Origin of the sequence: Nocardioides sp. Soil796 (genome assembly GCF_001429525.1) — a bacterium.
In the GTDB taxonomy this organism is placed as follows: Bacteria; Actinomycetota; Actinomycetes; order Propionibacteriales; family Nocardioidaceae; genus Nocardioides.
Genome location: NZ_LMSQ01000019.1, coordinates 4,388 through 60,299 on the forward strand (window position 1 = coordinate 4,388; position 55,912 = coordinate 60,299).

57 protein-coding genes and 1 pseudogene (1 of these 58 only partly in view) are annotated in these 55,912 nt (G+C 70.1%); 34 read left to right on the top strand and 24 right to left on the bottom strand.

Features of this window, described 5'->3' with window-relative positions:
• Positions 1–47: 47 nt before the first annotated feature.
• Positions 48–281, top strand: a complete 234-nt coding sequence (locus ASH02_RS17325) for a hypothetical protein (RefSeq protein ID WP_056678559.1) — start codon at positions 48–50, stop codon at positions 279–281.
• Positions 282–285: 4 nt separating this feature from the next.
• Positions 286–531, top strand: coding sequence for a hypothetical protein (locus tag ASH02_RS17330; RefSeq protein ID WP_156393526.1), 246 nt, complete (start codon positions 286–288; stop codon positions 529–531).
• Positions 532–542: 11 nt separating this feature from the next.
• On the opposite strand, the gene ASH02_RS17335 is transcribed toward ASH02_RS17330, so the two are convergent.
• Together ASH02_RS17335 and ASH02_RS17340 are read right to left on the bottom strand one after the other, a co-directional pair.
• Positions 543–1,031 carry a hypothetical protein gene (locus ASH02_RS17335; protein ID WP_056678565.1) on the bottom strand — a complete coding sequence of 163 codons (489 nt, stop codon included), beginning with the start codon at positions 1,029–1,031 and terminating at the stop codon, positions 543–545.
• Positions 1,032–1,047: 16 nt separating this feature from the next.
• Complete coding sequence (locus ASH02_RS17340) at positions 1,048–1,443, bottom strand: hypothetical protein (RefSeq protein ID WP_056678568.1); 396 nt, start codon at positions 1,441–1,443, stop codon at positions 1,048–1,050.
• A gap of 304 nt (positions 1,444–1,747) precedes the next feature.
• On the opposite strand from ASH02_RS17340, the gene mobF reads away from it, so the two are divergent.
• From mobF to ASH02_RS17360, 6 genes are all read left to right on the top strand, one after another.
• Entirely contained in the window at positions 1,748–7,603 is a 5,856-nt protein-coding gene (gene mobF, locus ASH02_RS17345; RefSeq protein WP_056679446.1) for a MobF family relaxase, read from the top strand.
• A 213-nt stretch (positions 7,604–7,816) separates the two neighbouring features.
• On the top strand, positions 7,817–8,029 hold the full coding sequence (locus tag ASH02_RS17350; protein ID WP_056678569.1) for a hypothetical protein: 213 nt from the start codon (positions 7,817–7,819) through the stop codon (positions 8,027–8,029).
• A 103-nt stretch (positions 8,030–8,132) separates the two neighbouring features.
• Complete coding sequence (locus tag ASH02_RS26165) at positions 8,133–8,285, top strand: hypothetical protein (RefSeq protein ID WP_156393527.1); 153 nt, start codon at positions 8,133–8,135, stop codon at positions 8,283–8,285.
• A gap of 49 nt (positions 8,286–8,334) precedes the next feature.
• Positions 8,335–8,457 (top strand): hypothetical protein, encoded by a 123-nt coding sequence (locus tag ASH02_RS27315; RefSeq protein ID WP_268788281.1) that lies wholly within the window; start codon positions 8,335–8,337, stop codon positions 8,455–8,457.
• Positions 8,458–8,708: 251 nt separating this feature from the next.
• Positions 8,709–9,353, top strand: a complete 645-nt coding sequence (locus ASH02_RS17355; RefSeq protein ID WP_056678571.1) for a hypothetical protein — start codon at positions 8,709–8,711, stop codon at positions 9,351–9,353.
• Positions 9,350–9,781 (top strand): hypothetical protein, encoded by a 432-nt coding sequence (locus ASH02_RS17360; protein ID WP_056678574.1) that lies wholly within the window; start codon positions 9,350–9,352, stop codon positions 9,779–9,781. The genes ASH02_RS17355 and ASH02_RS17360 overlap by 4 nt, the downstream gene beginning before the upstream one ends.
• A 355-nt stretch (positions 9,782–10,136) precedes the next feature.
• On the opposite strand, the pseudogene ASH02_RS17365 reads toward ASH02_RS17360, so the two are convergent.
• A pseudogene (locus ASH02_RS17365) lies at positions 10,137–11,539 on the bottom strand (IS1380 family transposase).
• A gap of 149 nt (positions 11,540–11,688) precedes the next feature.
• Here ASH02_RS17365 and ASH02_RS17370 point away from each other — a divergent pair.
• The 8 genes from ASH02_RS17370 to ASH02_RS26175 all read left to right on the top strand — a co-directional run bounded on the left by ASH02_RS17370 (position 11,689) and on the right by ASH02_RS26175 (position 16,413).
• Positions 11,689–12,033: a hypothetical protein gene (locus tag ASH02_RS17370; protein WP_056678577.1), complete on the top strand. Its 345-nt coding sequence runs from the start codon at positions 11,689–11,691 to the stop codon at positions 12,031–12,033.
• Between the two features lie 68 nt (positions 12,034–12,101).
• Complete coding sequence (locus ASH02_RS17375) at positions 12,102–13,391, top strand: ATP-binding protein (protein WP_056678579.1); 1,290 nt, start codon at positions 12,102–12,104, stop codon at positions 13,389–13,391.
• Positions 13,392–13,798: 407 nt separating this feature from the next.
• On the top strand, positions 13,799–14,206 hold the full coding sequence (locus ASH02_RS17380) for a hypothetical protein (RefSeq protein WP_056678582.1): 408 nt from the start codon (positions 13,799–13,801) through the stop codon (positions 14,204–14,206).
• Positions 14,207–14,330: 124 nt separating this feature from the next.
• Complete coding sequence (locus ASH02_RS26170) at positions 14,331–14,486, top strand: hypothetical protein (RefSeq protein ID WP_156393528.1); 156 nt, start codon at positions 14,331–14,333, stop codon at positions 14,484–14,486.
• Positions 14,483–15,199, top strand: coding sequence for a hypothetical protein (locus ASH02_RS17385; RefSeq protein ID WP_056678585.1), 717 nt, complete (start codon positions 14,483–14,485; stop codon positions 15,197–15,199). Before ASH02_RS26170 ends, ASH02_RS17385 begins: the two co-directional genes overlap by 4 nt.
• A gap of 179 nt (positions 15,200–15,378) precedes the next feature.
• Entirely contained in the window at positions 15,379–15,903 is a 525-nt protein-coding gene (locus ASH02_RS17390) for a thermonuclease family protein (RefSeq protein ID WP_056678587.1), read from the top strand.
• A gap of 94 nt (positions 15,904–15,997) precedes the next feature.
• The gene (locus ASH02_RS17395; RefSeq protein WP_056678591.1) at positions 15,998–16,231 is read left to right on the top strand and encodes a hypothetical protein; all 234 of its coding nucleotides are present in this window, start codon (positions 15,998–16,000) and stop codon (positions 16,229–16,231) included.
• Positions 16,232–16,248: 17 nt separating this feature from the next.
• On the top strand, positions 16,249–16,413 hold the full coding sequence (locus tag ASH02_RS26175) for a hypothetical protein (protein ID WP_156393529.1): 165 nt from the start codon (positions 16,249–16,251) through the stop codon (positions 16,411–16,413).
• Here the strand turns inward: ASH02_RS26175 and ASH02_RS17400 are convergent.
• Positions 16,410–17,321, bottom strand: coding sequence for a hypothetical protein (locus tag ASH02_RS17400; protein WP_056678594.1), 912 nt, complete (start codon positions 17,319–17,321; stop codon positions 16,410–16,412). The two genes, ASH02_RS26175 and ASH02_RS17400, sit on opposite strands and share 4 nt — an antisense overlap.
• Before the next feature lie 213 nt (positions 17,322–17,534).
• Between ASH02_RS17400 and ASH02_RS17405 the strand changes: the two genes are divergently transcribed.
• The 3 genes from ASH02_RS17405 (at position 17,535) to ASH02_RS26180 (ending at position 19,774) form a co-directional block, all read left to right on the top strand.
• On the top strand, positions 17,535–17,888 hold the full coding sequence (locus ASH02_RS17405; RefSeq protein ID WP_056678597.1) for a hypothetical protein: 354 nt from the start codon (positions 17,535–17,537) through the stop codon (positions 17,886–17,888).
• Entirely contained in the window at positions 17,878–19,074 is a 1,197-nt protein-coding gene (locus ASH02_RS17410; RefSeq protein WP_056678598.1) for a hypothetical protein, read from the top strand. Before ASH02_RS17405 ends, ASH02_RS17410 begins: the two co-directional genes overlap by 11 nt.
• A 478-nt stretch (positions 19,075–19,552) precedes the next feature.
• Positions 19,553–19,774: a hypothetical protein gene (locus ASH02_RS26180; RefSeq protein WP_156393530.1), complete on the top strand. Its 222-nt coding sequence runs from the start codon at positions 19,553–19,555 to the stop codon at positions 19,772–19,774.
• Here the strand turns inward: ASH02_RS26180 and ASH02_RS17415 are convergent.
• The 5 genes from ASH02_RS17415 to ASH02_RS17435 all read right to left on the bottom strand — a co-directional run bounded on the left by ASH02_RS17415 (position 19,771) and on the right by ASH02_RS17435 (position 24,556).
• Positions 19,771–21,492, bottom strand: coding sequence for a recombinase family protein (locus tag ASH02_RS17415; protein ID WP_162250922.1), 1,722 nt, complete (start codon positions 21,490–21,492; stop codon positions 19,771–19,773). The two genes, ASH02_RS26180 and ASH02_RS17415, sit on opposite strands and share 4 nt — an antisense overlap.
• Positions 21,440–22,033: a hypothetical protein gene (locus ASH02_RS17420; protein ID WP_235539074.1), complete on the bottom strand. Its 594-nt coding sequence runs from the start codon at positions 22,031–22,033 to the stop codon at positions 21,440–21,442. The genes ASH02_RS17415 and ASH02_RS17420 overlap by 53 nt, the downstream gene beginning before the upstream one ends.
• 139 nt (positions 22,034–22,172) lie before the next feature.
• A complete protein-coding gene (locus ASH02_RS17425; protein WP_057295179.1) occupies positions 22,173–23,402 on the bottom strand; it encodes an RNA polymerase sigma factor in 1,230 nt (409 codons plus the stop codon).
• Entirely contained in the window at positions 23,399–23,767 is a 369-nt protein-coding gene (locus tag ASH02_RS17430; RefSeq protein ID WP_056678606.1) for a YciI family protein, read from the bottom strand. The genes ASH02_RS17425 and ASH02_RS17430 overlap by 4 nt, the downstream gene beginning before the upstream one ends.
• A 126-nt stretch (positions 23,768–23,893) precedes the next feature.
• Entirely contained in the window at positions 23,894–24,556 is a 663-nt protein-coding gene (locus ASH02_RS17435) for a hypothetical protein (RefSeq protein ID WP_056678609.1), read from the bottom strand.
• A gap of 64 nt (positions 24,557–24,620) precedes the next feature.
• On the opposite strand from ASH02_RS17435, the gene ASH02_RS17440 reads away from it, so the two are divergent.
• The gene (locus tag ASH02_RS17440; protein ID WP_235532522.1) at positions 24,621–26,192 is read left to right on the top strand and encodes an acyl-CoA synthetase; all 1,572 of its coding nucleotides are present in this window, start codon (positions 24,621–24,623) and stop codon (positions 26,190–26,192) included.
• 3 nt (positions 26,193–26,195) lie between these two features.
• Here ASH02_RS17440 and ASH02_RS17445 read toward each other — a convergent pair whose 3' ends face one another.
• Positions 26,196–26,834: an SDR family oxidoreductase gene (locus tag ASH02_RS17445; RefSeq protein WP_056678616.1), complete on the bottom strand. Its 639-nt coding sequence runs from the start codon at positions 26,832–26,834 to the stop codon at positions 26,196–26,198.
• 75 nt (positions 26,835–26,909) lie between these two features.
• Here ASH02_RS17445 and ASH02_RS17450 point away from each other — a divergent pair, with 75 nt between their 5' ends.
• Positions 26,910–28,088, top strand: a complete 1,179-nt coding sequence (locus ASH02_RS17450; protein WP_056678618.1) for a GNAT family N-acetyltransferase — start codon at positions 26,910–26,912, stop codon at positions 28,086–28,088.
• Positions 28,088–30,025, top strand: a complete 1,938-nt coding sequence (locus ASH02_RS17455) for a YhgE/Pip domain-containing protein (protein WP_056678621.1) — start codon at positions 28,088–28,090, stop codon at positions 30,023–30,025. The genes ASH02_RS17450 and ASH02_RS17455 overlap by 1 nt, the downstream gene beginning before the upstream one ends.
• Before the next feature lie 10 nt (positions 30,026–30,035).
• Here ASH02_RS17455 and ASH02_RS17460 read toward each other — a convergent pair whose 3' ends face one another.
• Entirely contained in the window at positions 30,036–30,602 is a 567-nt protein-coding gene (locus ASH02_RS17460) for a MarR family winged helix-turn-helix transcriptional regulator (RefSeq protein ID WP_056678623.1), read from the bottom strand.
• Positions 30,603–30,784: 182 nt separating this feature from the next.
• On the opposite strand from ASH02_RS17460, the gene ASH02_RS17465 reads away from it, so the two are divergent.
• Together ASH02_RS17465 and ASH02_RS17470 are read left to right on the top strand one after the other, a co-directional pair.
• Entirely contained in the window at positions 30,785–31,942 is a 1,158-nt protein-coding gene (locus ASH02_RS17465; protein ID WP_056678626.1) for an MBL fold metallo-hydrolase, read from the top strand.
• Between the two features lie 62 nt (positions 31,943–32,004).
• A complete protein-coding gene (locus ASH02_RS17470; protein WP_082563598.1) occupies positions 32,005–32,613 on the top strand; it encodes a class I SAM-dependent methyltransferase in 609 nt (202 codons plus the stop codon).
• A gap of 4 nt (positions 32,614–32,617) precedes the next feature.
• Here the strand turns inward: ASH02_RS17470 and ASH02_RS17475 are convergent, their stop codons facing one another.
• Both ASH02_RS17475 and mca read right to left on the bottom strand, forming a co-directional pair.
• Positions 32,618–32,863: a hypothetical protein gene (locus ASH02_RS17475; RefSeq protein WP_156393532.1), complete on the bottom strand. Its 246-nt coding sequence runs from the start codon at positions 32,861–32,863 to the stop codon at positions 32,618–32,620.
• A complete protein-coding gene (gene mca, locus ASH02_RS17480; protein ID WP_056678633.1) occupies positions 32,860–33,759 on the bottom strand; it encodes a mycothiol conjugate amidase Mca in 900 nt (299 codons plus the stop codon). Before mca ends, ASH02_RS17475 begins: the two co-directional genes overlap by 4 nt.
• 123 nt (positions 33,760–33,882) lie before the next feature.
• Between mca and ASH02_RS17485 the strand changes: the two genes are divergently transcribed.
• A complete protein-coding gene (locus ASH02_RS17485) occupies positions 33,883–34,272 on the top strand; it encodes a DUF4307 domain-containing protein (protein WP_056678636.1) in 390 nt (129 codons plus the stop codon).
• Between the two features lie 202 nt (positions 34,273–34,474).
• Entirely contained in the window at positions 34,475–34,969 is a 495-nt protein-coding gene (gene greA / locus ASH02_RS17490) for a transcription elongation factor GreA (protein WP_056678638.1), read from the top strand.
• 124 nt (positions 34,970–35,093) lie between these two features.
• On the opposite strand, the gene ilvA is transcribed toward greA, so the two are convergent.
• The 3 genes from ilvA to ASH02_RS17505 form a co-directional block, all read right to left on the bottom strand.
• Positions 35,094–36,320: a threonine ammonia-lyase gene (gene ilvA, locus ASH02_RS17495; RefSeq protein WP_057295180.1), complete on the bottom strand. Its 1,227-nt coding sequence runs from the start codon at positions 36,318–36,320 to the stop codon at positions 35,094–35,096.
• On the bottom strand, positions 36,301–37,704 hold the full coding sequence (locus ASH02_RS17500; protein ID WP_082563667.1) for an AI-2E family transporter: 1,404 nt from the start codon (positions 37,702–37,704) through the stop codon (positions 36,301–36,303). The genes ilvA and ASH02_RS17500 overlap by 20 nt, the downstream gene beginning before the upstream one ends.
• A 66-nt stretch (positions 37,705–37,770) precedes the next feature.
• Entirely contained in the window at positions 37,771–38,934 is a 1,164-nt protein-coding gene (locus tag ASH02_RS17505; protein WP_082563601.1) for a cystathionine gamma-synthase, read from the bottom strand.
• 101 nt (positions 38,935–39,035) lie between these two features.
• Between ASH02_RS17505 and ASH02_RS17510 the strand changes: the two genes are divergently transcribed.
• The 4 genes from ASH02_RS17510 (at position 39,036) to ASH02_RS17525 (ending at position 41,520) form a co-directional block, all read left to right on the top strand.
• Positions 39,036–39,467: a hypothetical protein gene (locus ASH02_RS17510; RefSeq protein WP_056678643.1), complete on the top strand. Its 432-nt coding sequence runs from the start codon at positions 39,036–39,038 to the stop codon at positions 39,465–39,467.
• A gap of 77 nt (positions 39,468–39,544) precedes the next feature.
• Positions 39,545–40,189 (top strand): peptide-methionine (S)-S-oxide reductase MsrA, encoded by a 645-nt coding sequence (msrA, locus tag ASH02_RS17515; protein ID WP_056678646.1) that lies wholly within the window; start codon positions 39,545–39,547, stop codon positions 40,187–40,189.
• A gap of 202 nt (positions 40,190–40,391) precedes the next feature.
• A complete protein-coding gene (locus tag ASH02_RS17520; protein WP_156388835.1) occupies positions 40,392–41,021 on the top strand; it encodes a hypothetical protein in 630 nt (209 codons plus the stop codon).
• 85 nt (positions 41,022–41,106) lie between these two features.
• On the top strand, positions 41,107–41,520 hold the full coding sequence (locus ASH02_RS17525) for a nuclear transport factor 2 family protein (protein ID WP_056678653.1): 414 nt from the start codon (positions 41,107–41,109) through the stop codon (positions 41,518–41,520).
• On the opposite strand, the gene ASH02_RS17530 is transcribed toward ASH02_RS17525, so the two are convergent.
• The 4 genes from ASH02_RS17530 to ASH02_RS17545 all read right to left on the bottom strand — a co-directional run bounded on the left by ASH02_RS17530 (position 41,521) and on the right by ASH02_RS17545 (position 46,095).
• Positions 41,521–41,805 carry a DUF1905 domain-containing protein gene (locus tag ASH02_RS17530; protein WP_056678655.1) on the bottom strand — a complete coding sequence of 95 codons (285 nt, stop codon included), beginning with the start codon at positions 41,803–41,805 and terminating at the stop codon, positions 41,521–41,523. It lies immediately after the preceding gene.
• 29 nt (positions 41,806–41,834) lie between these two features.
• Complete coding sequence (locus tag ASH02_RS17535) at positions 41,835–42,584, bottom strand: ZIP family metal transporter (protein ID WP_056678658.1); 750 nt, start codon at positions 42,582–42,584, stop codon at positions 41,835–41,837.
• 74 nt (positions 42,585–42,658) lie between these two features.
• The gene (locus tag ASH02_RS17540; RefSeq protein WP_057295181.1) at positions 42,659–44,698 is read right to left on the bottom strand and encodes a vWA domain-containing protein; all 2,040 of its coding nucleotides are present in this window, start codon (positions 44,696–44,698) and stop codon (positions 42,659–42,661) included.
• The gene (locus ASH02_RS17545) at positions 44,695–46,095 is read right to left on the bottom strand and encodes a sigma 54-interacting transcriptional regulator (protein WP_056678665.1); all 1,401 of its coding nucleotides are present in this window, start codon (positions 46,093–46,095) and stop codon (positions 44,695–44,697) included. Before ASH02_RS17545 ends, ASH02_RS17540 begins: the two co-directional genes overlap by 4 nt.
• A gap of 83 nt (positions 46,096–46,178) precedes the next feature.
• Between ASH02_RS17545 and ASH02_RS17550 the strand changes: the two genes are divergently transcribed.
• Complete coding sequence (locus ASH02_RS17550; RefSeq protein ID WP_057295182.1) at positions 46,179–46,691, top strand: GNAT family N-acetyltransferase; 513 nt, start codon at positions 46,179–46,181, stop codon at positions 46,689–46,691.
• Positions 46,692–46,728: 37 nt separating this feature from the next.
• Here ASH02_RS17550 and ASH02_RS17555 read toward each other — a convergent pair whose 3' ends face one another.
• The 4 genes from ASH02_RS17555 to ASH02_RS17570 all read right to left on the bottom strand — a co-directional run bounded on the left by ASH02_RS17555 (position 46,729) and on the right by ASH02_RS17570 (position 51,571).
• A complete protein-coding gene (locus ASH02_RS17555; RefSeq protein WP_235532524.1) occupies positions 46,729–47,979 on the bottom strand; it encodes an MFS transporter in 1,251 nt (416 codons plus the stop codon).
• Between the two features lies 1 nt (position 47,980).
• Positions 47,981–49,585 carry a bifunctional phosphoribosylaminoimidazolecarboxamide formyltransferase/IMP cyclohydrolase gene (gene purH / locus ASH02_RS17560; protein WP_057295183.1) on the bottom strand — a complete coding sequence of 535 codons (1,605 nt, stop codon included), beginning with the start codon at positions 49,583–49,585 and terminating at the stop codon, positions 47,981–47,983.
• Positions 49,582–50,205: a phosphoribosylglycinamide formyltransferase gene (gene purN / locus ASH02_RS17565; protein WP_082620931.1), complete on the bottom strand. Its 624-nt coding sequence runs from the start codon at positions 50,203–50,205 to the stop codon at positions 49,582–49,584. Before purN ends, purH begins: the two co-directional genes overlap by 4 nt.
• A gap of 118 nt (positions 50,206–50,323) precedes the next feature.
• Entirely contained in the window at positions 50,324–51,571 is a 1,248-nt protein-coding gene (locus tag ASH02_RS17570; RefSeq protein ID WP_057295399.1) for a cell division protein PerM, read from the bottom strand.
• Positions 51,572–51,684: 113 nt separating this feature from the next.
• Between ASH02_RS17570 and ASH02_RS17575 the strand changes: the two genes are divergently transcribed.
• From ASH02_RS17575 to ASH02_RS17585, 3 genes are all read left to right on the top strand, one after another.
• The gene (locus ASH02_RS17575) at positions 51,685–53,505 is read left to right on the top strand and encodes a hypothetical protein (protein ID WP_056678679.1); all 1,821 of its coding nucleotides are present in this window, start codon (positions 51,685–51,687) and stop codon (positions 53,503–53,505) included.
• A gap of 158 nt (positions 53,506–53,663) precedes the next feature.
• The gene (locus tag ASH02_RS17580) at positions 53,664–54,182 is read left to right on the top strand and encodes a SigE family RNA polymerase sigma factor (protein WP_057295185.1); all 519 of its coding nucleotides are present in this window, start codon (positions 53,664–53,666) and stop codon (positions 54,180–54,182) included.
• On the top strand, positions 54,175–55,912 hold the 5' portion of the coding sequence (locus tag ASH02_RS17585) for a hypothetical protein (RefSeq protein WP_057295186.1). Its footprint extends 119 nt past the window's final position; the window shows 1,738 of its 1,857 coding nt (coding positions 1–1,738); the start codon lies at positions 54,175–54,177; its stop codon lies off the right edge, out of view. The genes ASH02_RS17580 and ASH02_RS17585 overlap by 8 nt, the downstream gene beginning before the upstream one ends.

Consider the following 55,912-nt stretch of genomic DNA (forward strand, 5'->3'; position numbering starts at 1 on the left):
AAGCAGACGCCGAACACCGCCACGACCTTCCCCGTCGAGGTGATCCGATGAGCGCACACATCGAGTGGCTGGCCGCCGCTGAGACCAGCGTCCAGGTCCTCACCCCGGGCGAAGACTGGGTGGGTGCTGGGGAGCACCGCCGCCCGGTCCTGACTCTCGCCCAGGACGACGTGATCGCGATTGAGGGCACGCCCGCCGAGTTGCGTGCGCTCGCCGCGCAGATCACCGCCGTTGCCACCGCCGCGTCTGCACGGCTCGACCTCGCCGCTGAGGCCGGGTGATCCCTTGGCCACCATCCGGCAGGCGCGCCGCCCGCAGTGCTGTGTCCGTTGCGGGCGTCCCTTGCGCCGGATCAACTTCCTCTCCGGCTTCGTCGGCCCCGACTGCCCGCCGTTGGTTCGGATGGGGTGCGAGCACTATGCCTGTCTGGACTCGCTGTGCTGGTCGACCAGCGACGGCCGCCATCTGCTGGCCACCGACTGCGCCCAGCACGCACCGGCCGGTGCCGGAGCCCAGGCGGCGCTGTGGTGACGCCGCGTCGCTCACCACAGCGTCAGTTGCTCGCCCAGTAGCTCTTGGAGTCGCGCGAGGTCGTCGGCCACTAGCTGCGGGTCCTCACGCGCGAGGTCGCGAAGTTCCCGAGCCCGCCGACGCGGGCCGCGCGGGTCGGCCAGTGGGCTGTAGGGCAGCCGCCGCTGGACCGACCACTCGCGCCGATTCTGCGCCGCGCTCGACGCCACCACGTGATCCGGTGCGACCCGCTGGCACAGCGGGTTGTGACACCGGTGCCCGAGCAGCCGCGCCTGGGCGAGCGCGTCCACACCGTTCATCACCGCGAACGCGAACCGGTGCGCGATGATCACCCGTCCCGGCGCAAACCAGAACAGACCATGTCCGCCGCCGTCCGTGCGGTCACGCTCGGACCGGCCCGCAACCGCCCCGGTCCACCACAGGCACTCGCTCCCCGGCACCGTGGCGACCTTGGCCCGGTAGCGCGCGAGCACCCTCGGGTCCGCGATCGCCGCAGTCACTGCCGCGAGGCCGGCGTCATCCAACCGCCGTACCGGCACCCGCTCCCCCACTCGCGGCGGGCGCAGCCGTCGCGGCCGGCGCCCTAGCGCCGTCCTCGTCGCCCTTCTCGGCGTCCTGGTCGTTCTCGGCCAGCCGCCGCAGCCGCGTCGCCTCTCGCACGCCGATCTGGTCGCCGCACCACTCGACGGCCTCGCGCAGTGTCACGCCCTCGACCATCGTCATCTCGCGCAGCGCGGCCCCAGCCCGCTTCTCTGCCTCGGCCACCGCAGCGTCCCGCTCTCCGACCGCAGTCATCACCTGCACCGCCAGGTCTTCCAGCCGCTTGGCGCGCTCGAAGAGCGCAGCCCTCCGTTTCGACGTGACACTCCGCGCGTCACGTCGCGCCTTCTGGCGCATCGTCTGCTGACTCATCCGGTCATCCCTCGCTCGTGTCGACATGGACTCTGACAGTCACCTAGGACACAACCCGGACCCCGAGCGATCACCACCGCCGAAGAACCTTTCCAACACCCTCACCAGCCTCACCCGACCAGCACCCTCACACCGACACCGCTGAGCCCCTCCCGAGCGCCCCAGCGTCCCCCCTCGAACTCAGTCGCACCCCAACCTCCACACACCTAGTGCATTCCCGGTTCGCCGAATAGAAAGAACAGACGAAACTTCGCTGCGAAATTGATCGTTCCGAGGCCCCGATCGGACGTAGGTGCCCGTGACGATGAGCCTCCACAAGCTGACGGCCGGGTCGGGGTACGACTACCTGACCCGCCAGGTCGCAGCGATGGACGCCACCGACAAGGGTCACGTCGGGCTCGCGAGCTACTACACCGAGAAGGGCGAGACTCCCGGCGTGTGGGTCGGGTCCGGCATGGCGGGCATCGAGGGCCTGAACGCCGGCGACATCGTGACCGCCGACCACATGTCGGCACTGTTCGGCGCCGGCCACCACCCCCTCGCAGACCAGCGGATCAAGGAGCTGGATCTGCGGGTCGGTCGCGCCGACGTCGCGAGCCCGACCGAGGCCGACTACAAGGCGGCCGCTCGTCTCGGTACCCCGTACAAGGTCTTCGAGAACGACGTCAGCGCCTTCCGGGTCGAGGTCGCCAAGCGCCTCGCGGCCGTCAACGAGGCCGCCGGGCTGCCGGGCGACTGGCCGGTCCCCGCGCAGGAGCGGGCACGGATTCGCACCGAGGTCGGGCGTGACTTCTTCCGGGCCGAGCACGGCCGCGAGCCTGCCGACGCGCGCGAGCTCGCCGCCACGATCGCCAAGCACTCCCGGCCCAAGACCAACGCCGTGGCCGGATACGACCTCACCTTCTCGCCGGTGAAGAGCGTCTCCACGCTGTGGGCACTGGCCGACCCCAAGACCGCCGCGGTCATCGAGCGCGCCCACCAGGCGGCGATCAAGGACGCGCTGCACTTCATCGAGACCAAGGCGCTGTTCACCCGCCAGGGCACCAACGGGATCCGCCAGGTCAACGTCCGCGGCCTGCTGGCCACGGCGTTCACCCACCGCGACTCCCGCGCCGGCGACCCGGATCTGCACACCCACGTCGCGGTCGCGAACAAGGTCCAGACCCTCGACGGGAAGTGGCTGGCGATCGACGGCCGGCTGCTCTACAAGGCCAAGGTCTCTGCCTCGGAGACCTACAACACTGCGCTCGAGCGGCACCTGGGCGACGCGCTGGGGGTGCGGTTCGCGGAGCGCCCGAATCCCGCCGCCCGGAAGCGGCCGGTGCGCGAGATCGTCGGCGTCGACCCCGACCTCAACCACCGCTTCTCCAAGCGCCGCGTCAGCGTCGAGGCCCGCCGCAAGGTGCTGGCCGCCGAGTTCCAGGCATCCCACGGCCGCCCGCCGACACCGATCGAGACGCTGCAGCTGGCCCAGCGGGCCACGCTGGAGACCCGCGAGGCCAAGCACGAGCCGAGCTCGCTGGCCGAGCAGCGGGAGGCCTGGAACCGCGAGGCGGTCGAGGTCCTCGGCTCACCGCGAGACCTCCAGCAGATGCTCCACGGCGCACTCAACCCGACCGCCGCCGCGACCGCCCCGGTCGCCGACGCGGCGTGGTTCGCCAAGATCAGCGATCGGATTGTGACGACGATGGAAGGCGGCCGCGCCACCTGGCAGTACTGGCACGTCTACGCCGAGGCCCAGCGCCAGGTGCGGGCCGCCAACGTGCCCACCGACCAGGTCAGCACCGTCGTCGGCCTGCTGGTCAGCGAGGTCCTTGACGGCTGCTCGATCAGCATCACTCGCCCCTTCGACGAGATCTCCGAGCCGCCCGAGTTGCGCAAGCTGGACGGGTCCTCGGTCTACACCGTCGGCGGCGTCCACCTGTTCACCTCGAGCAAGGTCCTGGCCGCCGAAGAGCGCCTGGTGGAGGCCGCCGGTCGCCGCGACGGCTACGCGGTCGACGAGCAGAACGTCGCACTGGCTCTCCTGGAGTCCGAAGCCAACGGGGTCACCCTAAACGCCGGCCAGGCCACCTTGGTCAAGGAGATGGCCACCTCCGGCGCCCGGCTGCAGCTGGCCATCGCGCCCGCCGGCTCGGGCAAGACCACCGCGATGCGGGCGCTCGCCCAGGCCTGGACCGACGGCGGCGGCAGCGTGATCGGCCTCGCCCCCTCAGCCGCGGCCGCGGACGCCCTACGCCAGTCCATGGGCTCCCAGACCGACACCCAGACCGACACCCTCGCCAAACTCACCCACTCCTTGATCACCGGCGATGCGCCCGACTGGGTCGCCGGCATTGGCCCGCAGACGCTCGTGGTGATCGACGAGGCCGGCATGGCCGACACGCTCTCCCTGGACATCGCCGTGCAACACGTCCTCGAGCGCGGCGGCAGCGTCCGCCTGATCGGCGACGACCAGCAGCTCGCCGCGATCGGCGCCGGCGGCGTGCTGCGCGACATCCGCGCCACCCACGGCGCGCTGCAGCTGACCGAGCTCGTGCGGTTCACCGACCCGGCCGAAGGCGCCGCCTCGCTGGCGCTGCGCGAGGGCAAGGGCGAGGCCCTGGGCTTCTACCTCGACCGCGACCGGGTGCACGTGGGAGACCTGGCCACGATGACCGAGGACGTGTTCGCGGCCTGGCAGGCCGACCGTGCAGCAGGGCTGGACGCGATCATGCTCGCCCCGACCCGCGAGCTGGTCAGCGAGCTCAACCAGCAGGCCCGCGCCCACCGACTCGCGGGGGCCGACCCCGCGAGGCCCGGCCTGGCCCGGCGCCTGGCCGACGGCAACGAGGCCAGCATTGGCGAGTTGATCATCACCCGCACCAACGACCGCAAGCTGCGCACCTCGGCCACCGACTGGGTCAAGAACGGCGATCGGTGGACCGTCGTCGGCCTCCACGAGGGCGGCGACCTGACCGTGCAGCACACCCAGCACGGCCGTACCGTCCGCCTCCCCCAGGAGTACGTCGGGGCCTCCACCGAGCTCGGCTACGCCTGCACCGTGCACACCGCCCAGGGCGTCACCGCCGACACCATGCACGGGCTGGCCACCGGCACCGAGTCGCGCCAGCAGCTCTACACGATGCTCACCCGGGGCAAGAGCGGCAACCACGTCTATCTCGAGGTCGTCGGGGACGGCGACCCGCATTCGGTGATCCACCCGACCCTGGTCCGCCCGCTGACCCCGACCGACATCCTCGAGTCGATGCTGGCCCGCGACGACGCCCAGCGGTCCGCGACCAGCCTCATGCGCGAGCAGGCCGACCCCGCTACCCGGCTCGGTGAGGCAGCCCAGCGCTACCTCGACAGCCTCTACGTCGCGGCCGAGAACGTCGTCGGTCCCGATGTCGTCGAGGCCCTGGACAGCATCGTCGACCAGCTGCTTCCCGGCCTGGCCGATGAGGCTGCCTGGCCCACGCTGCGCGCCCATCTGCTGCTGCTTGGCGCCGCGGGTGAGAGCCCCGTGGAGGCGATGCGCGCGGCCGCGAGCGACCGAGAACTGGTCTCGGCCGAGGACCGCGCCGCGGTGCTCGACTGGCGGCTGGACGCCTCCGGCATGCGCAACGCCGGCACCGGCCCACTGCCCTGGATGCCCGGCATACCGGAGAGACTGGCCGACGACCCGCACTGGGGTGCCTACCTCGACCAGCGCGCGCACCTGGTCGACCAGCTCGCCAACGAGGTCCGCCGCCGGGCCGCGGCACAGACGTCGCTGCCGACCTGGGCGCAGAACGGGATCCGACCCGACACCGACACGGTGGCCGACGTCGAGGTCTGGCGAGCGGCCATGCAGGTCCCCGTCGACGACCGTCGCGCGACCGGCGCGCCGCAGCTACAGAAAGCCTCCTCCACCTACCAGCGACGGCTCAACCGGCGTATCACCGGCGACCACACCCCAGCGCTCACGGAATGGCGCCAACTGCTTTACTCGCTGGCCCCGCAGGTCCGCGGCGACGAGTTCACCCCGCTCCTTGCCGAACGGCTCGCGGCCATGTCACGCACCGGCGTTGAGGCCCACCAGCTGCTCCGCACCGCCACGTCGGCTGACACTGGGGCCGGACCTCTTCCTGATGAGCACGCCGCGGCGGCGCTGTGGTGGCGCATGGCACGCCACCTCTCGCCCGCCGTGGCCGTCCAGGTCGGGGACGGCTCTCACGGCGAGGGGGTCACCACCAGCTGGGCAGCACACTTGCCCGAACTGCTCGGCGAGGAGCGGGCCGCCCGCATCCAGGCGAGCGCCTGGTGGCCCGCGCTGGTCTCCAACGTCGACCACGGACTGCAGCGCGGCTGGCAGCTCGAAGCCCTGCTCTCGTCCGGGTCCGCCCTGCCCTCCGACGACGTCGACGAGTGCCAGGCGCTGGTGTGGCGAACCTCCATCGCGCTCGAACCGATCCCCGACGAGCACGAGCACGACTACCACTTCGACGAGCCGCCGGTGGACATGTGGGACGGCGTCGAGCCCGACCCGGCCACGTTGGTCGACCACCCCGACGACATCGAATGGCCGCTCCCGCACGACCTCGAGGCCGATGACAACCACCTGGTCGACCAGCCCGAGCCGGACGAGGCGATCGACCAGGTCGACGTCGCCCCGTCGGCGGCCGACAACGTCGACGAGCAGCAGTTCGTCGAGGGCGACCTGACGCTGGCCGCGTACATCCGCGACCTCGGCGGCACCCCGCTCGAGCCGACCGACGCCGACATCCGCCTCATGTACCAGCGGGCCGATGAGTGGTACTCCTTCCCCGTCACGCGCGAACGCATGATCGAGATCAACGAGATCACGCAGGCCTTCTTTGAGTCCGGGTTCACCGACTCATGGGGTCGCGACCACCTCACCGGCCGGTTCGGGATCGACATCGCCGGGCACGAGCACTTCCGTCCCGGACAGGCGCCGGCCGGGTGGACCAACCTGGTCGACCACCTGCGCCAGCGTGGCGTCAGTGAGGCCGAGATGTTGGCCACCGGGGTCGCCACCACCGCCAGCACCGGCCGACTGATCGACCGGTTCCGGGACCGAGTGATGTTCCCGGTAGTCCACAACGGTGAGGTGCTCGGGTTCGTCGGCCGACGCCGACCAGACCTCACCGACGCCGACAAGGGCGGCCCGAAGTACCTGAACACCGCCGACACCCCGCTGTTCCACAAGGGCGCTCAGCTGTACGGCGTCGTCGACGAACTCCTCGCCGAGGGCGCCGTCCCGGTCATCGTCGAGGGCCCCATGGACGCGATCTCGGTCACGCTGGCCAGCGCCGGCCGCTACCTCGGCGTGGCCCCGCTCGGCACGTCACTGACCGACGAGCAGGCCTCCCAGCTCGGCGGAATCGGCCGCGACCCGATCGTGGCCACCGACGCCGACCTCGCCGGCCAGGTCGCGGCCGAGCGCGACTTCTGGATGCTCACCCCGCACGGTCTCGACCCCGGCTACGCCCGCTTCCCCGAGGGCCTGGACCCGGCCGACTTGCTCGCCCACCGCGGCCCCGCGGCACTCACCGCGGCGCTGGCCAGCGGCCAGACGCTGGGTGACCAGCTGCTCTCCGAGCGGCTCGACGACCTTGCGCCCGAGCAGGCCCGCGTGGCCGCGATGCGGGTCCTTGCCGCCCGGCCCAGCCGCGCCTGGGCGCCGGGCACCGACCAAGTGCGCGCCCGACTGCAGCTCTCCCAACTGCGGTCGCGGCGGGACCTGCGCGACGCCATCAAGGCGTGGGACGCCGATCCCCGTAAGGCCGCCCAGGCCGAGCTGAACAGCAGCAACGAGATCCGCGCCCGCCTCGAGGCCGCGGCCGCGAAGTCGCCGGCGGAACGCTGGGCCCCGCTGGCCCGCGAGGTCGACCCGCGACTGGTGGAGCAGGGCGACTGGCCCGCCACCGCGGCGATGCTGCAACAGGCCCACGAGCAAGGCCACGACATCGGCGCCGCTACCCGCGCCCTGGTCGCAGCAGCACCCCTGGGCGACACCCCCGCCCGCGAACTGCGCTACCGGCTGGTTCGGCAGGTTGGACTCGGCGAACACGACGCCGAATCCACCGACCGTGACGCCCCGAGGCTCCGGCGCGACGCGGGTACTGGACAAGAGCACGGCTCTTCGAACCCAGTACACCGCAGCCCCCGCCGGTAGGCACGACGGCACGGCCCAGACACTCTGTAAGTAGGAGTCCGTGACACGACACGGCTCCGAGTTCCCGAACAGGGACACCGCCTGACCCGAGATCGACCCCGCGGACGACCGCTCACACTTCAGGAATCACCAAGGGCGTTCCGGTCGGAGGTTCGGCCGCCCGCGGAGTGCAGAGCCAATCTGAATGTCGGAGGCTTCTGCCATCGTGAACCCATGAACGCATTCGAAGCTGCCGACTACGCGGAGCTTCTCCCGCGCCGTTGGAAGCGGCGGCTGGGGACCGCCGTCCTCGCGGTCGCGCTTCTGTTCCCCACCGCGTTCCAGAACTGGTATCTCGTACAGGTCCAGGACTACACCCAGAAGCTCACCAAGCAGCTCGAGCACATCTGGTTACCCGAGGCTGCCGTCGACAAGGCTCCCAGCTGACCAGGGTCCGGGCGACCGGAAGCGTGTGCTGCCGAACCAGACCGCGGTGGTCGTCCAGACTCGAACCAACAGACCGACCGACCACGACAGGAGGAACCGACTAATGAACGAATCCACCCTGTACGACGCTGCGGTGCCGAGCAACGGCGGTGATCCCGACACTCGCCCAGACCCCGGGACCCGCTTGACAGCGTCCGTGGAGACCGTCGACAACGACCGTGCCGGGCTGATGCTCGACGCCGGAGTGGTGCGTTGAAGTGCCGGCCAAGCGTCCTTCAAGCCAATCGCTGTACTCCAGCAACTGCGTGCCCACCCAGGTTGACGCGTCAGATCCAAAACCGTTCCCCGGGACGATCGAGACCGCCCAGATCGAGACCGTCGACAACGACCGCGCCGGGCTGATGCTCGACGCCGGAGTGGTGCGCTGAACGCGGCCGTCATCGTCGGCGACCGAGCAGATGCTCATGTCGCCGCGGTCCTGGGCGAGCTCGGTGAAGACCCGGTCATCATGGACGCGGCAACATTCCTCCGCTCACCGGTCACCATCAGCAGCGACTCGGTGGAAGTCGCTGGTGTCAACGTCGCACCGGGACCAGGCTGGTTGCGTCGCCTTGCTCCCGCTGGATGGGCCGAGGCGATGAGCGCTCCGGGAGCCGAAGGGGCATCACGCGCTGGCGCGATGTCTGCGCTCGCCGCCCTCGCGCGCGACGAACGCTTCTCGTGGCTCACACCTCTGGACCGGCTCGGCGGAGCGGAGAACAAGCCGTACCAGTACCGGCGCGCAGCAGCAGCCGGAGTGCCGGTGCCGTCGTGGATCGTGACGACAGACCCTGATGCGATCCCCCGTGACGGGAACTGGGTAACCAAGCCGCTCGGCCCGGGGTCATTCATCGACGGCGACGGCAACGGATGGATCGTCCCCACCACGGTTGCCGACCTGTCCGAACCCGAGATCATCACCCGGGTGCCGTTCATCCTTCAGCGCCAGGTGAACGCCACAGTTCACGCTCGCATCGTCACGGTGGGCCAACAGGCATGGTCGGCGACTCTGCTCGCTGACGAGTTGCCGCTGGATTGGAGGCTCTCTCCCGCCGGACACCATGGCTTCACGACCACACCGGTCCCCGAGAACGTCCGCGAACTCGCCCTGGTCGCCAGCCGGGCGGTCGGTGTTGGCTACTCGGCCCAGGACTGGATCCAGGACGAGGACGGCGACTGGTGGTTCATCGATCTGAACCCGGCAGGTCAGTGGTTGTTCCTCCCCGAGGCGGTTGCGACCCCAGTCACAGTTGCCATCGCCCGGCACATCGAAGGACGCCCGTGACCAGCCGCAGAGAGCGGGCCAGGACGGCGGTCCGGGCAGCATTCGAAGAGGCGAAGCTGTTCTTCGGGTACGCCTTCATCGTCTTTGTTCCTGGATCGAACCCTCCCCGTCACCCGCACGCGAGCCCCGATGCGCCGAAGCTCCCACCCGCGAACTGGACCGACGAGGAGTGTCAGCTCTACATCGACGAGGCACGCCTCGACGTCCAGCACCAGCAAACGGAGAAGCGCGACATTAGAGCCCGCGCTCAGGTGATGCTGACGACCGCCATCGTCGTTGCCGGCGCCATCGTTGCCTCCTACGTCGGCAAGGCCGGGCTCTGTGTCGTCGAGAGCCTGCTGTACATCGCAGCCGGGCTCTTCACGCCGGTGTCGGCGGTGGTCGTCCTCGGCGCCGGCTTCCTCGCAGCAGCGCACATCACCGCCTGAACTCGCCGACCCACGCCAAGCCTGCTCATCGGGCCGCGGGGAGGTCTCGCGGCGTTCCGCCGCCCGCCGAACATCCCGTTTCCGCGGCCGACTTCAGAAGGCCCACGACCTCAGCAGGCTTCAGTGGCAGGAGCCGCATCGGCTTGACTGTGCGTTGTGTGTATCCGCCATGAGCCCCCTCGCTAAGCCTCGATCCACCGTCGGAACCGTCAGCCTCACCGCGCTACCCCACTATGAGTCCGGCGAACTCAGGCGCACAGTCGCCAATGGGTGGACTTTGCGGAGATGATGCCGCCGGCTGCCAGGCCGGAGGACGGTCACCAGGGTGGCGACGGTTTCGGCGCCGTCGTTGCGGTCAGTTGGCCGCGATCGGTGGCGGGTCTTGGCCGTGAGCGAAGAGCCGTCGCCAGGCGTCCTGCCAGGGCCACCCGACCGGGAGGTGCATGGTGATCCGTCGTGCCGAGGAGGCGATCCGGGCCGGGACGGCGATGAGTTTGCGGCGGATCGTCGCGGTGGTGGCCTTGGCCAGGGCTGGGCCGGTGATGGTCGCGGCGGCTCGGGTGAGGTTGAACGCCATGACCGCCAGCACCAGCCAGGCTGCGTTGGCGTTGAACACCCCGGACGGCATGTGCGCCAGCGCAGAGTTCTTCAGGTCGGAGTGGACCTGTTCGATGATCGCGTGGCCGCGGTGGGTCTTGTCAGCGGCCACGGTGTCTGCCACGGCCGGGTCGGTGGTGGTGAAGAACGCGTGGAAGCGCCAGGTGTCGAACAAAGTGGCCTGACCGTTCTTGGCGCTGGGTTTGAGGTCGGGGATCCGGCGGACCACGAGCCGTCCGGTGACCTGCTCCGCCTTCTTCTTGGAAGTGAACGCGGTGAACGGAATCTCGGCGACCTCGGCGCGAGAGACCCAGGTGCTGGTGGGTTCGTCGAAGATGGCGTCGGTGTACTCGATGGCGGTCCACGCATCGTCATCGATGGTGGCGATTGCGGCTTTGACCTTGGGATCCATCCGGACGGTGACCGAGACATCGGCGCCAGCTCGTAGCGCAGCACCGACCGTGGCGTAGCCGTAGAACGCGGAGTCGGCACGCACCAACGGCGTCGCCGGGGACAACGAGCCGATCGTCTTCAACGCGTCCGCGACCAGCCGGGCCGCGCCCCGCGGTGAACCACACGATCCCTTCCGGAGCCGTTGGGCCACGATCACCGGCGCCGACGCGCTGGTCGACACGGTCGCGAGCAGCGCGTTGAGTCCGCGGACCCCGGAGTAGCCGTAGCTCGAACCCTGCTTGGCGTAGCCGTGGACCTCGATGATGGTGTCGTCGATGTCGACCATCACACCCTCTCGCCGGAGTCACTTGAGGTAGCGACCAGCGGTGCCTGGGCAGCCAGCTGGGTCAGGAACCTCGAGGCGACCGCGTCGAGCTGACGGACGTGACCGAAGCTGAACGAGCGCAGGAACGAACCTAGGGTCGAGGGCGCGTAGGCGCCTGCGAACACCCGTCCCATCCCACCGTGGCGCAGCAGAGCCATGTCATCGATGCTGTCCGCGCCGGCGACCATTCCCGCGACGAGCGAGGTGACCTTCAGTCCGGCGTTCGCGCCCTTGTCGGTCGGGACGATCAGATGCGTCTGGGCCAGTTCTTGGAGCCCCGCGGACTGGGCCAGTGTGAGGACCGGGACCAGCCCGGCCGACGACACGAGATTCGGATCATCGAACACCGCCGAGGTCGCGCGGGGCGTGTGGCAAAGTTGCATCTACGAGATGCCCTTCGTGATGGCGTGAATTGGACCCTAGAGAAGTCAAATTCTTCCAGCACGTAAGGGCATTCTCACTTCACGGCACGCTCACCCGACCGACCTCATCGGTGGATCGAGGCTTAGGTGACCAGGAAGCGAGGTGGACCATGAGCACAGCCCAAACTGAGAACACGGGTCCCGGATTCGTCATTTTCACCGCGCTCGGCAACGCCGCGCTCGACCAACTGGCCGCCTCCCTGGCGGCCGAGTGCGACGGCTCCCCGACGAGCATCGCCGACCTCCTTGAGCGTGTTCTGGAGGCCGACGTCGAGGACCTGGCCGAATCTCTCAGCGAGGCCGCCCATCCGCCGGTGCGACATAGCCGTCCCAGTCGCGACGTCGAAGAGGTCGGTCCCGCGGCCGAGAGTCCGGACGGCGCGGCCCGCCGTCGTCTCACGGTCCGTGCACTGCTCGCCGGCGGCGCGGCCGACGCGCGCGGCATCACCCGTTGAGCAGCGCGCCGCGGGCATACAGGTCGTTACACATGGCTGACGTGTAACAAGATGTATGGGAGATCCTGATGTTGCCGAACCCCTACTCTCCGGGCGAGCTGCCTCGGGTGCTGGCCGGCCGGGAGGAGCAGCAGAACCGCATTCGCGGCTACCTGAGCCGGATCGGAACCTACGGCGAGATGGGTGGTCCGCTCCTGGTCTTTCAGGGCCCGCGTGGTGTTGGGAAGACCTCGCTCCTGCGCGAGGCACAGCGCGACGCTGAGGGGCATGGATTCATCACCGCCTGGGTCTCCTGTCGACGCAGCGCCCCGTTCTTGCCGGACCTGGTAAGCCGGATCGGGAAAGCGATCGAGACTGCCGACATCCTGCCCCGCGCCGAGAAGGGACGGTGGGGTCTCCGCCTGGAGCGAATCGGCGTGGAGATCGGCGTGCCCAGCGTCGTGAAGGTGAGCGCCTCGGCGTCGGCGGACCGCTATGAAGGCGACCCGCCGCGAGGCGCCCGGATCTCAGCCCTCGAGGACCTCCTGCACGAGACGAGTAGGCAGGTGCGCGGCCGCGGCGGCGCGGGCCTGGTCGTCTTCGTCGACGAGCTGCACGCCGCTGCGCGCGACGACCTCGCGGTCCTTCTCAACGCGATGCAGAACCTGGCCGGGAAACGGGAGGACAACCCCTTCGCCGTGATCGGCGCCGGGCTGCCCTCGGCGCCCGCGGCCCTGGTCAAGGCGGCCACGTTCGGGGAGCGCAGCACCTTCCTCACCCTCCCACGACTTCAACCCGCGGCCGCGGAGACGGCGGTGGCCGAGCCCGCGGACGACCTGGGAGTTCACTGGACCTCCCAGGCCCTGCAAGCGGTCGTGTCGGAGGCCCAGGGCTTCCCTTACCTGCTGCAGGTTCTCGCACACGCCACCTGGGAGGCGGCGCGCCCATCACGTGAGGGCGTTGTGCTCGACATCGACGACGTGAACGCCGGGCTTCCGGTCGCCGACGACCAGCTGACCACCATGTACTCCGCACGTTGGGCGGCCGCGAGCGATCTGGAGAAGAAGATCATGGCCGTCATGGCGGGCGCCGGCAGCACGACGGTGACGCGCGCGGAGATCGCCGCGACGCTCGAGCGACCCACCCAGGCGCTGGGTGTTCCCCGTGAACGCCTGATCGACAAGGGCATCATCGAGCCGGTCGGGCACGGCGAGCTCCGATTCACCATGCCCGGCTTCGACCGCTACATCCGGGAGACGCTGGCCACCGGAGCGCCCTCGGACGCCACGGACCCGGCGCTGGGCCGGCTCGGTGCCGGCCGCCGGCGGCGCGAACTCCCGCCCGCCTCCGACGGCGGTCACGACACGCCGCAGCTGTAGAGCTCACGGCAGCTTGGCAACGTAGAACCGCCTCGAGCTCGGCGATGCCATTCGCCGATTGGCGTTGGTCGCGCCACCTCGGCGAGGTCGTCGAGCAGCTCGTCGACGGTGGCGTCCTTAGTGCTTATAGTGCCGGCGCGCAGTAGGCGTTCCACTCCCCACCGCTGCGGCGCGCCGGGGGTAGGCCTCCACGTCGGCCGGGGCGTTGAACCACGCGGCAGTGGCATTGACGCCCTTCGTGCGATCAGAGCCCCCTGGTCGTCCATGGCCGCTCAGTCTCCCGCCCCCGGCCCTGTTGGGAGCCCCTGACCGGTTATCCACAGCCGCGCCGTCGGCCGAGCGAACACCGGCCGCGATCAGCGACACTTCGACAACCAGAGACCACATCATGACCGAAGGAGCAGCAGGTGGACGACGGTGGCGGACTCGAGGCAACAGCGCACGCGAAGGCGGCTCGCGAACACGTCTTCGGCTTCAACCGGATCACGATGTGGGAGCGGGACCGGATCCCGGCCGAGACGTCTGACCAGCTCGCTGAGTTCGCCGACATCGCGGCCGCGTTCCCACAGGCATTCTCGCAGCTGTCCAGCACGCTCGAGCAGGCCCTGGCCAACCAGGTGCTCAGCATGGACTCGATGCCCGACGAGTCCGATCCGTCCATGGCGATCGGCGTCGCGCGACTCCATCTGGAGGAGGCGCGCGGCCTCGCGGTCGACCTCCACAAGCACCTCAGCGCCGCCCACAACGCCACCGCCCACATCATCAGCCAGGGCGTCGACGACGGCCAGGAGTCGATGAACTGGGACCAGCCCTAGGAACACCCACCGGGCTTCGGTGAGCCGGCGCCGGATCCAGATTTCTTCGGCTCGGTGATCGTCCCGGCGGGCCGGGCTTCCTTTGGTGACTGAGACATGTACCCGGTCCACCAAGGAGCTGCCCGTGAGCACGCCCACCGATACCCCCGATCGTGACCCTGTTCAGGAGGTCCGCGATCACCTCGAGCAGGCCCTGGCCTCGCTCGACCGGCTGTGTGAGCTCGTGCCTCCGCCCAGCAGCTCTCCGGCGCCCGAGAGCGGAGGAGGCGAATCGGCATGACGTCCACCGACACCACGCTGCGCGCCGCCGACGCCGTCTTCGTCGCCGAGCGGGCCGTGGGCCGCGCCCGACGGGTGGTTGAGGACATCCAGACCACGATCACCTCCGCACTCCGCGTGCTCGACGACGCCGAGCTCGACTCAGCCAAGGCGAGACTCACCGACCGCGGTGACTTCTACCTCGGGGCGGCCAGCGAGCACCTGGGTCGGCTCCAGACCCGCTGCAACGAGATGCCGGAGCTGACCCGCGAGCTGTTCGGGCACCTCAACCGCGCTTCGGAGTCGCTCGCCGAGGCCCGCGGCTTCCTCGACCTGGCCGAACCCTCCAATCCCGTCGTCGCGGGCGACGTCGCGCAGCTGAAGCCACGCATCGCGGTCGTCGGCGAGATGGTCGCGCTTGCCAAGCCGGTGGCGCAGCTCGCCGCCCAGCACGTCGACAGCGCGCGCCGAGCCAGCCAGGACGTCACTCCGCCGGCGCTGCTCGAACCGGTCACCCTGGACCGCAGCATCCGCACTGCCGGCAAGGAGCTCGGCCGCGCTGATGAGGACGTTCGCCTCCTCGGGGACGTCGTCGACCACGCTGCGACCAGCGCCCGGCAGTCGGCCGGCATCGCCGCCGAGATCTCCGACAACGCCCGCCGCCGGATGTCCGAGCACGGCCGGGACCCGGATGCCAGCGCCGCCGCCCCGGCCACCGGGTCCCCGGCTCGGTAGGGCGGGATGAGGACGCCATAGACCTCGACCATGGCGGCCGGCACCTTGCCCGGCCGGCGCCGTTATGAGCGGGCTCGACGTCGACGAGCAGATCCCGGCCAACATCCCGCTCCCCCGGCCTCCGCGAACAGCAGCGGGCGGTTCCGGCGCCGGCGAGCGGCCCAGCTGCGGGTGGCCAGGTGAAGGCCCTCGGCGGCATCGCCACCGCGGCGATCGCCGTCCTCGCCGCCGGCGGGATCAAGGCTGCCTTGCCCGGCGCCCCCGCCGACCCCGCTGGCAGCGAGGCGACCGCGACCCGAGTCCGGGTCGTGGTGGTCCTCGACGGCGACACGCTTCGCGTCGAGGACCTCGACGGAGGCGATCTCGGCCGAGTCCGCCTGCTCGGCATCGACGCCCCCGAAGTCGCCCATCCCCCGACGCCGGCCGAGTGCTACTCCACCGAAGCCACCGAGCAGCTCGAGCAGCTGGCACCGGTTGGCAGCACCGTCTTCCTCACCACCGACATCGGCCAGCCCGACCGAGACCGCTACGGCCGGATGCTGCGCTATGTCGACCACGCCGGCACCGACGCAGCCCGCGAGCTCCTGGCCGCCGGCGCAGCACGGGTCTACGACACCGACCAGCAGCTCGCTCGCGAGACCGACTTCGCCGCGGCCGCACAGGACGCCCACGGCGCCGAGACCGGCCTGTGGGGCAACTGCTGAGCACCATGTGATCGCCCCCACGCCTGGGCCGGACTTAGGAGACCAGGAGGACCGGCGCAGCCGGTGCCGGTCCGCGGATCCACTGGGAGTAACCATGAGCGACTACACCGCTCGCGAGGAAGTAGCACTTGAGGAAGAGGCCCGCCAGCGCGCCGATGAGATCCGGGCCACCGAGGAAGCCGCCGCGCAGGCCGCGGCCGCCGATACCGGCCCCTCCCCCGACGCCGAGATCGCGCAGGTCCAACGATCGGGCCGGCAGCACGACCACACCGACACCGCCGCTTACCAGCGCCCCCAGCTCGGCCGCCGCCGCGGCCCTCGCCGATAGGCCAGGAGGTGTCAGCGATGGCTGCCCCGATCACCCCGGCCGCCCCCAGTCAGTCGACCGTGCGATGGGTCGACTGCTCGCACAAGCTCGGCCCGCTGCCGTGCATGAACCACAAGCCGCACGTCGGGGACGGCCGCGGCTGCGTCCACCACTCGACGTCCGGCTTCCAGGACGACGACTAGGTGCGTGGACTGCCCACGAGCGGCTCAGCCGGGGACCAGGTGCAGCCGCGGCCGCTGAGGCGGCTCCGCGGCCGCTTCGAGGCGCTGCCAGCCGCTCGAGCGTCATCGGATTGCCCGTAGCGGCGCAGCAGTCCCGCCAGCACCCCGCCCAGCCCGAGCTCGACCACCAGCTGGTCCGCAGCAACCTCCGCCCGGGCCTCGATCACGCGGCCGGCCGTCGGCACCAGGTAGGTCAGCGCGATGACCGCCCCACCCAGCAGCCCCGGCCAGGTCCGGCCCTCAGTGACCGACTGCACCACGCAGATCACGCCCACGACGCCGCGCAGCGTCCAGGCCACCCGCATGAACGGCAGCCAGGCAAACGCCCGACCCACACAGCGGAAGGTGGCCACCACCATCCGCCAAGGCGTCGTGGCCGCCAGCACCGCAGCCTCCAGCCGCGGGCGGATTGCACGACGCCGACCGACAGCATGCGCCAGTACCGCCACCGCCTCCGCGCCGGTCACGCCGCCGCGGTAGGTCCCCTCCACCAGGCCCGGCGTGATGACCACCGCCCTGTGCCCGATCGCCAACGCCACCGGCGTCTGCGGCCGCTGCACACGACGCACGTACAGGGAACCGACGTCGACGCCACGGCCAGCCGGCTCGGCCAGGAACGGCGCCATCACCCGGAACTCGGCCTCCGTCGCCGGCCGCGACTGGGTCAGCAACCCGATCGCCACCACCTCGAGCTGGCCCAGCGCCAACGCGCCCAGCACGGCCGCCGAGGCCAGGAACAGCACCAGGCCCAGCGCCGGCGGCAGCAGCGCGAACACCACCACGGCGAGCACGAAGCTCACCAGCAGCGCAGGCCCGAGGGTCACGACCCTCAGCACCGTCATCGGGACCTTCATCTCGACCACCTCCATCAGTCAACACTAGTGCGAATCTCTCGACTTTGCCGCGGGGTGATCGTCCGACGACCTCCGCGCGACCTAGGCGAACGAGACCAGTTTGTGCCCAGCCGCCGACACAACGGAGTTATCCACAGCCCCAATCCACGCCAGAGCAGGGACCGGCCCCGCCATGGGTTCATGAACCAGACCCGATCCCGGACGACTCCGACCGAAAGGAACCACCCCGTGCACACCCTCACCGCCGATGACACCTGGGACCGCCTCGGCTCCATCGCCCAGCTGCTCCACCAGGCCGCCACCCGCGCCTGGGAAGGGGCGGAACCAGACTCACCGCTGCAGTCCCTCGGTCTCGGCGTCTACCTGGCACAAGCACGGGCCAGCTCGCTCCTCCCCGAGGACTACCGGCTGCCCGACGTCGACCAGGAGGACCTCGAAGGGCAGAGCGCGCTGCAGCTGCTCACGGCCGCGGAGGAACTCACCCGGCCGCTCCCAGCCCACCGCCCCGACCTGGTCAACAGCTCCCAGCTCGTGGTCGACCTGTGCGACCTGATCCGGGAGGCACGCGACCTTGGATGCTGACCACCGGAGCGGCTTCGCCGACGTCGACGACGCGCTCTTCGACACCACGCAGATCCCGCTCACATCTCGGGACATCCGCACCGTCGGCGAGCTGCTGCACGACGTCGACCACACGGCGCGCCACCTCCTGATGGACGTCGCCGGCGACGACGCCGGCCGACTCCTCCACGGCTGGCCCGACCTCGTCGCGGCCGCGGCGACGCTGTGGAGCAGCCTGCCCGGGCAGCAGTTCGGGGCAGGCGCGCACACCCGCGACGAACCCATCACTCGCCTGGTCTCGGTCGGGGACGCGATCGGCAGGAGCCTGCGTAGCACCAGCTGGCCACCGGTGAGCCAGCCCGATCGGCGCATGACCCAGATGACCAGGACCCTCGGTCACGCCAGCGACCTGGTGCACCGCTTCGGCGCCGACCTCCCGGTCCAGCGCACCGAGAGCTACCGCGACCTCGAGGCCGCTCGCGCCCGGATCATGCACGCCCTGTACGTCAGCGCCCACGCCGTCGGTGTCTCCCTGCACCAGCACGGCCACAACCGGTACCAGGACGCCCTCGGCACTAACCGGCCCATCGAGCTCAACCGGCGTCACTCCCCCTACGCCGTACCGCCGACCACCGAGTGGATCCGCCGCATGGCCGTCTCCGAGGCGGCCGCGGGCAGGTACCTCGACGGACGGTTCACCCAGGCGCTCCGGGGCGAAGCCAACCGACCGATCGAGGACGACACCCGGATCTCCCGGGCCCTCGCCGGGTGGGACATCCAGGCCCACCGCACCCTCGCCTCCGACGCATGGCCGACCAACATGGTCCTCATCACCCGCACCCAGGGCCTCATCGCCGGCGCCGCCATGGTGCTCGTCGACGCCGCACAGCTCGCCGGCCACCTCGAGCCCACTGACCGGCTCTCACCGGCGATCGCCGAGGCCGGCCGTGCGTGGAGCAACCTCGCCAGCCGCTGGGGCGACCTCACTGCCCCAGATGCTCGTCTTGACCCCGACCTGATGCACAAGGCCGCCGAAGTTCGTGCCGCCTACCGCGAGCTGACCCACGCCTCCACCACCATGGCCAGCCTCGATGTCATTGCCGCCAGGCCCGGCCTTCTGCCCGGCATCGACGCGACCCTCCACACACTCGAGTCAAGCTCGGAGTGGCGTATGTCGTCGCGGAGAAGGCCGAGGCACCCAACCTGACCGGACCAGCTCGAGCGCTGTCCATCCGAGCGCACAACGACATCGAGGCCGGCCTCGTCGCCGCCGATCCAGTTGGCGACGTCGTATGGATCTCGCCGGTAGACATTCTTGCCCGCAAGATCGTTAGCGCACCTCGCCCTTTCGTCGAGGCTCTTCGTCGAGCCAGCGCGAGAACGGTTGAATCGAGCAACAGGGCGAGCGCGGCGTCACTCAACCACGAGCTCGAGGTGCACGCGGGCAGCCGGGCAAATGCCCCTCGCAGCTGTTCCAATGCCGAGCTACACAGTAAATATCTAGCGGAAGCACCTCATACAGGCGGTCACGCTCCTTCACGCTGAGTCGCCCAACTACACCCAGCGCCACAGGCACCCGCGGCATGGCTCGGGGTGAGTCGATGTTCCGCGGAAGGTGATCGTACGGACGCCACGTCCTTCCTTAGGTGACCAGACACCGTCTCCGGTCTCCAAGGAGCAGCCCCGTGAACGAATCAGTCCACACCACTGAAAGCGCCAACGCTGGCGCGCTGCGGGAGCGCACGCTCGATGACATGGCAAACGCTTACTCGCGCCGAGCACGCGAGGCCCGTGCCAAGCAGGGCAAATCTCCTGTGATCACCGGATCCGGAGTGCTCAATCGACTCGCCGAGATCATGGCTTTGGAGGGCCCGCAGTCTCAGCGATCGGGCCTGCCCGCAGCCTAGATCCTCCAAACCGGCTCACCGATCCGTGAATCGTCGAACCTGTTGTTGATCTTCTCTCGAGGCGCGATCTCGATCCTCTCGACTAGCACCTGGACGATCTCTCGCTTGCGTCGTACAGACGCCGATTCCCACCACTTCTCGATGTCTGGACGGTCTTTCGGCACATCAGACAGCACCGCGTGCAGGTTTGGCGCCCACGTCCCCAGCACGCGTTCTGCCTCGCGCTGGCGGAGCGCCCACCCCTCGCGCACGGCATCCCACTCTTCCTGGTGCAATCGCCCAGCTGCGAACTCCAGGCCGTAGTGCTTCCGCAAGCGACTGATTTCGGCAATTGTCTCCTCGGCCCCGCGTGCCGCAGCACCGTTGGCGGTGCGGCGTTGGGCGGTACCTGAGCGGACCTTGGCCTCCGCGACCGCGTCAATGATGGCCATAGAGACGATCCGATCAGTCTGAGGCCCTGCGATGGTAAGGCCACCGCAGGTGTGCGGTCGGCCCGGCTGCTTGGAGCAGGCATACCGGAACGGACCGCCGTTGCGGGTTGGTGACCCGGCCAGGCTAGAGCCGCACTTGCCGCACTTAAGAATGGCCGCGAGCAGATACTTCGGCTCACGGCCACGCTTTGTCCGGGGTCGGTCTGTAACCAGCCGGATGTCCTCAATCGCTTCCTTGGACAGAATCGGGGTCCAGTCCCCCGGCGAGATCAACTCGCCATAGCCTCCCCGCTGGCCGGGGCTGAACTCGCGCCAGCCACACAGTGATCCGCGGCGAACCATTGCGCGCACGTTCGCAGCCCGCCAGTATGACCGGTCCGCCGGCACGCCGGCCGCAAACAGCATCCGGGCAATGGTCGAGTCGTCCAGACCGTGATCGTGAGACGTGACATGTTCGACCCAGAGTTGGTCGCGGACCCAAGCTGCGGAGCACACCTCGGCGTTTCCGCCAGCCTTCCGCAATAGGCGCGCGAGAGCGCCAGGGGTGAGGGAACTGCTGCTGCGCGCGCCTTCGATGACGGCGGTGACAGCTTGACGCTCGTCCCGTTCGGCGGCCCGCTGAACCCGCCTCGCGTCCCACTTTCCACTACCAGGGGTAGGCACTCCGCGCTCGTTCAGGTCGGCCGCGATCGAGTACAGCGAGTCACCTTCGATGAGCCGGCGTGCAACGTCTCGGATGACGCCAGCCTCCTCGGGGATGATGCGCTGCTCATCGTCATAGCCATACCCGAGCGGTCCATGGGCCCGACCTGCCTGCGCAGCCTGTGCTCGTTGCGCGGAAAGACGGGCAGACTTCACGTCGCCTTCGTTGGCGGCGACGGCAGCGAGGATCCGGGCGAGAAGGCGGCCGGACGGGGTGGTTAGGTCGATTTCGCCAGCCTGGAGAAACACCACCGGGATCGCGGACCGCTGAGCCTCGATCGCATCCAGCACCCGCTCCAAGTCGACCACTCGCCGCAACACTCGGTCGAGGTGCCACGCGACTAGCCCATCGACATACCCGGCTTGCACGTCAGCCAGAAGTTGCTCGAAACGGGGGCGACGCTTGCCAGAGCGTGCAGAAATGTCGTTGTCTGAGTACACCTTCGGCTCAGGCCAGCCGAGCGCCTCGCATCGTTCGCGGCATGCTTCGATCTGCCGCTGGACACCGAGGGCTTGTCCAGTGCGGTCGAGGCTAATCCTCGCGTAGATCGCGGGCGCTTGGGGCAAACCTCGCTGCTGCTGCATGCCACCAGAATCTAGCAGTGGTTTTAGGCATTGCGGTCTTGACCGCCGTGAAGCCACGCGAGATACCTTCGAGCACCACGTGGAGGCGGTGCCCCTCCGGCAGCATCGCGTCCACGAACGGCGCCGAGACATCGATGCGCCGCCCGCTGGACTTGAGCATCCGCTCGACCAGCTCCTGCACCTCACCGGTGGTGAGCACCGTGTTGGTCAGCTCGTGACGGCCGTGCCGCGCGACGAAGACCTGGCTCGGGTCGTTGATCCACACCTCCTCGACACTCGGGTCGTCGAGGTAGGGCTGCAACGGGACGAACCCGGAGACCCGCGCCACCAACTCACCCACCACCCCCTGCGGGTCCGGGACCGAGGCCACCTGCCCGGTGAGGCTGCGCTCGTCGTGAGCACGCACCACCTGCTCCGCGATCCGGCGTACGACCGCCGCCTCCGACTGTGGATCGACACCGTCACGACGCACGACCTCACGCACCCGCGCATCGAGCTCGCTGACCAGTGCGGCGTGCGCGTCAGCGTATGTGGTGGTCACTGCGTCCCCGTCCCCGAGGGCGGCTGCTGCACGACTGTTATATGTCAGGGACGACCCGTTTGACCATGCCCGCGCCCCCAGCCTGTGGAAAACCCTCCCGTCATCGCGCGCCCGACGCCCGCCACGGCAGGGTTGCCGCTCACTCCTCCACGGGTGCGAGTCGGCGCAGTCTGTCGCGCAGGTGACGCTGCTCGGCGACGTTGACGGTCGCGGCGATCGCGCGTCGGTAGGCCGCAACCGCCTCGGCGTCACGGCCCGAACGCTCCAGCAGATGGGCGCGTACGGCGTCCGCCCGAGGCAGGTCCGGATGGTTCGCCACGAGGTCGTCCAGCGCCGACAGCGCGGCGGCGTACCCCTGCACCATGGCCTGCGCGACGATGCGGTTCAGGGCGATCACCGGGTTGCGGCCGCCGGTGTCGGCGTCGAGCACCGTGTAGAGCGCGTGGATCTCGTCCCAGTCGGTCGACTCGGTGTCGGCGGCCTGCGCGTGCACGCCCGCGATGCAGGCCTGGAGAAGGTAGGGGCCCGGCTGCGCACCGGGGACGACCTCGTCGAGCAGGGCCAGCCCCTCGTCGATCAAGGTGTGGTTCCACAGCGTCCGGTCCTGCTCGTCGAGGGGAATCAGCTGTCCCAGCTCGCCGACACGGGCCGGGTGGCGTCCCTCGGTGAGCAGCATGAGGGCGAGCAGGCCTGCCACATCCGTCGAGTCCGGCACGGCCTGCCGCAACAGGCGGGTGAGGCGGATCGCCTCGCCCGCCAGGTCGGCGTCGCGCACCGGTGCACCGCTCGTGGTGTGGTGGGCCTCGGTGAACATCACGTAGAGGACGTCGAGCACCGGAGGCAGTCGCTCCTCCGCGTGGCCGGGCCTGGGCAGGTCGCCGTCGAGGTCCTTGAGGCGGCGCTTGGCGCGGGTGATCCGCTGCGCGATCGTGGCCTCGGGAAGGGTGTAGGCGTTGGCGATCTGCGCCGTGCTCAACCCGGCCACCGCCCTGAGCGTCAGCGCCACCTGGGCCGACCGCGGCAGGTCCGGTTGGCAGCAGAGCTGGAGCAGCAGCAGCGCGTCGTCGCCGGGTTCTGCCTCGCCGTCCAACGGTTCCTCGAGCAGCGCCACCCGGGTCTCGCGGGCCCGGCGCCTGGCGTCGCTGCGCACCCGGTCGACGTACCGCCGGCGGGCCGTCTCACACAGCCAGGCCTGGGGATCGTCGGGCGGCCGGGTCGCCCACTGCCTGTGCGCGTCGAGCAGCGCGTCCTGCACGGCGTCCTCGCAGAGCTCGAACTGGTCGCGTCCGTAGGTGCGCAGCAACCTGGCGAGGGCCTGTGGTGCGAGCTCGCGCCACAGGCCCTCGTCGGGGGTCACCGGAGTGGTCACCCGTCGCCCAGGTCGGAGAACACCACCGGGCGGATCTCGACGGCCAGCCCGGGGATCTGCACGTCCGGGATCTTCCGGGCCAGCTCGACCGCACGTGCCTCGTCCTCGACGTCGAGCAGGTAGAACCCGCCCAGGAACTCCTTGGCCTCGACGAACGGACCGTCGGTCACCTCGGGCCCGTCGCCTCCGGGGCGCACGACCTTCGACCTGCTCGGGTCGCCCAGCGCCTGGGTCGAGATGAACTCGCCGTTCTCCTTGGTCTCGGCCATGAAGGCGCCGTGGCCCTCGCCGAGCAGCTTCTGCTGCTCCTCGGTCAGGTTCTCGAGCACGGTGGGGTCGACGTGCATCAGGATCAGGTACTTCATGGTGTCCTCCTCATGGGGTGCCGCCCGGTGTGGGCGAACACCCGGTGGTCGTCACCGGTCAGGCGGATACGACAGCTCCGACGAAACAATTCCACGAATTCTTCTCTGCGGCCGCGACCGGGCAGGTCAGTGGACGCCGAACGCCATCAGGTCGGAGACCGGGTTCGTCTGGCCGGGATCGACGTTGGTCAGCAGCAGCATGTCGTCGTACGACGAGAAACCGCCGACGCGGTCCCGGATCGCGACGATGTGCCGGGCCACCTCGGGCTTCAGGGAGAGATGGCCGCCCAGGACCTCGGCCGGCACCTTGTTCACGTCGACCAGCCCGCCGTCGGGGTACTGCCGGTTCGGCACGTCCGGCCGACCGATCAGGAGCTCCCTCGCCACGTCGGGCTGGGCGGCCAGCAGCTCGCGCGCGGTACGACGCGCTTCGGCCTGCTGGCGTACGGCGGCCACGGCGAGGCGCTGCCGGTCGACGAGGCGATCGTTCGGGCGCAGGGAGTCGGCGAACACCCAGCCGCGGATCGCGACGGCATGCATGAGACCACCGCCGATGTTGAGGCCCATCGCCGTGCCGAACAGCACCTCCTGCACGCCCCCGTAGTCGGGGTCCGCCGCGAACAGCAGCACGAGTGAGGCGAAGTAGAACGGCACCGTGAGTGCCTGCCAGAGACTGCGCTTCTTCACGGCCGCGTGGGCCATGATCGCGCCCGTCCCGATGCCGATCGTCCACAGCGGCACCAGGGCCCAGGCCCAACTCTTGAACAGGGCAACGGCACGTGACGTCATGACGGAAGTATCACCCGCCTCTGAACCGGCGAAACGTGACGCCCGTCGTGCCATGATCGGCGACATGACGAGCACGCACGACGACCTGGTCCGCACCGCACGCCAGCAGGCCCTCGGCGACCTCCCCCGGCGTACGGCGCAGCGGAGCCCGGGCAAGACCGCGATCATCGACGGCGAGACCCGGCTGACGTTCGCCGAGTTCGAGGCCCGGGTGGACGCGACCGCGGCAGGTATGGCGTCCGACGGCATCGCCAAGGGAGACCGGGTCGCGCTGCTCTCCCACAACTGCTGGCAGTTCGCGGTGCTCGCCTTCGCGTCGGCACGGATCGGCGCCGTGCTGGTGCCGGTCAACTTCATGCTCGGTGCCGACGAGATCGCCTTCATCCTCGACCACAGCGGAGCCGGGACCTTCGTCGTCGAGGAGGCGCTCGTGCCGACCGCGGAAGACGCGATGAAGTCCGGTGGAAATGTCACCCGCCGGGTCGCCATCGGGGCAGCGCCACCGGCCGGTTGGGCCGACGTACGCACCTGGTTGGAGCACGACGGCGACGCGCCGAGCGTGCTCGTCGCGGACGACGACCCGGTGCGCTTGATGTACACCTCCGGCACCGAGTCGCGACCCAAGGGCGCGCTGCTCTCGAGCCGGGCCCTGATGTGGCAGTACGTTTCCTGCACGATCGACGGCTCCATGTCGGCCGACGACGTCGAGCTGCACACGCTCCCGATGTACCACTGCGCGCAGCTCGACTGCTTCCTCGGCCCCGACGTCTACCTCGGCGCCACCAGCATCATCCTGCCTGGGCCCGACGCCGGCGCGATCCTGCGGACCATCGCTGCCGAGAAGGTCACCAAGTTCTTCGCGCCCCCGACGATCTGGATCGCACTGCTGCGCCACCCCGACTTCGACAGCACCGACCTCTCCTCGCTGCGCAAGGGCTACTACGGCGCCTCGGCCATGCCGGTCGCGGTGCTGAAGGAGATGCGCGAGCGCCTGCCGCAGGTGGACCTCTGGAACTTCTACGGCCAGACCGAGATGGCGCCGCTGGCCACGATCCTCGGCCCCGAAGAGCAGCTCTCGAGTGCCGGATCCGCCGGGCGCCAGGCCCTCAACGTCGAGACCCGCATCGTCGACGACTCCGACACCACGGTGCCGACGGGCGAGGTCGGCGAGATCGTGCACCGCTCACCGCACGCCACCCTCGGCTACTACAACGACCCGGAGAAGACCGCGGACGCGTTCCGCAACGGCTGGTTCCACTCCGGCGACCTCGGGTACGTCGACGAGGCGGGGCGGCTCTTCGTCGTGGACCGCAAGAAGGACATGATCAAGACGGGTGGGGAGAACGTCGCCAGCCGCGAGGTCGAGGAGGCGATCTACAAGCTCGACGGAGTCGCCGAGGTCGCGGTCTTCGGGGTGGACCACCCGACGTGGGTCGAGGCGGTCACCGCGGTCGTCGTACCCAAGCCGGACACGACGCTGACCGCCGACCAGGTCATCGAGCACGCGCGGACGGTGCTGGCCGGCTACAAGACACCGAAGTACGTCGTGATCGCCGACGCGCTGCCGAAGAACCCGAGCGGCAAGATCCTCAAGCGGCAGCTGCGCGACGAGCACGGCGACATCGCGGGCACCTGACCGTCAGGCCAGGGCCTCGGCGATCGGCGTCGCGCCGTTGTTGAACTCGATCGTGCGCTTGATCGTGGCGTCGTCGCCCAACACAGTGGCCGCGACCAGCGCGACGTCCTCGCGGGAGACCGACGCCGACGAACCGCCGACGTCGATCTTGCCGGTGGCGGGCTCCTCGGTGAGGGTGCTCGGGCCGAGCACCGTCCAGTCCAGGGACGAGGCCCGCACGTGCTCGTCGGCAGCGGCCTTCGCCTCGGCGTAGTGGAAGAACGAGTTGTCGGACGGCACACCGTGGTCGGGCCCGGCACCGAAGTAGGACACCATCACGAAGCGTCGTACGTCGGACTGTGCCGCCGCGTCGACGACCCGGATCGCGGCATCGCGGTCGACGGCGTACGTGCGGTCGGGGCTGCCTCCACCGGCGCCGGCCGAGAAGACCACCGCGTCGTGGCCGGCGACCAGCTCGGCCAGGGCTGAGGTGTCGAGGTGCTCGACGTCGGCGGTCACCGGTGTCGCGCCCGTCGCCGCCACGTCGGCGGCATGGTCGGGGTTGCGGATCACGGAGCTGACCTGGTGGCCCGCGCCGGACAGGATGCGGGCGAGATGCAGGGCGACCTTGCCGTGGCCGCCGATGATGGCGATGCGTGACATGCGCTACCTCCTTGGGAGTCGGCTCGCCTGTCACGCTACGTGGCGCGGTCAACCCCGCCTCCTAGAGTGACGCGGGTGACCACCGCGAACCAGGCACCGATCCTCTCCGGCAACGGAGTTGTCCTGCGGCCCCTCGCCGAGGACGACATCCCCCGCATCGTCGAGGCCTGCCGCGATCCGCGCACCCAGAAGTGGTTGGGCAGCATGCCGTCGCCGTACGACGAGGACGACGCGCGCGAGTGGATCGAGGCCTCGAGACTGGCTGCGGCAGAGGGCAGCAAGATCACGTGGGCGGTGGCCGACCCGACCACCCACGAGCTGGTCGGTGCGATCAACCTCTTCGACATCGAGCCGGGCACGCGGGCCAAGGTCGGCTACTGGTCACACCCCTTGGTGCGCGGTACCGGCACGATGACCGAGGCCTGCCGGATCGCGCTCGAGCATGCCTTCGACGACCTCGAACTGCCCACCGTCGTCGCCCACGCCGCAGTCGAGAACACGGCCAGCCAGCACGTGCTCACCGCCAACGGCATGCGTCGGGTGGCGCTCGAGGCCGGCGGCACGACGATCCGCACCGGCAAGGTCGATGCCTACCGCTACGAACGCCACGCGTCTGAGGCAGCCCGTCCCTCGACGTTGTACGCCGATGACGTCGAGGCACACCAGGGCAGCAAGCCGCTGCTCCCCCGCACCACGTTGGCCCTCGATGAGGGCGAGGTCGCCGTGGCTCTCGGCCGTCCGGGCAGCGGCCACACCGCGCTGGCCCTGGCGCTGGCCGGTCGGCTCCCCCTGTCGGCAGGGCAGGTCACCCTCGACGGTTCGCAGGACCCCACGAAGCTGCAGAAGGCCGTTGCCCTGGTCGACGTACCCGGGGTGAGCGAGCCCGACGGCAGCGTGCCCCTGCGCACGATCGTCGGCGAGGAGCTCGCGATGGCGAAGCGCAAGGCATCGAAGGCGGCCGTGCTCTCGTGGCTGGCCGAGGAGGGCATCGAGGCGTACGCCGACAGCACCGTCGACGACGTACCGCCCGAGGCACGGGTCGGCGCGTTGGCCCGACTCGCCTCCCTGCGGCCCGGCACCCGGTTCGTCGTGGTGACCTATCCCGAGCGCCACGGGCTGCATCCGGGCAGCTGGCTCGAGCTGGCCCGCTCACTGGCTGACGGCGGGTTCGGCGTGCTGGTCACCGCCAGCGCTGCCGTCGACCTGCCCGCCGACGTACACCGCTTCACGATCGGCCCCGAGGAAGGTGCCTGATGACGTCACTGCGCATTGCCTGGACCGAGCTGCGTCGCCTGACCGCGGGGCGGCTGCCCAAGATCGCCGTGCTCGCGCTGATGCTGGTGCCGACGCTGTACGCCGGGCTGTACCTCTACGCCAACCACGATCCCTACGCGAACCTCGACCACGTCCCGGCCGCCCTGGTCGTCGAGGACACCGGTGCCACCGACACCGCCGGCGAGGAGATGCAGGCCGGTCGTGACGTGGCCGACGAGCTCCTCGAGCGCAAGGACTTCGGGTGGGAGGAGGTCAGCCGCGAGGAGGCGGAGGAAGGTGTCAGCGAGGGCCGCTACGACTTCGCGCTGGCCATCCCACGAGACTTCTCCGCCTCCCTGACCAGTGCCGGGACCTCCGACCCGGAGCGGGCGCGACTCCAGATGATCACCAACGACGCGAACTCCTATCTCTCCACGACGATCGCCAACACAGTGACCGACAAGGTGCGCGACGCGATCGCCACCCGGCTCTCGAAGGAGGCCACGGACACGTTCCTGCTCGGCATCGCCGATCTGCGCAGCGGCCTGCTCAAGGGGGCCAATGGCGCCGACAGACTGGTCAAGGGCCTGACCCAGGCCCGCACCGGCGTCGGCAAGCTCGAGCGCGGGGCCGGCCGCCTGGCCACCGGAGCCGACACCCTCGCCGACGGTGCCTCCGAGCTGAGCACCGGGCTCGGCACCCTGGAGTCCGGCACCGCCGCCCTGCCGGGCCAGACCCGCCAGCTCGCCACCGGGGCACGCAAGGTTGCCAACGGCAACGCGACGGTCGCGTCGTACGGACGACTGGCCGCCTCTGCCGTCGGAGACGTGCGCACCCGCTACCGCGACAACCGTGCCGACCTCTCCACCGACCTGCGCGCCATGGGCCTGACCCAGGCACAGCGCACCCGGATCCTGGCGCTCTACGACCGGGTCGGCCAGCCGATCCGCGAGGCCGACGCCAAGGCCCGCGACGCCAGGAACAAGCTGAACCAGCTGGCCAACGGGGCGGACGCGGTCGCCGACGGCAACGAGAAGCTCGCCGCAGCGGTGCCCGCACTGGTCAAGGGCATCTCCGACGCGCACGACGGTGCGACGAAGCTGTCCAACGGCGCCGGCCAGCTGTCCGAGGGCGCCACCACCCTCAAGACCGGGGTCGGCGACCTCGACACCGGGCTGGTCAAGCTCCGCAACGGAGCCGTGAAGCTGCGTGACGGCCTCCGCGACGGGGCCGCCCAGGTGCCCACGATGGATGCGAAGACCCGCAGCCGCGTCGCCAGCACGATCGGCGACCCGGTCGACATCCGCTCGAGCTCGCAGGCCGAGGCCGCGTCGTACGGCGCCGGGCTGGCCCCCTTCTTCCTGGCCCTGGCCGCCTGGATCGGCGGCTACGTGCTGTTCCTACTGGTCCGTCCGCTGTCCCAACGTGCGCTCGCGGCCAACCAGACGCCTCTGCGGGTGGCCCTGGGTGGCTGGTACACGCCGATGCTGCTCGGCCTGGCCCAGGTCACCGTGATGCTGGCGGTGGTCACGATCGCCCTCGACATCAGACCGGTGCACGTGCCGACCACGCTGCTGTTCCTGATGCTCTCCTCGGCCGTCTTCATCGCGATCATCCACGCCCTCAACGCGCTTCTCGGCACGGCCGGCCAGTTCCTCGGGCTGGTGATGATGGTGATGCAGCTCGTCACCGCCGGCGGCACGTTCCCGTGGCAGACGATCCCGCAGCCGCTCTACGTGCTGCACCACGTGCTGCCGATGAGCTACACCGTCGACGGCCTCCGGCAGCTGATGTACGGCGGGCTCGAGGCGCGTGTGCTCACCGACGTACTGGTGCTGGCCGCGTGGGGCATCGGCGCGTTGCTCGTGACCAGCCGGGTGGCCCGCAAGCAACGGGTCTGGTCGGCCAAACGCGTCCGCCCCGAGCTGGTGCTCTGACCCTCTCGGATCACCGGATGCGGCGATCATCCTCCCTCTCGAGATCGTCGTCAGGGGCTTCGTCACGGACCGAGAACGAGAGCTTTCGCAGCAGCCTGCTCAGCTCGGCCTGCTCCGTGGGGTCGAGCTGGCGCAACAGTCGCCGTTCCAGCGCGATGTGCTCGTCGAAGATGGCGTCGATCCGTCTCAGCCCGTCTTCGGTGAGCTCGGCGAAGACCTGACGTCGATCCCCGCCGGTGCGGACCCGGCGTACCAGGCCGTCGCGCTCGAGATTGTCCAGTCGCAGGGTGACCGCACTCGAGGTGAGCAGCGAGGAGGCGGCGAGCTCGCCGACGGTCTTGCGGAACGGCGACCCGGAGCGGCGCAGGCTGGCCAGGACGTCGAACGCAGCGACCGAGAGCCCGTGTTCGCGGTGCAGATGCGCCGCCGCGGCTCGCTGCAGGGGCAGGAGCCGACTGACCCGCCCGAAGACGCCGATACTGGCGGCGTCCACGTCGGGGCGCTCATCGCGCCACTCCGCGATGATCAGGTCGACCTCGTCCTCGGGGGTGTCCCGTTTCCCTCGGCCTCGTGCCATCTCGCCCTCCGACCAGCTGTCCGCCCTGCGTCGAAGAATGATCCTAGGTGGCCCTTGACTGACCGTCGGGCCGCGACCTATCTTACCGGCAAGGTAATTCTGTAAGTCCTTATAGATCAAGATCTTACAGATATTCGATGGACCACATCAGCGGGCTGACACCCCCACAGGAAGGCTTGGTCATGGACAACGCGACACACGTGGGCCGGCGCGGGCTGCTCGCGACCGGGCTGGGCCTCGGCGCCGTCGCAGCCGCCGACCTCTGCTGCACGCCGTTCGCCGCTGCAGCCGGGCGCACGCCACGCGGGCACCAGCCGCCGGACGCGACCCAGCTCAGCGGCGAGCTCCGGGACGCTCGCACGAAGGTGATCCTGCTCGGCACGGCGGCCGGCCCCTTCCCCGAGCCGGGACGTCAGGGCTGCAGCAGCCTGGTGGTCGTCGGCGACCGGTCCTACCTCGTCGATGCGGGGTACGGCACGGTCCGCAAGCTGGTGCAGTCCGGAGTACCCATGGAGTCCCTGCGCGGAGTGTTCGTGACGCACCTGCACTCCGACCACGTGGCGGACCTGTTCAACCTGTTCATGCTCGGGTGGGGCACCGGTGGGCACGGAATCGTCGACCCGGTGCAGGTGTACGGCCCCGGGAATCCGCACGGTCTGCCCGCACCCACTCCCGGTGTGGACCCGGCGCCGCTCGCCAACCCCGACAACCCGACCCCGGGTACGTCGGAGCTGCTGGCAGGCGCGGTCGACGGCTGGGCCTACGACCTGAACATCCGCACCCGCTACAACAGCCGCCCCGGCCTTGCGTCCCTGATCGACGCACACGACCTGCTGCCGCCGGAGTCCGTCGGCGCGACACCGGACGGTGACGTCGCCCCGGACATGGAGCCGTTCGTCGTCTTCGAGGACGACCGGGTCCGGGTCAGCGCCACGTTGGTGCAGCACCCGCCGGTCTTCCCGAGCTTCGGCTACCGCTTCGAGACCGAGGACGGAGTCTTCGTCTTCTCCGGGGACACCGCGGTCAGCAACAACGTGGTCCGTCTGGCTGCCGACGCCGATCTCCTGGTGCACGAGACCCTGCACATTCCCTACTACGCCGGGATCGGCTACCCGCAAGCGTTGCTGGACTTCTTCGCCAGCTCGCACACCACCCCGGAAGACGTCGGGCGGGTGGCGACGGAGGCGGGAGTGCGACGCGTTGCGCTCGCGCACATCGGGCCCGGGGATCCGCGCGAGGTCGGTGACTCGACCTGGCGACGCGCGGTGCGCTCGACGTACCGCGGTGACGTAGTGGTCGGGCACGACCTGCAGCAGATGGCCTACGGTCCACGCCGCTGAGCCGAACCGGGCCCACAGCATGACTCGGTGCGGTCCGTCCGGACAGGCGGCACACTGGAGCAATGGATGCAGTCGATTGGAATGAGCGCTACGCCGATGCGGAGCTGGTGTGGTCGGCGACGCCGAACCAGTTCGTCGCCGGCCAGCTGGCCGAGCTGACACCCGGGCGCGCCGTCGACCTGGCCGCCGGCGAGGGCCGCAACGCGCTCTGGCTGTCGTCGCTGGGTTGGCAGGTCACCGCGGTCGACTTCGCGCAGGCCGGCCTCGACAAGGGCCGGGCCGTCGAGCCGCCCTCGGACCACCCGATCGAGTGGGTGTGCGCCGACGTGCTCAACTGGGCGGCGCCGGTGCCGGTCGACCTGGCCGTGATCGCCTACCTGCAGCTCCCGGCCGCGGGCCGACAGCGGGCAGTACGCCGGGCCTGGTGCGCGCTCGACATCGGCGGCACGTTCCTCTGTGTCGCCCACGACTCCAGCAACCTCACCGAGGGCACCGGAGGGCCGCAGGACCCGTCGGTGCTGATGACCGCCGACGACCTGCTGGCCGACCTCGACGGCGAGTCGTTCGAGGTGGTGCGGGCCGAGCGCGTCTCACGCGAGGTCGAGCCGGGGCACGGTGGCGAGCCGGCGCGGACGGCGTACGACTGCCTGGTGCACCTGGTCAAGCGCTGACCGGTCAGGCGTCGGTGTCGTGGTCCTCGGACTTGGGCTGGTCACCGAACACACCCGCATCGCGCGCGTCGCGGGTCTTGCGGAGCTGACGGGTCAGGCTCCAGCACAGCAGGGCCACGGCCACGATCAGGGCGATGAACACCGAGAACCCGAGCCACCCGGCGACGACGTCCTTGTCCTCGGGGATGCTGTTGTCCTTGGCGACAAGGGCGATGAGCAGGCCGTTCACAGCCGCCAGTGATTCAGTCATGACTCCAGTGTCTCAGTCGTGCCGCGGATGCCGGCGAAGAGGTCGTCCTCGGGCAGCGTCGACTCGACGTGGCTGGTGACCAGCTCGAACTCCTCGGTCGGCCACACGCGCTGCTGGAGGTCGAGGGGTACGGCGAACCAGTGCCCGTCGGGGTCGATCTGGGTGGCGTGGGCGAGCAGCGCCCGGTCACGCACGTCGAAGTAGTCGCCGCAGGGCACCCGGGTGGTGATGCGAGCGTCGTGCGCCGGGTCGGGCTTCCAGTTGGCCAGCCGTTCCTTCCACGGGTTCTCCAGGCCGGCTGCCTCCATCGCCTCGGAGATCGCGACGGTGCGCGGCCGGTTGAACCCGTGCTGGTAGTACAGCTTCATCGGCTGCCACGCCGGACCGGCCTCCGGGTAGCGCTCCGGGTCACCGGCAGCCTCGAACGCCACCATCGAGATGTTGTGGCACTGGATGTGGTCGGGGTGCGGGTAGCCACCCTTCTCGTCGTACGTCGTGACGACATGGGGCCTGAACTCGCGGATCAACCGCACCAGTGGTGCGGCCGCAGCCTCGACGTCCTCGAGGGCGAAGCAGCCCTCCGGCAGCGGCGGCTTCGGGTCGCCCTCGGGCCATCCGGAGTCGATGAAGCCCAGCCAGTCCTGGGTGACGCCGAGGATGTCGCGGGCCGCCTCCATCTCCCTGCGACGGATCTCGGTGATGTTCTCGAGCACGTCGGGGCGGTCCATGCGGGGGTTCAGCACGGAGCCGCGCTCGCCCCCGGTGCAGGTGACGACGTGGACGTCGACCCCCTCGGCGACGTATTTCGCGGTCGTCGCGGCACCCTTGCTCGACTCGTCGTCGGGATGGGCGTGCACGTGCATCAGGCGCAGGGGGCCGGAGGGCGGTGTCGGCATGCGGTGATTCTAGTGGCGGGTGGGCGAAGTCCCGTGCCCGGCGCACGCGCCTTCACCCGCGGGCCACTGGGTGGCGGGTGGGCGAAGTCCCGTGATGCCGGGCGCTCTGCCACCATGGAGCCCGTGAGTGTTGACCTGTCCGAGCGCTACGGCACCAGACGTCCCCGGCAACGACTGTTCGTGGTGGTCGTGTGTGCCGTGCTCGCCATCGCCTTCCTCGGTTGGCTGGGCTGGGTGATGTGGTTCCACTCCACGCCCGAGGCCTCGTCCGACCTGTCGACGTACTCCGTGGTCGACCAGCACAAGGTCGAGGTCGTCGTACAGGTCCACCTGTCCGACGACGCCGACGCGACCTGCAAGGTGCGGGCCCTGGCCGGCGACCACGTCACGGTCGGCGAGCAGAACTTCACGCCCACGGACGGGCGCAACGAGGTGAGCATCCGCACGGAGCGCGAGGCCACCTCGGTCGAGTTGGTCGGCTGCACGACACCCGACCAGGATCGACCCCGCTGATCACCCGGGGCTGATCTCTCGGGAACGTGCCGCACCCCGGCCGTTTTGCTAAACTCATTCTTTCGACACCTCGAGCAGGGACATTCAGTGCTGCCGACGGAGCAGGCACTTGTGCCCTCTGCGGTTCGTGTGCGTCCCCCACACCGCCCGAGGTTTCCCAATGGGCACTGCCCCAATCCGCACTGCACGCAGGAGTTGCACCATGACTGAGCAGGGAACGATCTGGCTTACCCAGGAGGCTTACGACAAGCTCCAGGCTGAGTTGGAGAACCTCAAGGGCCCGCTCCGCCAAGAGATCATCGAGAAGATCTCCGCTGCCCGGGACGAGGGAGACCTCAAGGAGAACAGCGGCTACCACGCCGCGAAGGACGAGCAGGGCAAGCAGGAGGCCCGCATCCGTCAGCTCGAGGACATGCTCCGGCGCGCCGAGGTCGGCGAGACGCCCCCCGACGACGGTGTCGTCGAGCCCGGCATGGTCGTGACCGTCAAGCTGCTCGACTTCGACGAGACCGAGCAGTTCCTGCTCGGTGCCCGCGAGAACCTCAACGAGGGCGACGACCTCACCGTCTACTCCCCCGAGTCGGCCATGGGTGCCGCGATCAACGGCAACTCCAAGGGCACGACGGTCACCTACGCCGCGCCCAACGGCAAGGAGCTGAAGGTCGAGATCCTCGACGCCAAGCCCTACGGCGCCTGATCACTTCCCGATACTCCCTGACGTTTCGGCCCTGATCCGGGGATACTCCCTGACGTTTCAGCCCCTTCGGGGACCGAAACGTCAGGGAGTATCGTCATTCTGGGACCGAAACGTCAGGGAGTATCTACTCGAAGACGGTGTAGCCGCGCTCGCGGAGCCGGGCGAGCAGGGTCGAGGCATGGGTCTCGCCGCGGGTCTCCAACTGCAGGTGCACCTCGACCTCGTCGAGGTGGAGCGAGGGTGAGATGCGTTCGTGGGCGACCTCGAGCACGTTGGCCTGGGCGGCAGCGAGCTCACCGAGCAACTTGGCCAGCCCGCCTGGTACGTCGGGGATGCAGACCCGCAGGTTGAGGTAGCGGCTGTCGGCGGCCATGCCGTGCCGGATCACCTTGCCGAGCAGCAGCGGGTCGATGTTGCCGCCCGACAGCACCGCCACCACGGGCGTCTCGAACGCGGTCGGGTTGTCGAGCACGGCGGCCACTGCGGCCGCCCCGGCCGGTTCGACGACCAGCTTGGCCCGTTCGACCAGCGCCAGCAGGGCTCGTGAGAGGGACTCCTCCGAGACCGTGATGACGTCGTCGACGTAGCTCTGGATCGCCCGGAACGGGACGTCGCCGGGTCGGCCGACCGCGATTCCGTCGGCCATCGTGGCCATCGACTCCAGCGCCACCGGTGAGCCGGCGGCCAGTGATCCGGGAATCGCCGCGGCGCCCTCGGCCTGCACGCCGATCACGCGTACGTCGGGCCGCAGAGCCTTGATCGCCGTACCGATGCCGGCCACGAGACCGCCGCCACCGGCGGGCACCAGCACGGTGCGCACGTCGGGTGCCTGCTCGAGGATCTCGAGACCGGCGGTGCCCTGCCCCGCCACGATGTCGGCGTGGTCGAAGGGGTGGATCAGCACGGCGCCGGTGCGTTCGGCGAACTCGCGGGCCGCCTCGAGGGCCTGGTCGATGTACTTGCCGTGGAACACCACGTCTGCGCCGTACGCGCGCGTGGCCCGCTCCTTGGGGATCGGCGCTCCTTCGGGCATGAACACCGTCGACTTGATGCCGAGCAGGTTGGCCGCGAGCGCGACGCCCTGGGCGTGGTTGCCGGCCGACGCCGCCACGACGCCGTGGGCCCGCTCCTCCTCACTGAGCCGCGAGATGCGCAGGTAGGCACCGCGGATCTTGAACGACCCGGTGCGCTGGAGGTTCTCGCACTTGAGGCTGACCGGCCCGCCTGCCTTCGCACTGAGCCATCGCGACTCCTCCATCGGGGTCAGCACCGCGACGCCCTCGAGCACCTTGCGCGCGGCTTGGATGTCGGCCAGGGTCGGCACGGGGATCTCAACCACGGTCTTCTCCATCTGCGAGCGCCTCGGGGTCGTTGGGCGTGCCGGGTTGTCGTCCGGCCGCGACCAGGTCCTCGTCGATCGCCTCCATCGGGTCCTCGCCGACCTCGGTGAAGGCGGCGAGGTGCTGCACGACCGCATTGACCACGGCAGCCAGGGGTACGGCGACCAGAGCGCCGGCCACTCCCGCCACGATCACACCGCAGCCGATCGCGACGATCACGCCGAGCGGGTGCACGGACACGAAGCGGCCCATCAGGAACGGCTGCAGGATGTGGCCCTCGATCTGCTGCACCAGGATCACTCCACCGAGCATCAGCAGCGCGGTGAACGGGCCCTGGGCCACCAAGGCCACCAGCACCGCGACGGAGCCGGCGATCGTGGCACCGATCATCGGCACGAAGGCACCGAGGAAGACCAGGACACCGATCGGCAGCACCAGCGGCAGGTCGAGGATCGCCGCGACGATCATGATGCCGATCGCGTCGACCAGCGCGACGACCACGGTGGCGCGCACGAACTGGGTGAGCGAGTTCCAGGCGACCCGGCCCGACGAGTCGACGCGTTCACGCGCGGCCCGGGGGAACATCCGCACCATCCACGACCAGATACGGTCGCCGTCGGCGAGGAAGAAGTACGTCGCGAACAGCACGATGAAGAAGCCAGCCAGCACGTGTCCGAGTGCCGCGCCGAACTCCGTGACGTGCGCGAGCACCTCGGTGTCCTTCGAGCGTTCAGTGATGCTCTTCTGGGTCTCCTCGAGCCAACTGTTGATCTGGGAGTCGCTGGCCTTCAACGGACCGTCCTGCAACCACTCGCGGATCTTCTCGATGCCGACCACGACCTGGTCGGCCAGCTGGGTTCCGCCGCGGATCACCTCGCGACTGACGAAGGTCAGGAGGGCACCCACGGACGCGATGCCACCGAGGACGACCAGTCCGGCACCCAGGGCGCGCGGCACGCCCACGTTGGCGAGGCCACGGACCACCGGCGCAGCGAGCGCCGCGATCAGCATGGCGATCACCAGAGGCAGGGTGATCACCGCGAAGTAGGCGAGCACCCAGAGGATCGCGAGGCCCGCAGCCGAGATGATCAGGAAGCGCCACGCCCACGCCGCGGCCAGGTCGAGCGCCCACGGCACCTGGGCCCTGCGGGTGTTCGACGGGCCGGTCTCGATCGGCGCCGGTTCTGCCCGACGCTCGGCACGCAGGACCGCCCACTGGTGCGCGAGCTGCTGGGTCAGGCGCTCCGACAGGGAGTCATCGTCGTCGTCGCGCTCACGCCTCGACAACAGCTTCGAGCGACGCCTGGGTTCACCCTCTTCGGGCGCGCCCTCAGCTGTCTCGTCGGGCGCCTGTTCGGGCTCGGCCTGGTCCGCTTCGTCAGCTTCGTTGCTCACGGTCGCCAAGGCTATGCCACGGGCAAGGTGGGCCCGTCATCCAACAGGCCCACCCGACGGACACGTTCAGCCGAGGGCCCGGTCGAGGTCGCCGAGGAGGTCGTCGACGGTCTCGATCCCGACGCTGAGGCGGACCAGGTCGGCAGGCACCTCGAGGTCGGTGCCGGCGACCGACGCGTGGGTCATCCGGCCGGGGTGCTCGATCAGCGACTCGACTCCGCCGAGTGACTCGCCCAGCGTGAAGACCTCCGCCTTGCCGCAGACGTCCAGCGCCAGCTGCTCGCCACCGGTGACCCGGAACGACACGATGCCGCCGTACCGCTTCATCTGCTTCGAGGCGACCGCGTGGCCGGGGTGCTCCGCGAGACCGGGGTAGATCACCTGCGACACCTTGGCGTGACCGCTGAGGAACTCGACGATCTTCTCTGCGTTGTCGCAGTGCCGGTCCATGCGCACACCCAGGGTCTTGAGGCCGCGGTGGGTGAGGAACGCGTCGAACGGTCCGGGGACGGCACCCATGGAGTTCTGGTGGAACGCGACCTTCTCGGCGATGTCGAGGTCGCGTACGACGAGGGCGCCGCCGACGACGTCGGAGTGGCCGCCGCAGTACTTCGTGGTCGAGTGCACCACGACGTCCGCGCCCAGGGTGATCGGCTGCTGGAGGTACGGCGACGCGAACGTGTTGTCGACGACCAGCAGGGCACCGGCGTCGTGGGCGACAGAGGCGAGCGCCTCGATGTCGCCGATGTTGAGCAACGGGTTGGTCGGGGTCTCGACCCAGACGACCTTGGTCCGGCCGGGCTGGATCGCCGCGCGCACGGCGTCGACGTCGGAGACCGCGGCCGGGCTGTGGTCGAGGCCCCAGACCTTGGCCACCTTGTCGAACAGGCGGTAGGTGCCGCCGTACGCGTCGTCGGGGATGACCACGTGGTCGCCGGGGCGGCACACGGAGCGGAGCAGGGTGTCCTCGGCAGCCAGCCCGGAGGCGAAGGCGAAGGCGCGTTCGCCCTGCTCCAGGGCGGCCAGCACGCCCTCGAGCGCGGTGCGCGTGGGGTTGCCCGAGCGGCTGTACTCGTAGCCGCCTCGCATGCCGCCGACGCCGTCCTGCTTGTAGGTGCTGGTGGCGTAGATCGGCGGGATCACCGCGCCGGTCATCGGATCGGGTTCGTAGCCGGCGTGGATCGCACGCGTCTCGAAGCCTGACTTGTTGGCGTGTTCTTGAGTGCTCACGCACCCGACTGTAGCGAGGGGAGCTCGGGTCGATGCGTGCGCCAACCGGCAAGAGCCTTGTCCGCCGTACGCGTGCGGACGATGATGGAGCCGAGGGCGCCATGAATGATCCGCCGTACGTCTTGCAGGAAGCCGGTCTCTCCCCCGCCGAGCCGCCGGAGGACCCCGACGCGCCCAAGGGCCGACTCACCTGGTTGTGGGCCGTGCTGGCCATGGGCGCGATCGTCGGCGTCGGCGGCGCGATCAGTGTCGTCTCCCAGCGGTACGCCGAGAACGAGCCGCCACTCGACCCCGACCAGGCGATCAACACCGAGCAGGCGGCGGACCTGTGCCGCGATGCGATGTTCGAGCTCGGCATCGAGGAGTTCACCGTGCCGCCGTACATCCCCGCCCCCGACGGCAGCAACCTGCAGACGCCGCTGCCGTGGCGTGCCGGCGTGACGATCATGATCGTGCCGATCCGGGCGATGGCGTCCGAGGGCAGCTTCAGCGCCCTGCCCATGCGCACCGTCAAATGCACGATCGACCGCTGAGGCCGGGGCAACGGGAACGTTCGGAGGCCTTGCGTTGTTGGGCACACTGGAAGCATTCCGACCCGAAGGAGACGCCCGTGTTCGGCCGCCACAAGACCGAGTTGGTCACCCCCGACCGTGCCCTGCCGGGCCGCACGGAGGCCTGGTTCCACCTGGCCGACAAGCACGTCGTCCTCGACGCGCCCGTGGTCACCGACGAGATCCCTGACGGCTTCGAGGCGGCGATCTTCGGGCTCGGCTGCTTCTGGGGCGCCGAGGAGATCTACTGGCAGAAGGACGGCGTCTGGTCGACCTCCGTCGGGTACGCCGGCGGCTCGACGCCGCACCCGTCGTACGAAGAGGTGTGCTCCGGGATGACCGGCCACACCGAGGCCGTGCGCGTGGTCTTCGACCCGGCCGTCATCTCCTACGCCGACCTGGTCAAGACGTTCTTCGAGGTGCACGACCCGACCCAGGGCATGCAGCAGGGCAACGACGTCGGCACGCAGTACCGCTCGGCGCTCTACACGCTCAGTGAGGCGCAGCGCGAGACCGCGATCGAGCTGACCAAGGTGTACGGCGACGAGCTGGCCCGCCGCGGACAGGGCCCGGTCACCACCGAGATCCGGCCCGCGTCGACCTACTTCTACGCCGAGGACGTGCACCAGCAGTACCTCGCGAAGAACCCGTTCGGCTACCGCTGCCACGCCAACACCGGCGTCAAGTTCCCGACGGGTGCCTGAGGACGACCGCAAGGCACGAAGGCGGATTCGGCTCTGCCGCGACGCCCTGTTAGCGTGATCGCTTTCCTGCCCGTCACGGGCAAGGGGGGATCTCGGGTCTGCCCGTGAGTCGACCCCGGAGACTCTCATGCAACACAGAGCCCCACGCCCATTGACAGACCTGTGGCGCCGCCTTCCGCGCGCCACCGCGCACTCGCTCGCCATGGTGGCCCGACCTGGGCACGCCCGAGCCCTCGTCATCGTTCTGGTGCTGCTGGGCCTCGGCGCGAGTGCCTACGCCACCCGAGCGTCCATGGTCGGCGGGTCATCGAGCACGCAGTCCGGCTCGGCGGGGCCCGAGCACCCAGGCCCCTCCGGGTCGCCCGAGGTCGGGCCGCCGGAGCTGACCCCGGAGACACCTGCCTCCGACGGCCGGGTGGCGAACCGCAAGGACGCCAAGTCCGCGACGTCGAAATCCCCACGGGACGAGGTGGCTTCCCGCGCGGGAGCCCGCACCACGCAGACGCGCCTGACCCCGCGCGAGACGTCGTCTTCGCCGAGCCCAGAGGTCTCGACCGCGGCCGACGTCACACCCCCGGCGACCAGCCTCAGCGCCGAGTTCCCTGCCGCGGACAGCGCTCAGTTCTCGTTCAGTGCGGACGAAGCCGCGTCGTTCATGTGCAGCCTCGACGGAGCGGCGTACACGCCCTGTGACTCCGGGGTGGGCTACTCGGACCTGGACCCCGGTCGGCACACCTTCTCCGTACGCGCGACGGACGCGGCGGGGAACGTCGATGCGAGCCCGGCCGAGACCACGTGGCAGGTCAGGGGCAACGGCAAGTCTGACCACTGACGTGTCCGGCGGCCCCCGCGGCCAGCCGTCTTGGCGGGGCGTGGCTCGTCAGCGTCCTGTTCGGGCACCTGAGTAAGTTGGACGCATGAGCACCCCCACCGAGCTCGGACTTCCCCGCTGGCACGCGATCGTCGAGAGCGGTGACTCCGCGGGCCTGGCCGACCTGGTCGCCGAGGACGCCGTCTTCCACTCCCCCGCCGTCTTCAAGCCGCAGGAGGGCAAGCCGCTGGTCGTCGCCTACCTGACCGCGGCGTTGAAGGTCCTCGGCGAGGACTTCTCGTACGTCGACGAGTGGCCGCGCGAGAACGACGCCATTCTGGAGTTCACCTCGACCCTGGGCGACCTGCAGGTCTTCGGCATCGACCGGATCACCTGGGACGACCACGGCCGGATCACCGAGTTCACCGTGATGATCCGGCCACTGAAGTCACTCAACGCCCTGGTCGAGCGGATGGGCGAGGAGCTCACCGCCCTCGCCGAAGCCGCCAAGCCAGAGTAGTCACGCGTCGATCGTCAGCACCACGTCGACAGCGTCACCCAACGTGACCAGCTCTGCCCGCCGTACGGCGTCCTTCACCGGCAGGAACCACGTGCCCTCGCGCGGGAACATCGACGTCGTGAAGTCGGTCTCCCCGATGCGCGCATTGACCGGCACGACGCCCCAGTAGGCCACCGCGGCCTTCACCTCGTCGACGATCTCGGCGGCGTCGGGAGGAAGCACCACGAAGTGGTACGGCGCGGGCCCGCGCCACTCGACGACGGGTCCGGCGAACTCGATCTCCACGGCGTCAGGATACGCAGCCGGGTGGCCTGTCAGGCGCGCTCGATCACGAACGCGGTGATGAAGCCGAGCGTCGCGATCAGGCCGGCGTACAGATGCGTCCGCTCGAACGCCTCGGGGATCATCGTGTCGGCCACCATGGCCAGGATCGCGCCGGCCGCGATCGCGGTGATCACCGCGATCGCCTCGGGGGCCGCGCCGTCGAGGAGCAGCGCACCCAGCGCGCCCGCCACGCCGCTGGCCACCGCGATGCCGACCCAGACCCCGAAGACGTAACGGGCACTGCGTCCGCTGGCCTTCATGCCGGCCGAGCTGGAGAGCCCTTCGGGCACGTTGGAGATGAAGATCGCGGCCAGCACCGGGAGGGCCACCCCACCGCCCCCGAGCAGCGAGACGCCCAGCACCACCGACTCGGGCACGCCGTCCAGCAGTGCGCCGATCGCGATCGCCGTGCCGCTGCCTGCCTGTTCCTTCTCGGAGGGCTGGAGCTCACCGGAGCGCTTGCGGTGTCGGGCGCCCTTGTGTGCCAGCGCCACGTTGGCGGCGACGTAGACCACCGCACCGCCGAGGAAGCCGGCCACGGTCGGCCAGAGCCCGCCGAGCTCCTCGGCCTCGTCGACCAGGTCGAAGGACAGCGCCGAGATCAGCACGCCCGCGCCGAACGCCATCACCGTGGCCACCACGGGCCGCGGGACGCGCACGAACCACGCGACCAACGCGCCCAGCACCAGAGCCCCGCCGGCGAGCAGTCCCCAGAGTCCGGCCTCGATCCACACGGTCATGGGCGCCACTCAACCAGACGGGCGACCTGTCCTGACCCAGAACTGGCGACAGGTCGATCAGAACTGGCGACAGGTCAGTCGTCGACCCAGAAGCCACGGCCGCCCCACCCGCCGTACCCGTCGCCCCGCCGGTCGCCCGGCCCGCGCGAGCCGAGGTAGGAGCCCACGACCGCGGCGCCCAGGTCGTCGAGCTCGGGTGCCACCACGCGACCGTCGACGCGCTTGGCCATCGAGTCGATGAACCGGGTCAGCCCCGGATCGTCGCCGAGGCGGAAGAACGTGGTCTGCGCGCCGAGGCGTCCGGCGTTGTCGAGCTCGCGCACGCTGTAGGCGATCGTCAACGGGTGCGGCGGATAGTCGAAGTAGACCTCGCCGTTCGGCTCGAGGTGCGAGGTGGGCTCGCCGTCCGTGACGATCAGCAGCACGGGCTGGGCATTGGGGTGCTTGCGGAAGTGGCGGTTGGCCAGCAGCAGCGCGTGGTGCAGGTTCGTGCCCTTGGCCCAGAACGCGTCGAGTGCCGTGAGCTGCTCGATCTCCATCACCTCGGCGTGCCGGCCGAACCCGATCAGCTGCAGGTGGTCGCCACGGAACCGGCTCTGGATCAACGTGTGCAGCGCCAGCGCCGTCCGCTTCATCGGCACCCAGCGGCCGTCCATCGCCATCGAGAACGAGGTGTCGACCAGCAGTGCCACGCAGGCCTGGGTGCGGGCCTCGGTCTCGCTGACCTCGACGTCGCCGATGTCGAGGCGTACTCCGTTGCGTGTGTCTCCGCCGTCGGAGACCGTGCGGATCACCGCATTCGTGATCGTGCGCGTCACGTCCCACGGCTCGGTGTCACCGAACGCCCACTCGCGGGTGGCCCCGCTCAGCTCGCCGGCGGCACCCGCGTGGCGTATGTCGCGAGCGCCCTGGCGACCCGACAGGCGCTGGGCCACGTCACGGAGCAGCGCCTTGCCGAGCTGGCGCATCGCCTTGGGCGACAGCCGGTAGTTGCCGGTCGAGTCGCGCTTCAGGTAGCCGGTGTCGCGCAGCGCCTTCTCGAGCTCGGCGAGGGTGCGGGCGTCGACCGCAGCCTCGTCGCCGAGCTGCCTGGCCAGCTTGTCGAGGTCGACGTCGTCCATGCGCGCGCCCTGGTAGGACTGCGCGAGCTGCTCGGCCAGGTCGTCGAGGTCGGCCAGGTCCTGCAGGGCGCCGGTGCCGTCGCCGAGCCCCAGACCCTCCTCGCCCTCGAAGTCGGCCGAGCCGCCCCAGTCCTCGCCGGGCCGGGCCGCCTGCAGGTTCGCGTCGAGTCGGCCCAGCTGCTCGGAGAGCTGCGGGGAGCCGAACGCCTGTTCCGAGAGCTGCATCAGCTCGTTGCGCTGTTCCGGCGTCATCGAGTTGAGCATCCGCTGGGCGGCGGCGGAGCGGGCGGCCATGGCGTCGAGGAGCTCGTCGATGTTCCTCGGGTTCTCGGGGAAGAACTCCCCGTGCTTGTCCATGAACTCGTCGAAGTCGACCTGGGTGTCCTCGCCGCGGGCGTGCTTCTCGAGCAGGTCGTTGAGGTCGCCGAGCATCTCGTTGATGCGCTCGCGGTCCTCGTCGGTGGCGCTCTCCAGGGCCTGCTTCATGCCGGCGAACCGCTGGTCGAGCAGCTCCCGGCCGAGCAGGTCCTTGATCTGCTCGTAGGCCTCGCGGGCCTCCGCGCTCTGCCAGTCGTACGACGCCAGCTCGGTCACCGCCGCCGCCGGAGAGCTCGGCAGGTTCTCCAGCTGCATCTCGCGGAACGCGCGGTCGGAGTCGTCGAGGTCGACGTCGCGGGCCAGCTGCTTGCGCTCCTCGAGCACCGCCTTGTCGAGCAGCTCGCGCACCTGCTGGAGGGTGCCGTCGAGGTTGTGGCGTTGCAACAGCTCCTGGCGCTTCTCCTGCACCCGGCGGGCCAGGTCGTCCAGCCCGCGCTGGTCCCTGGACCCGCGGCGGAGGTATTCGCGCATCGCCCTCTCGGGCGAGTAGCCGGCCATCACGTCCTCGCCGATCGCCTCGAGGGCGTCGGCCAGGTCGACCGGCGGCGCGAGCGGGTCCGGGCCACCCGCGTAGCGCGAGTAGCGCGACCGGTGCCGGTCCGGGCGGCGCGTCATCCGTAGATCGTCTCCCCGTCGCCGGTGTCCTTGCCGATCTTGCGGGCCAGGTAGAGGCCTTCGAGGGCCAGCTCGATGGCGCTGGCCTGCTCGCCGTCGTTGGTGGCGCCGAAGCGCTCCATGACGGTGTCGTAGAATTCCGACTCCCCCAGCGGCGGTAGCGCGTCGAGCAGCTCACGTGCGGTGACCTGCTCACCGGTGGCGATCGGCGAACCCTGCTCGATCGCGTTGATCAGCACGGCGAAGTCGATGCCGCGGAACCGCCCGCGGACGGTCTCGGCCACCGCCGTACGCAGCAGGTGCTCGAGGATCTCGTGCTCGCGCCCCTCCTCGCCGGTCTCGAACTCGATCTTGCCGCCGAGCACGTCGACGGCGGTCTCGAGGTCCACCACCCGGGCCACCGCATGCTCCTCGCCACGCACGGTGGCGCGGTGCAGCGCGGCCGCGGCGATCGTCTCGGCGCCGGCGATGGCGAAGCGGGCGCTGACCCCGGAACGCTGGTCGACGGCGTTGGAGTCGCGCAGGGCACGGGTGAAGCGCGCCAGCACCTCGATCAGGTGGTCGGGCACGGTGGCGGCGAGGTGCGCCTCCTGTCGGATCACGGCGACCTCGGCCTCGAGCTCGACCGGGTAGTGGGTGCGGATCTCGGCGCCGAAGCGGTCCTTGAGCGGGGTGATGATGCGCCCGCGGTTGGTGTAGTCCTCCGGGTTCGCGCTGGCCACGACGAGCACGTCGAGCGGCAGTCGCATGACGTAGCCGCGGATCTGGATGTCGCGCTCCTCCATCACGTTGAGCATCGCCACCTGGATGCGCTCGGCGAGGTCGGGCAGCTCGTTGATCGCGACAATTCCCCTGTGGCTGCGCGGGATCAGGCCGAAGTGGATGGTCTCGGGGTCACCGAGCGAGCGCCCTTCGGCGACCTTCATCGGGTCGACGTCGCCGATCAGGTCGGCCACCGACGTGTCGGGCGTGGCCAGCTTCTCGGCGTACCGGTCGTCGCGGTGCCGCCACGAGACCCGCAGGTCGTCGCCGTACGCCGCCACTGCGGCCTTGGAGGAGACGGTGATCGGGTCGTAGGGGTGCTCGCCGATCTCGGAGCCGGAGATCACCGGGCTCCACTCGTCGAGGAGCCCGACCAGGGTGCGCAGCAGACGCGTCTTGCCCTGCCCCCGCTCGCCGAGGAGCACGACGTCGTGGCCGGCGATCAGGGCGCGTTCGAGCTGCGGGATCACCGTGGCCTCGAAGCCATGGAGCCCCGGCCACGGGTCACGGCCCTCGGCCAGCGCGGCCAGCAGGTTGTCGCGGATCTCGGTGCGCAGGTCGCGGAGCACGTGTCCGGACGCGCGCAGCTCGCCGAGAGTGGTGATGAACTCGTGTGAAGGGGGAGCGTTGGTCACGCCCTCCAAACTAGACCCGGGAGACAAGGACCGCGCGCTCCTGCCGCCGGTCGAGCCGGTCCGGGCCCTCTAGGGTGGCCAGCATGGCTTTCGCGCTGCGTCCCCGGGTCGACTCCGACGTACCCGCGCTCGTCGAGGTGCTGGGCGCCCAGCAGCCGACCTCGGGCTATCCGCACCGGTGGCCCCTGCCGTTCCCGGTCGCCGACTTCATCGTCCGTGACGACCAGGACCGCGCCTGGGTGGTCGAGGTCGACGGACGGGTGGCCGGGCACGTGGCGGTCGGGCCGGTCACCGGCGAGGAGGCGACGGCGTTCCTCCACGCCATCGGCACGGACGACGCATCGGCTCTGGCGCTGGTCGCCGTCCTCTTCGTGGATCCATCGGTCAAGGGCCGGGGCGTCGGCGGGGCGCTGCTCGACGCGGCGGTCGAGTGGGCGCGCTCGCAGGGCAGGCTGCCGGTGCTCGACGTCCTCCAGGGCGCGGCGGTCGACGTCTACCGGCATCGAGGCTGGCAGGTGATCGGTGAGCTGCGTCCGGACTGGCTGCCCGACGCCGTGCCCCCGATGCTCCTGATGTCCCTCCCCCACCAGCAGTAGCGGGTCACCGTCAACAGCACCGCGCAAGTGCGACGGGTCAGGCGGCGGCCGGCACCCCCGTGTGCCGGGCCAGGTGCCTCTCGGCAGCACGCGCAGCCGGGTGTGAGACGACCGCGGCGGCCACCGCAATGACGGCGATCACCACCCAACCGGGCGCGCCCCAGCTGAGCGCGAGGAACGTGTAGAGGGCCGGGAAGACGATCGGCTCGACCTGGTAGCCCAGGCTCCACACGCCCTGGTAGTCGCCGAGACGGCGCGGGTCGGAGAGCTCTGAGGTGAAGCCCCAGTCGGAGGCCGACTGCCACAGCTCGGCACCGGTGATGGTGATGTGGCCGATCCAGATCAGCACGATCGAGACCCAGCCGACGGTCTCGTGCGTCACGCTGAGCACCACGCACGACAGCACGAACGCCCATCCCGACCAGCGCACCGCCCGCAGCGACCCGTTGACGGTCTCGGCACCCCGCGAGGCCCGCACCTGGAGGAGTACGGCGAGCACGGTGTTGGTGCCGAACAGCCAGGCCAGCAGCACTTGCGGCGCATCGGTGCGCTCGACCAACCACAGGGGCACGACGACGTTGAGCAGCACCTGGTTGGAGGAGAGCACGCCGTTGCACAGGGCGAGTACGACGAACCCCCGGTTGCGGAACGCGCCCGGTGAGAGGTGGTGGTCGTCTCCGTGGTCGGGGACCGAGCGCACCAGTGTCGGGAGGAACGAGATCATCAGCGCGTTGATGATCAGCAGGGCGCCGGTCAGCAACGGGATGGCCATGATCGCCTCGCGGGAGCCGATGCCCAGGGCCACACCCGAGGCGCCCGCGCCCAGCGTGTAGCCCACGTTGCGGGCCGAACGCTGGAAGGCCATCGCCCGCACCCGGGTCTCGCGGGGGAAGACCTCGATGCGGTAGACGTTGCGTGCCGAGCGGCCCGCAGTCTCGACCGAGGCCAGCACCGAGAGTACCAGCACGAACGTCAGGAACCCCGACACCAGCGGCCAGGAGAAGTAGAGCCCGGCCTCGAGCAGGGCGCTGATCACCCACAGCCGCTTGGCGCCGACCCGGTCGCTGAGCCGGCCCAACGGGATCGACAGGGCCAACGTCACGACCGCCGCAGCGCTCATGCCGAGGCCGACCTGGGCTCCGGTGAGTCCGACGATCTGGGTGAAGAAGACGGCCGTACCGGTCAGGAACGCTCCGGTGGCGAACGCCGAGAGGACCGACTGGAGCGCGAGGTCGCGCTCCAGCTTCGTGGGCGGGACCAGCCCCGCCAGCACCCGGGGAATGGCCACGTCAGTGGGCGAAGTGGCGGGTCCCGGTGAAGTACATCGTCACGCCCGCGGCTGTCGCGGCAGTGATGATCTCCTCGTCGCGGATCGAGCCACCCGGCGCCACGACCGCCTTCACGCCACCGTCGAGCAGCACCTGGAGGCCGTCGGCGAAGGGGAAGAACGCGTCGGACGCGGCCACCGAACCGGCGGCCCGATCGCCCGCGCGCGTGACGGCCAGGTTGCAGGAGTCGACCCGGTTGACCTGCCCCATGCCGACGCCGACCGAGGCTCCGCCGGAGGCGAGCAGGATCGCGTTGGACTTCACCGCGCGGATCGCCCGCCAGGCGAACTGCAGGTCGGCCAGCGTGGCCTCGTCGGCGGCGTCACCGGCGACCAGGCGCCAGCGCGACGCGTCGTCGCCCGTGGCGTTGCCGAACTTGTCCTCGCCCTCGGCGTCGATGGCGTCGCGCACCTGCATCAGCAGGCCACCCGAGATCGGTCGGGTCTCCACTCCCCCGCGGGCCGGCGGGTCGACGACCAGGAGGCGGAGGTTCTTCTTCGTGGTGAGGATGTCGAGGGCCTCGCCGTCGAAGCCGGGAGCCACGACCACCTCGGTGAAGATGTCCTTGACCGTCTCGGCCAGCTCCTTGGTCACCGTGCGGTTGGTGGCGATGATTCCGCCGTACGCCGACACCGGGTCGCAGGCGTGGGCCTTGGCGTGAACGGCCGCGATCGGCTCGTCCGAGGTGCCGACCGCGATGCCGCACGGGTTGGCGTGCTTGATGATCGCCACGGTCGGCAGGTCGCCGTGGTCGTAGGCCGCGCGGTACGCCGCATCGGCATCGACGTAGTTGTTGTAGGACATCTCCTTGCCGTGCAGCTGCTTGCCCTGGGCCAGCCCCGGCTGCGGGGCGAAGCCGTTGACGTAGAGCGCGGCAGCCTGGTGCGGGTTCTCGCCGTAGCGCAGCACGTCGGCGCGGTTCCACGTGGCACCGGCCCAGGCCGGGAAGCCGGAGCCGTCGGAGGTGTCGGTGAGCACCGAGCCCATCCACGACGCCACGTGCACGTCGTACGTCGCGGTGTGCACGAACGCGTCGGCGGCCAGCTTCTGGCGCTCCGCGAGGGTGAACCCGCCGGCGGCAGTGGCGGCCAGCACGGCGTCGTACCCGTCGGGCGAGGTGACGATGGCGACCGAGGGGTGGTTCTTGGCGGCGGCGCGCACCATCGACGGACCGCCGATGTCGATCTGCTCGACGCACTCGTCGGGCGTGGCGCCCGAGGTGACGGTCTGGGTGAAGGGATAGAGGTTCGAGACGACCAGGTCGAAGGGCTCGACCTCGAGGTCGGCGAGCTGCTGCACGTGGGACTCGAGGCGGCGGTCGGCGAGGATGCCGGCGTGCACGCGCGGGTGCAGGGTCTTGACCCGGCCGTCGAGGCACTCGGGGAAGCCGGTGAGGTCCTCCACCTTGGTGACCGGGATGCCGAGTCCCTCGATCAGGGCGGCGGAGCCACCGGTGGAGACCAGGGTGACCCCGGCAGCGTGCAGACCACGGACGAGCTCCTCCAGACCGGTCTTGTCGTAGACCGAGACCAGGGCCCGCTTGATGGCGATCTTGCCGTCTGTCATGCGCCGAACCGCACCTTCCTGTCGGTGATGGTGAAACCTTCTCGGGCCATCCGGCCCACGTTCTCGACGAGCATCTGTCGCTCGGCGACCTTGATCCGCTCGTGAAGTTCTTCCGTGTCGTCGTCGTCCTCGACCGGCACCGCGACCTGCGCGACGATCGGGCCGGTGTCGACCCCGCCGTCGACGACGAAGAGGGTGGCGCCGGTGACCTTGACGCCGTACGCCAGTGCGTCGGCCGGCCCGTGCATGCCGGGGAACGACGGGGACAGCGCGGGGTGCGTGTTGACGATCCGGCCGGCGAACCGGCCGAGGAAGTCCTCGCCGACCAGCTTCATGAACCCGGCGGAGACCACCAGGTCCGGCTCGAACGCGGCGACGCTGTCCGCGAGCGCGTGGTCCCAGTCGTCGCGGCTGGAGAACTGGCCGACCTTGCGCACGAAGGTCGGGATGCCCGCACGGTCGGCGCGGGCCAGGCCCTCGATGCCGTCACGGTCGGCGCCCACCGCGACCACGGTGGCGCCGTACGACGGGTCGGCGCACGCATCGAGGAGCGCCTGGAGATTGGTGCCCGACCCGGAGACGAGCACGACGAGGCGCTGGGGACTCCGGGTGGTTGGCACGGGCGGAGTTTATCGACCGCGCCCCGATTCACCGAACCGGTCTCAAGCCGGGTCGGGGCAGCACGTGTCACACATCAAGAATCCACGGCTCGAAGCGCAAGAATCCACGGCTCGCGCATCAAGAATCCACGGTTGGCGCTTCTTCGGGGAGCGAGCGTCGGGTCCACCAGGTGGCGAGCAGTCCGCCGAGCAGGCCGCCGGCACCGAGCGAGACGATCCCGTGCCAGAGCACCTCCGAGACCAGGGGGCCGACGTCGGTCATCCGCCCGGGCCCGACGGCTCCCCCGGCGACCGCGGCCAGCAGTCCGAAGAGGAGGCCGGCCAGAACCCCGCCGACGACCCCGCGCAGGGCGCCTTCGTCCCAGGCTGCGGTCGGGCTGTGCCGGTGGCTGCGGACCACGCCGGCCGCCGCGCACAGCACCGGCAGCACGATCAGCGCGGGAGTCCATGCCGGCGTGGGGCCGGTGTCGGGCAGCGCGGCCAGCAACGGGAACATCGGCACCGGCCCGATCGCGACCAGTGACGGCGAGACGAGCGTTCCGGTGCCGACCAGGAACCCCGGGCCGAGCAGGTAGGCGCCGCTGAAGATCACGGCGTTGGGCACGACCGTGAGCACCAGCACCACGAACATCAGGCCGTCACCGGTGTCGAGGTGCAGCTGCGACATCACGTTCATCGCGGCCCCGAAGTCGAGGGCCAGCGCGACCACGAACACGCCCGCCGCCGCGACCAGGAAGGCGAGCACGACGGACCAGGCGGCGTGCAGCGAGGCGCGTACGGCGGGGGGCGCCAGGGAGAGCCAGATCGAGGCACGGCCGGACCCGATCGCGACGCCGGTGCCGCCGACCCCGCAGGTGAGGGCCAGGGACCACAGCATCACGGCGTTCAGGTCGGGGCTGAGGTCACCGGTGCCACAGAGCACGGCGGTGAACACGGCGACCACGACGTACGTCGCCGCGAAGAGTCCCGTCGCCGCGGGGACGGTCCAGTCACGGTCACCGTCGGAGAGCGCATCGGCGTCGGGCCCGTGGCCGGCCACCTGCTCGCCCAAGCGGAGGCCGAAGCGCCACACCACGACGCCGAAGAGAAGGGTCAGGCCGAGCGGGACGGCGGTGATCGCGACCCCCTGGACCGTGACGCCGGACCCGTGGCCCATCAGCCAGCCCAGGCCGCCCGCGCGCAGTGCATCGCGCGGGGCCCCGTGGATGCCCCCGTCGGCGAGGAACCAGCCGAGCAGGGCCAGGCCCAGGCACACGGCCAGCGTGCTGGCCGCGGCGGAGAGCCCGGCGACGGTGGCCAGGAGCGTCAGGGGACGACGGTTGGTCTCGGCTGGGGACAGCCCCGGAGGGCTCAACGTGGCGGTCATGACGAGACCCATCCTGACCCGCGTGGCACTCCTCCGATCGCTGCACACGCCGCGCGTGGGTGATTCCGGGCGGTTTCGCCTGAGGCACGGCCACCCCGTACCGTGGTCGGGTCATGCTCGATCCTGCCGAATTCGACGCCTTCTACGCCGCCACTCGCGGTCGCCTGTTGCTGCAGACCTACGCACTCACCGGCGACCTGCCCGCGGCGCGCAGCGCTGTGCGCGATGCGTTCATCGCCGCGTGGCACCACTGGCGCAAGGTCTCCCGCCTCGACGACCCCGAGTCATGGGTGCGACCGCACGCCTGGTCGCTCGCCCAACGGCACCACACGACCCGCATCTGGCACCGCGACAAGGCCCTCGACGACGCCTCCCGGGCAACCCTCGAGGCACTCGGCAAGCTCAGCCTCCCGCAGCGCAAGGTGTTGCTCCTGACCCAGCTGAGCTCGGTCAACATGGAGCAGATGGCACGTGAGATCGGCCTCACCCGCGAGACCGCCGAGCGCGAGCTGCAGACCGCGGCCGCCCAGTTCTCCCTGCACCGCAACGTCCCCTCGCCGTCGGTGCGGCTGCACCTGGAAGCCCTCGGCGCCCAGATCTCCTCCTCACGCTTCCCCCGGGTGACGATCATCCGGCGCTCCGGTGCGGCCCGTCGTCGCGCACACACCGGCGTCGGGGTCGTGGCCGCCGTCGCCGCGCTGCTCGCGGCCGGTGCCGTCGTGCACCAGACCGGCGGCGCCACCCCCGCCCTCGGCGGTGTCAGTGCCCACGGCGACTCCTCCCTCGACGAGCCCGATCCCGCCACCCTGCTGCACCCCGACGACCTGCTGACCAGCGAACAGATCAGCACCCTGGCCCCGGCCCGCACGCTGAAGGCCCCCGTGACCAGCAACAACACCGGGGGCACCGGCATCAACACCGTGTGCCAGGAGGAGCCTTTCGCCGATCCCCAGGGCGAGGCGACCCTGGTCCGCAAGTTCGCCCTCGACGGGGAGCCGTCGATGACGGCGCTGCAGTCGCTCGAGCTGTCCACGGACGACGCCGCCGCGCACACGGCGTACGACACTGTCGTCGGCTGGTACGCCGGCTGCACGGAGCGCCGCGCACAGCTGCTCTCCACGCACCGGCTGAACGGCGTGGGCGACGAGGCCGTCCTCCTGGTCCTGCGCACCTGGCAGGCACCGGAGCAGACGCTGACCATCGGGGTGGCCCGCACCGGCGCACTGGTCTCCACGGTGGTCCGCCAGTTCCAGAGCACCCGCGAGCCGCGCCTCGAGCCGATGGTCGGACTCACCGCCACCGCCGTCGAGGGGCTCTGCACCCACGAGGCGGCAGCGGCCTGCGTCACCACCCCGAAGGCGGTCCCGATTCCACCGCCGGCCGGAGTGACGGCACGGGGGCTGCTCCAGGAGGTCGACCTCCCGCCCGTCGAGGGGGTCACCCGCCCGTGGGCCGGCACCGGCCCGGCCGTCCCCCGCGCCAACATGGCGGCGACGACCTGCGACAACACCGAGTTCACCTCGAAGCAGATCTCCTACGCCACCACGCGCACGTTCGTGATCCCTCGCGCGAAGCTTCCCAAGGCGTTCGGCCTGACCGAGACCCTGGGCCGCTTCCGCAAGCCGGCCCAGGCCAAGAAGTTCGTGGCCGGGGTGCGCGCACGCCTCAACGCCTGCGAGGACAAGGACCTCTCGACCAAGGTCACCCAGGTGCACGCCCAGGGCGACAGGACCAGCGAGGTGAGCATCTGGCACCTCAGCACCGAGATCTCCGACGAGCGCACCGTCCAGTTCCAGATGGCGGTCATCCGGCGCGGGAACATCGTCGTACAGATCGGGTTCGTCCCCGACGACGACCACTCCATCGGCACCGGCGCCTTCCACGAGCTCAGCCTCCGCGCGCTCGAGCGCATCCAGAACCTGCCTCGCAGATAGACGAGTGATTCCAAGAGGAGTCGCTCGGCCACGATTGTCCGGCAGCCCTGGAGTCACTCGCAGATAGAATTTCCCCGCGCGGTGTGCAACCGCCGGTCCCTGCCACGCGTAGACCGTTCGACAACGCGAGCAGGAAAGACCAGGACGGGGGTACGTCGATGGACGAGCAGGAGTTCGACGACTTCTACACCGCTTCCTTTGCCCGGATCACCGGTCAGGTGTACGCCATGATCGGCAACCGGGACGAAGCGCAGGAGTGTGTGCAGGAGGCGTTCGTCAAGGCCTGGGCCCACCGGCGAAAGCTGGAGAAGGCCAAGCACCCCGAGGCATGGGTGCGAGTGACTGCCCACAGGCTGGCGGTCAGCCGCTGGCGTCGTACCCGCATCGCGAAGCGCCCGGCCGACCGCGCCGTGTCACTGCCGGCCTCCACCGCCCCCGCCGACGAGAACCGGGTCGCGTTGGTGGCCGCGCTCAAGAAGCTTCCCGAGTCGCAGCGCCGGGCGTTGGTCCTGCACCACATGTGCGACCTGCCGATCGCGGCGGTCGCCGCCGAGGTCGGCGCCCCCGAGGGAACCGTGAAGGCCCGACTCTCCCGAGGACGTACGGCGCTGGCCGCGCTGCTCTCCGACTCCCCACCAGACGCACACGGACTCCAGGAAGGAGCCAGCCATGTCTGATCCGATCAAGGACCTCGAGAACTTCAGCAGCGAAGGATTGCCCATGAACCCGCTCGCGCCCTCGGAGGTGCGTCGTCGCGGTGACCGCATCCGCCGACGCAACCAGGGAGTGCTGGCCCTCGGTGCCGCGGCCGCGGTCGCCGTGGTCGCCACCTCCGGTGTCCTCGTCGCCGGTGCCGTCAACCAGGGCGAGGGCCCCGATCCGGCCGTGGACCCGACGCAGACCACGGACAGGACGACCTCCGGCTTCCTCACCACGATCCCCGACGACTTCGCGCTCGACGTCGGCATGGGCGGCGCCCAGGTCACCGAGGACGGCCAGATGGACGACCTCGACTACTGCGGGACCACGCCCCTGTCCGACCTCCCCACGCTCGACGTACGCAGCGCGGAGGTGTCCGGTGGCGAGACCTCGGTGACCCGCACCCTCTACCTGTTGGAGAACCAGGACGAGGCGCGGGCCGCCCACGTCGCCGTCCTCGACGCGGCCCGCGACTGTGCGGCCGAGAAGACGCCCGACGGCACCGTGGCACTCCAACCCGCCGACGACTCGTGGCCCGGCAACACGATCACGCTCGACCTCGGACGGGGTGCCGAGACCGAGCCCACCGTGCAGGTCGTCAACGTCGTGACGAACGGCCCGGCCGTGCTGGTGACCTCGATCTGGGGCGTGTGGAGCGGCGACGTGCAGCCCGGCGTCGAGACCTCCCGTGACGGACTCGGGCAGCTCGTGCCCGAGTTGGACCTCTTCGGCGACAACGTCGGCCCACTAGAGCCGTCCGAGGTCGATCCCGACCAGGGCTCCGGCTCGTCGGACGACGTCCCGACGACGATCCCCGACGACTACCCGCTGGGCACGGGCTGGCCGGACGACTCCGTGGCCGAGACCGAGGAGCTGGGCCTGCAGGGCCCGAACCGCACCCTCGAGTCGCTGCCCTTCAACGCCTGCGGAGAGACCTGGCAGGAGCCGGAGTACGCCGACCGGCTGCGCGCCGAGTGGACCAACGCCGAGGACTACCGGGCCCGCCAGCTCACGACGTACGCCGACGCCGACGCGGCCGTCGCGGCGGTCGCCGACCTGATCGCCATGATGCAGGCCTGCCCGGAGGACCCGGTGCGCGACGACGGCTACGTCACCGAGCGCACGGTGCGCAAGATCCCCTTCGGCGGTGAGGGCTGGGCGATCCTCGAGCGCGACACGCTCGACGGTGGCGACTCACCCCTGGGTGGCTCCACCATGGTGATCCGCAACGGCCTGTCGGTGCTGGTGATCCGGCACGACGGCCACTCCGGCTACCCGGGCACCGACAACGGCCAGGGTCAGGTCGACCGGCAGACCAGCGAAGCCTCCCAGGCGATCGCGGCAATGTGCCGGTTCACCGTCGCGGGGTGCGGCTCAGGGTCGGACGGCGGCACCGAGTCCTCCTCGGACGACGTCCTGGGTCCCGACGGTTGGGGCGAGCTGAAGATCGGCATGACGGCCGCCGAGCTGGAGGCCACCGGACTGGTCACCATCGCCCCGGCCGACGACCCGACCGCAGCGTGCCGGGCCGTCACGATCAAGGGTTGGGAAGACACCGTCCACCCCAACATCAGCGGGCAGGTGCACGCGTTCGTCAGCAAGAAGCACGGGCTGGCGATGATCTTCGCCCAACCCGGCATGAAGACTCCCGAGGGCATCGGGGTCGGGTCAACGGTCGCCGACGTGCGAGCGGCGTACGGCGAGCTGG

Bases quoted from the DNA above. Each gene is read 5' to 3' on its own strand.
- ASH02_RS17415 (WP_162250922.1), bottom strand. From the start codon at position 21,492: ATGCAGCAGCAGCGAGGTTTGCCCCAAGCGCCCGCGATCTACGCGAGG.
- ASH02_RS17540 (WP_057295181.1), bottom strand. From the start codon at position 44,698: ATGACGCGCCGCCCGGACCGGCACCGGTCGCGCTACTCGCGCTACGCG.
- ASH02_RS17350 (WP_056678569.1), top strand. From the start codon at position 7,817: ATGAACGCATTCGAAGCTGCCGACTACGCGGAGCTTCTCCCGCGCCGT.
- ASH02_RS17430 (WP_056678606.1), bottom strand. From the start codon at position 23,767: ATGAAGTACCTGATCCTGATGCACGTCGACCCCACCGTGCTCGAGAAC.
- ASH02_RS17375 (WP_056678579.1), top strand. From the start codon at position 12,102: ATGTTGCCGAACCCCTACTCTCCGGGCGAGCTGCCTCGGGTGCTGGCC.
- ASH02_RS17370 (WP_056678577.1), top strand. From the start codon at position 11,689: ATGAGCACAGCCCAAACTGAGAACACGGGTCCCGGATTCGTCATTTTC.
- ASH02_RS17550 (WP_057295182.1), top strand. From the start codon at position 46,179: ATGGCTTTCGCGCTGCGTCCCCGGGTCGACTCCGACGTACCCGCGCTC.
- ASH02_RS17460 (WP_056678623.1), bottom strand. From the start codon at position 30,602: ATGGCACGAGGCCGAGGGAAACGGGACACCCCCGAGGACGAGGTCGAC.
- ASH02_RS17385 (WP_056678585.1), top strand. From the start codon at position 14,483: ATGACGTCCACCGACACCACGCTGCGCGCCGCCGACGCCGTCTTCGTC.
- ASH02_RS17395 (WP_056678591.1), top strand. From the start codon at position 15,998: ATGAGCGACTACACCGCTCGCGAGGAAGTAGCACTTGAGGAAGAGGCC.
- ASH02_RS17520 (WP_156388835.1), top strand. From the start codon at position 40,392: ATGGTGGCCCGACCTGGGCACGCCCGAGCCCTCGTCATCGTTCTGGTG.
- ASH02_RS17435 (WP_056678609.1), bottom strand. From the start codon at position 24,556: ATGACGTCACGTGCCGTTGCCCTGTTCAAGAGTTGGGCCTGGGCCCTG.
- ASH02_RS17525 (WP_056678653.1), top strand. From the start codon at position 41,107: ATGAGCACCCCCACCGAGCTCGGACTTCCCCGCTGGCACGCGATCGTC.
- ASH02_RS17470 (WP_082563598.1), top strand. From the start codon at position 32,005: ATGGATGCAGTCGATTGGAATGAGCGCTACGCCGATGCGGAGCTGGTG.
- ASH02_RS17580 (WP_057295185.1), top strand. From the start codon at position 53,664: ATGGACGAGCAGGAGTTCGACGACTTCTACACCGCTTCCTTTGCCCGG.
- ASH02_RS17510 (WP_056678643.1), top strand. From the start codon at position 39,036: ATGAATGATCCGCCGTACGTCTTGCAGGAAGCCGGTCTCTCCCCCGCC.
- ASH02_RS17325 (WP_056678559.1), top strand. From the start codon at position 48: ATGAGCGCACACATCGAGTGGCTGGCCGCCGCTGAGACCAGCGTCCAG.
- ASH02_RS17440 (WP_235532522.1), top strand. From the start codon at position 24,621: ATGACGAGCACGCACGACGACCTGGTCCGCACCGCACGCCAGCAGGCC.
- ASH02_RS17355 (WP_056678571.1), top strand. From the start codon at position 8,709: ATGTCTGCGCTCGCCGCCCTCGCGCGCGACGAACGCTTCTCGTGGCTC.
- ASH02_RS26165 (WP_156393527.1), top strand. From the start codon at position 8,133: ATGAACGAATCCACCCTGTACGACGCTGCGGTGCCGAGCAACGGCGGT.
- greA (WP_056678638.1), top strand. From the start codon at position 34,475: ATGACTGAGCAGGGAACGATCTGGCTTACCCAGGAGGCTTACGACAAG.
- ASH02_RS17475 (WP_156393532.1), bottom strand. From the start codon at position 32,863: ATGACTGAATCACTGGCGGCTGTGAACGGCCTGCTCATCGCCCTTGTC.
- ASH02_RS17535 (WP_056678658.1), bottom strand. From the start codon at position 42,584: ATGACCGTGTGGATCGAGGCCGGACTCTGGGGACTGCTCGCCGGCGGG.
- ASH02_RS17570 (WP_057295399.1), bottom strand. From the start codon at position 51,571: ATGACCGCCACGTTGAGCCCTCCGGGGCTGTCCCCAGCCGAGACCAAC.
- mobF (WP_056679446.1), top strand. From the start codon at position 1,748: ATGAGCCTCCACAAGCTGACGGCCGGGTCGGGGTACGACTACCTGACC.
- ASH02_RS17340 (WP_056678568.1), bottom strand. From the start codon at position 1,443: ATGAGTCAGCAGACGATGCGCCAGAAGGCGCGACGTGACGCGCGGAGT.
- ASH02_RS17465 (WP_056678626.1), top strand. From the start codon at position 30,785: ATGGACAACGCGACACACGTGGGCCGGCGCGGGCTGCTCGCGACCGGG.
- ilvA (WP_057295180.1), bottom strand. From the start codon at position 36,320: ATGGAGAAGACCGTGGTTGAGATCCCCGTGCCGACCCTGGCCGACATC.
- ASH02_RS17400 (WP_056678594.1), bottom strand. From the start codon at position 17,321: ATGGAGGTGGTCGAGATGAAGGTCCCGATGACGGTGCTGAGGGTCGTG.
- purH (WP_057295183.1), bottom strand. From the start codon at position 49,585: ATGACAGACGGCAAGATCGCCATCAAGCGGGCCCTGGTCTCGGTCTAC.
- ASH02_RS26175 (WP_156393529.1), top strand. From the start codon at position 16,249: ATGGCTGCCCCGATCACCCCGGCCGCCCCCAGTCAGTCGACCGTGCGA.
- ASH02_RS17455 (WP_056678621.1), top strand. From the start codon at position 28,088: ATGACGTCACTGCGCATTGCCTGGACCGAGCTGCGTCGCCTGACCGCG.
- mca (WP_056678633.1), bottom strand. From the start codon at position 33,759: ATGCCGACACCGCCCTCCGGCCCCCTGCGCCTGATGCACGTGCACGCC.
- ASH02_RS17445 (WP_056678616.1), bottom strand. From the start codon at position 26,834: ATGTCACGCATCGCCATCATCGGCGGCCACGGCAAGGTCGCCCTGCAT.
- ASH02_RS17575 (WP_056678679.1), top strand. From the start codon at position 51,685: ATGCTCGATCCTGCCGAATTCGACGCCTTCTACGCCGCCACTCGCGGT.